At 34.3% G+C, this 57,671-nt stretch carries 48 protein-coding genes (1 of these 48 running past the window's edge); 32 read left to right on the plus strand and 16 right to left on the minus strand.

Annotated elements, in window-relative coordinates:
* Positions 1-330, plus strand: a 330-nt coding sequence (locus tag B2Z27_RS01465; RefSeq protein WP_286812287.1) for a T9SS type A sorting domain-containing protein, incomplete at its 5' end; no start/stop codon positions are given.
* 2 nt (positions 331-332) lie between these two features.
* On the opposite strand, the gene B2Z27_RS01470 is transcribed toward B2Z27_RS01465, so the two are convergent.
* The 5 genes from B2Z27_RS01470 to B2Z27_RS01490 all read right to left on the minus strand — a co-directional run bounded on the left by B2Z27_RS01470 (position 333) and on the right by B2Z27_RS01490 (position 8,027).
* A complete protein-coding gene (locus B2Z27_RS01470; RefSeq protein WP_286812288.1) occupies positions 333-1,073 on the minus strand; it encodes a tyrosine-protein phosphatase in 741 nt (246 codons plus the stop codon).
* Between the two features lie 204 nt (positions 1,074-1,277).
* A complete protein-coding gene (murQ, locus tag B2Z27_RS01475) occupies positions 1,278-2,093 on the minus strand; it encodes an N-acetylmuramic acid 6-phosphate etherase (RefSeq protein WP_286812289.1) in 816 nt (271 codons plus the stop codon).
* Positions 2,094-2,097: 4 nt separating this feature from the next.
* Complete coding sequence (locus tag B2Z27_RS01480; RefSeq protein WP_286812290.1) at positions 2,098-3,546, minus strand: sodium:solute symporter; 1,449 nt, start codon at positions 3,544-3,546, stop codon at positions 2,098-2,100.
* Positions 3,547-3,622: 76 nt separating this feature from the next.
* Entirely contained in the window at positions 3,623-4,927 is a 1,305-nt protein-coding gene (locus B2Z27_RS01485; protein ID WP_286812291.1) for a RagB/SusD family nutrient uptake outer membrane protein, read from the minus strand.
* Between the two features lie 10 nt (positions 4,928-4,937).
* Positions 4,938-8,027 (minus strand): SusC/RagA family TonB-linked outer membrane protein, encoded by a 3,090-nt coding sequence (locus B2Z27_RS01490; RefSeq protein WP_286812292.1) that lies wholly within the window; start codon positions 8,025-8,027, stop codon positions 4,938-4,940.
* 200 nt (positions 8,028-8,227) lie between these two features.
* On the opposite strand from B2Z27_RS01490, the gene B2Z27_RS01495 reads away from it, so the two are divergent.
* The 6 genes from B2Z27_RS01495 to B2Z27_RS01520 all read left to right on the plus strand — a co-directional run bounded on the left by B2Z27_RS01495 (position 8,228) and on the right by B2Z27_RS01520 (position 15,056).
* Positions 8,228-8,983: a DeoR/GlpR family DNA-binding transcription regulator gene (locus tag B2Z27_RS01495; RefSeq protein WP_286812293.1), complete on the plus strand. Its 756-nt coding sequence runs from the start codon at positions 8,228-8,230 to the stop codon at positions 8,981-8,983.
* 613 nt (positions 8,984-9,596) lie between these two features.
* Entirely contained in the window at positions 9,597-10,274 is a 678-nt protein-coding gene (locus B2Z27_RS01500; RefSeq protein ID WP_286812294.1) for a DUF5932 domain-containing protein, read from the plus strand.
* 135 nt (positions 10,275-10,409) lie between these two features.
* Positions 10,410-11,729, plus strand: coding sequence for a T9SS type A sorting domain-containing protein (locus tag B2Z27_RS01505; RefSeq protein ID WP_286812295.1), 1,320 nt, complete (start codon positions 10,410-10,412; stop codon positions 11,727-11,729).
* Positions 11,730-11,746: 17 nt separating this feature from the next.
* The gene (locus B2Z27_RS01510) at positions 11,747-13,813 is read left to right on the plus strand and encodes a hypothetical protein (protein ID WP_286812296.1); all 2,067 of its coding nucleotides are present in this window, start codon (positions 11,747-11,749) and stop codon (positions 13,811-13,813) included.
* Positions 13,795-14,508, plus strand: a complete 714-nt coding sequence (locus B2Z27_RS01515) for a hypothetical protein (RefSeq protein ID WP_286812297.1) — start codon at positions 13,795-13,797, stop codon at positions 14,506-14,508. Before B2Z27_RS01510 ends, B2Z27_RS01515 begins: the two co-directional genes overlap by 19 nt.
* A 41-nt stretch (positions 14,509-14,549) precedes the next feature.
* A complete protein-coding gene (locus tag B2Z27_RS01520) occupies positions 14,550-15,056 on the plus strand; it encodes a hypothetical protein (protein WP_210706663.1) in 507 nt (168 codons plus the stop codon).
* A gap of 192 nt (positions 15,057-15,248) precedes the next feature.
* Here B2Z27_RS01520 and mnmE read toward each other — a convergent pair whose 3' ends face one another.
* Positions 15,249-16,646: a tRNA uridine-5-carboxymethylaminomethyl(34) synthesis GTPase MnmE gene (mnmE, locus tag B2Z27_RS01525; protein WP_286812298.1), complete on the minus strand. Its 1,398-nt coding sequence runs from the start codon at positions 16,644-16,646 to the stop codon at positions 15,249-15,251.
* 111 nt (positions 16,647-16,757) lie between these two features.
* Between mnmE and B2Z27_RS01530 the strand changes: the two genes are divergently transcribed.
* The gene (locus B2Z27_RS01530) at positions 16,758-17,165 is read left to right on the plus strand and encodes a hypothetical protein (RefSeq protein WP_071341853.1); all 408 of its coding nucleotides are present in this window, start codon (positions 16,758-16,760) and stop codon (positions 17,163-17,165) included.
* A gap of 72 nt (positions 17,166-17,237) precedes the next feature.
* Positions 17,238-17,606: a DUF4870 domain-containing protein gene (locus B2Z27_RS01535; RefSeq protein WP_058103241.1), complete on the plus strand. Its 369-nt coding sequence runs from the start codon at positions 17,238-17,240 to the stop codon at positions 17,604-17,606.
* A 72-nt stretch (positions 17,607-17,678) separates the two neighbouring features.
* Here the strand turns inward: B2Z27_RS01535 and dnaN are convergent, their stop codons facing one another.
* The gene (gene dnaN / locus B2Z27_RS01540) at positions 17,679-18,797 is read right to left on the minus strand and encodes a DNA polymerase III subunit beta (RefSeq protein WP_058103240.1); all 1,119 of its coding nucleotides are present in this window, start codon (positions 18,795-18,797) and stop codon (positions 17,679-17,681) included.
* 277 nt (positions 18,798-19,074) lie between these two features.
* Positions 19,075-19,905, minus strand: coding sequence for an SAM hydrolase/SAM-dependent halogenase family protein (locus B2Z27_RS01545; protein WP_286812300.1), 831 nt, complete (start codon positions 19,903-19,905; stop codon positions 19,075-19,077).
* Positions 19,906-20,035: 130 nt separating this feature from the next.
* Between B2Z27_RS01545 and B2Z27_RS01550 the strand changes: the two genes are divergently transcribed.
* Positions 20,036-20,989, plus strand: a complete 954-nt coding sequence (locus B2Z27_RS01550; RefSeq protein WP_058103238.1) for a PhoH family protein — start codon at positions 20,036-20,038, stop codon at positions 20,987-20,989.
* 8 nt (positions 20,990-20,997) lie between these two features.
* Positions 20,998-21,954: a phosphoribosylaminoimidazolesuccinocarboxamide synthase gene (locus tag B2Z27_RS01555; RefSeq protein ID WP_286812301.1), complete on the plus strand. Its 957-nt coding sequence runs from the start codon at positions 20,998-21,000 to the stop codon at positions 21,952-21,954.
* A gap of 2 nt (positions 21,955-21,956) precedes the next feature.
* Here the strand turns inward: B2Z27_RS01555 and B2Z27_RS01560 are convergent, their stop codons facing one another.
* The 3 genes from B2Z27_RS01560 to B2Z27_RS01570 all read right to left on the minus strand — a co-directional run bounded on the left by B2Z27_RS01560 (position 21,957) and on the right by B2Z27_RS01570 (position 26,042).
* Positions 21,957-22,613 carry a 3'-5' exonuclease gene (locus tag B2Z27_RS01560; RefSeq protein WP_058103236.1) on the minus strand — a complete coding sequence of 219 codons (657 nt, stop codon included), beginning with the start codon at positions 22,611-22,613 and terminating at the stop codon, positions 21,957-21,959.
* Positions 22,613-24,532: a DUF294 nucleotidyltransferase-like domain-containing protein gene (locus B2Z27_RS01565; protein WP_215997480.1), complete on the minus strand. Its 1,920-nt coding sequence runs from the start codon at positions 24,530-24,532 to the stop codon at positions 22,613-22,615. The genes B2Z27_RS01560 and B2Z27_RS01565 overlap by 1 nt, the downstream gene beginning before the upstream one ends.
* A gap of 85 nt (positions 24,533-24,617) precedes the next feature.
* Complete coding sequence (locus tag B2Z27_RS01570; protein ID WP_286812363.1) at positions 24,618-26,042, minus strand: L-serine ammonia-lyase; 1,425 nt, start codon at positions 26,040-26,042, stop codon at positions 24,618-24,620.
* Between the two features lie 186 nt (positions 26,043-26,228).
* On the opposite strand from B2Z27_RS01570, the gene dnaK reads away from it, so the two are divergent.
* Positions 26,229-28,133, plus strand: coding sequence for a molecular chaperone DnaK (dnaK, locus tag B2Z27_RS01575; protein WP_058103234.1), 1,905 nt, complete (start codon positions 26,229-26,231; stop codon positions 28,131-28,133).
* Positions 28,134-28,235: 102 nt separating this feature from the next.
* Positions 28,236-29,165, plus strand: a complete 930-nt coding sequence (locus tag B2Z27_RS01580) for a hypothetical protein (RefSeq protein WP_286812302.1) — start codon at positions 28,236-28,238, stop codon at positions 29,163-29,165.
* 2 nt (positions 29,166-29,167) lie between these two features.
* On the opposite strand, the gene B2Z27_RS01585 is transcribed toward B2Z27_RS01580, so the two are convergent.
* A complete protein-coding gene (locus tag B2Z27_RS01585) occupies positions 29,168-29,725 on the minus strand; it encodes a GNAT family N-acetyltransferase (RefSeq protein ID WP_286812303.1) in 558 nt (185 codons plus the stop codon).
* A complete protein-coding gene (locus B2Z27_RS01590) occupies positions 29,725-30,366 on the minus strand; it encodes an alpha/beta hydrolase (RefSeq protein WP_286812304.1) in 642 nt (213 codons plus the stop codon). Before B2Z27_RS01590 ends, B2Z27_RS01585 begins: the two co-directional genes overlap by 1 nt.
* Before the next feature lie 63 nt (positions 30,367-30,429).
* Here B2Z27_RS01590 and B2Z27_RS01595 point away from each other — a divergent pair, with 63 nt between their 5' ends.
* The 9 genes from B2Z27_RS01595 (at position 30,430) to B2Z27_RS01635 (ending at position 39,928) form a co-directional block, all read left to right on the plus strand.
* Positions 30,430-30,852 (plus strand): PaaI family thioesterase, encoded by a 423-nt coding sequence (locus B2Z27_RS01595; protein ID WP_058104270.1) that lies wholly within the window; start codon positions 30,430-30,432, stop codon positions 30,850-30,852.
* Between the two features lies 1 nt (position 30,853).
* On the plus strand, positions 30,854-31,966 hold the full coding sequence (locus B2Z27_RS01600; RefSeq protein WP_286812305.1) for a chorismate-binding protein: 1,113 nt from the start codon (positions 30,854-30,856) through the stop codon (positions 31,964-31,966).
* 49 nt (positions 31,967-32,015) lie between these two features.
* Positions 32,016-33,767 (plus strand): 2-succinyl-5-enolpyruvyl-6-hydroxy-3-cyclohexene-1-carboxylic-acid synthase, encoded by a 1,752-nt coding sequence (menD, locus tag B2Z27_RS01605; protein ID WP_286812306.1) that lies wholly within the window; start codon positions 32,016-32,018, stop codon positions 33,765-33,767.
* 34 nt (positions 33,768-33,801) lie between these two features.
* Complete coding sequence (locus B2Z27_RS01610; RefSeq protein WP_071341864.1) at positions 33,802-34,146, plus strand: DUF2853 family protein; 345 nt, start codon at positions 33,802-33,804, stop codon at positions 34,144-34,146.
* A gap of 91 nt (positions 34,147-34,237) precedes the next feature.
* Complete coding sequence (locus B2Z27_RS01615; protein WP_074673285.1) at positions 34,238-35,074, plus strand: CvfB family protein; 837 nt, start codon at positions 34,238-34,240, stop codon at positions 35,072-35,074.
* 169 nt (positions 35,075-35,243) lie between these two features.
* Positions 35,244-35,852, plus strand: a complete 609-nt coding sequence (locus B2Z27_RS01620; protein WP_058103226.1) for an SPOR domain-containing protein — start codon at positions 35,244-35,246, stop codon at positions 35,850-35,852.
* Entirely contained in the window at positions 35,852-36,760 is a 909-nt protein-coding gene (gene menA / locus B2Z27_RS01625; RefSeq protein ID WP_286812307.1) for a 1,4-dihydroxy-2-naphthoate octaprenyltransferase, read from the plus strand. The genes B2Z27_RS01620 and menA overlap by 1 nt, the downstream gene beginning before the upstream one ends.
* Before the next feature lie 32 nt (positions 36,761-36,792).
* On the plus strand, positions 36,793-37,554 hold the full coding sequence (locus B2Z27_RS01630; protein WP_058103224.1) for a LytR/AlgR family response regulator transcription factor: 762 nt from the start codon (positions 36,793-36,795) through the stop codon (positions 37,552-37,554).
* Between the two features lie 421 nt (positions 37,555-37,975).
* Entirely contained in the window at positions 37,976-39,928 is a 1,953-nt protein-coding gene (locus B2Z27_RS01635) for a sensor histidine kinase (RefSeq protein WP_286812309.1), read from the plus strand.
* Positions 39,929-39,930: 2 nt separating this feature from the next.
* Here B2Z27_RS01635 and B2Z27_RS01640 read toward each other — a convergent pair whose 3' ends face one another.
* On the minus strand, positions 39,931-40,716 hold the full coding sequence (locus B2Z27_RS01640) for an SDR family oxidoreductase (RefSeq protein ID WP_286812310.1): 786 nt from the start codon (positions 40,714-40,716) through the stop codon (positions 39,931-39,933).
* A gap of 54 nt (positions 40,717-40,770) precedes the next feature.
* On the opposite strand from B2Z27_RS01640, the gene B2Z27_RS01645 reads away from it, so the two are divergent.
* From B2Z27_RS01645 to B2Z27_RS01675, 7 genes are all read left to right on the plus strand, one after another.
* Complete coding sequence (locus B2Z27_RS01645; RefSeq protein WP_286812311.1) at positions 40,771-41,823, plus strand: o-succinylbenzoate synthase; 1,053 nt, start codon at positions 40,771-40,773, stop codon at positions 41,821-41,823.
* On the plus strand, positions 41,814-42,761 hold the full coding sequence (locus tag B2Z27_RS01650) for a CPBP family intramembrane glutamic endopeptidase (RefSeq protein ID WP_286812313.1): 948 nt from the start codon (positions 41,814-41,816) through the stop codon (positions 42,759-42,761). The genes B2Z27_RS01645 and B2Z27_RS01650 overlap by 10 nt, the downstream gene beginning before the upstream one ends.
* Before the next feature lie 3 nt (positions 42,762-42,764).
* Positions 42,765-43,832 carry an AMP-binding protein gene (locus tag B2Z27_RS01655; RefSeq protein WP_286812314.1) on the plus strand — a complete coding sequence of 356 codons (1,068 nt, stop codon included), beginning with the start codon at positions 42,765-42,767 and terminating at the stop codon, positions 43,830-43,832.
* A gap of 93 nt (positions 43,833-43,925) precedes the next feature.
* Complete coding sequence (locus B2Z27_RS01660) at positions 43,926-46,007, plus strand: vWA domain-containing protein (RefSeq protein WP_286812315.1); 2,082 nt, start codon at positions 43,926-43,928, stop codon at positions 46,005-46,007.
* 96 nt (positions 46,008-46,103) lie between these two features.
* Entirely contained in the window at positions 46,104-47,450 is a 1,347-nt protein-coding gene (locus B2Z27_RS01665) for a M24 family metallopeptidase (protein ID WP_286812316.1), read from the plus strand.
* 137 nt (positions 47,451-47,587) lie between these two features.
* Positions 47,588-50,254 carry a carboxypeptidase-like regulatory domain-containing protein gene (locus tag B2Z27_RS01670; protein WP_286812318.1) on the plus strand — a complete coding sequence of 889 codons (2,667 nt, stop codon included), beginning with the start codon at positions 47,588-47,590 and terminating at the stop codon, positions 50,252-50,254.
* Positions 50,255-50,428: 174 nt separating this feature from the next.
* Positions 50,429-52,171 (plus strand): carboxypeptidase-like regulatory domain-containing protein, encoded by a 1,743-nt coding sequence (locus B2Z27_RS01675; protein ID WP_286812319.1) that lies wholly within the window; start codon positions 50,429-50,431, stop codon positions 52,169-52,171.
* Between the two features lie 132 nt (positions 52,172-52,303).
* On the opposite strand, the gene B2Z27_RS01680 is transcribed toward B2Z27_RS01675, so the two are convergent.
* A complete protein-coding gene (locus B2Z27_RS01680) occupies positions 52,304-53,932 on the minus strand; it encodes an acyl-CoA carboxylase subunit beta (RefSeq protein ID WP_286812320.1) in 1,629 nt (542 codons plus the stop codon).
* A 71-nt stretch (positions 53,933-54,003) separates the two neighbouring features.
* Here B2Z27_RS01680 and B2Z27_RS01685 point away from each other — a divergent pair, with 71 nt between their 5' ends.
* From B2Z27_RS01685 to ettA, 3 genes are all read left to right on the plus strand, one after another.
* Positions 54,004-54,975 (plus strand): Gfo/Idh/MocA family oxidoreductase, encoded by a 972-nt coding sequence (locus B2Z27_RS01685; protein ID WP_339633196.1) that lies wholly within the window; start codon positions 54,004-54,006, stop codon positions 54,973-54,975.
* 76 nt (positions 54,976-55,051) lie between these two features.
* Entirely contained in the window at positions 55,052-55,228 is a 177-nt protein-coding gene (locus B2Z27_RS01690) for a CAL67264 family membrane protein (RefSeq protein ID WP_091605214.1), read from the plus strand.
* Between the two features lie 68 nt (positions 55,229-55,296).
* Complete coding sequence (gene ettA, locus B2Z27_RS01695; protein WP_091605210.1) at positions 55,297-56,988, plus strand: energy-dependent translational throttle protein EttA; 1,692 nt, start codon at positions 55,297-55,299, stop codon at positions 56,986-56,988.
* 66 nt (positions 56,989-57,054) lie between these two features.
* Here ettA and B2Z27_RS01700 read toward each other — a convergent pair whose 3' ends face one another.
* Positions 57,055-57,671: the 3' portion of an MBL fold metallo-hydrolase gene (locus B2Z27_RS01700; protein ID WP_286812321.1), read on the minus strand. The gene runs 193 nt beyond the window's last position; the window shows 617 of its 810 coding nt (coding positions 194-810); the start codon falls outside the window, past its right edge; it ends in the stop codon at positions 57,055-57,057.

Below are 57,671 nucleotides of genomic sequence, written 5' to 3' on the forward strand. Positions count from 1 at the left end.
CCGGGAACGGTCTATTACGATAACTTTAAAATAGAAAAGATAAATACGACTACTTCGAAAATTATTGTAGCATCAAAACCCAATACATTTGATCTATATCCTAACCCTAGTTTTGATATTGTTACATTGAATAATTTAGATGAAGTTCAAATAAAAGAAATTTATATTTACGATATCTCAGGAAGATTAATTAAAAATATTAAACCTAAAATATCACAAGCAGATTTAAATGTGACAATAGATTTATATGATTTTACCGAAGGATACTACATCATTAATATTCTTGATGTAAATGGTGAGAGATATCAAAAAGAACTTTTAATTAAATAATACTATTTAAAACTATAAATGGTCTTAGTGATGATTGGGAATAATAAATCTAGTAAAGAAGTAGTGACCGTTATTTTTTTCAATTGATTTATATGATGAATGGAGTGTGTGTCACTTGCAATAAAATCAATTAAATTTTCCTTGATTAAATGAATTGCTACTTTGTTTACATCTTTACCATAATAATTGCTTAAGGAGAGCATATTTAATTGGAAAAATACACCCTTATTCTTTATTTTATCTAATGCTTTTAGTTTGTTATGAAAATACACATAACGTTCTGGGTGTGCCAATATAGGAGAGTAATTAGAATCTTTTATTTTTTTTATGGCCTCGTTAAAATTAATGGAAGCTTGTAAATATGACATTTCTATTAAAAGATAACTTTTTGCAAGCGGCATAACTTTATGTTCATTTAATATTGTTTCAAATCCTGAATCGATCATATGTTCTGCAGCAGCTTCTATATTGATATGCTCAAGATTATTCATCTTCAAAGCATTTTTCAATAACGATAAAGAACTTTGAATTGTAGACGGATTATTAGGATAATAATTCTCCATGATGTGTGGGGTACAAATAAAATCCTTTACCCCAAATTCATTAAAACCTTTTATTAATTCAATGGAATCTTCAACAGTTTTTGCTCCATCATCTATGCCTGGTAAAATATGATTATGTATATCAATAAAACCTTCAAGATGATCAATTAGAAAATGTTTTTTGGAAAAAAAGCTGAACATAGTTAAAATTAAAATTTAGTTACTTCGATACAGGAATTGTAATATCAATAAATATAGTGTCTCAGGTGAATTGAGGTACAATATGTATTGAAAAGTGTACGGAAATTAGCATAATTGCATTTAGATAAGGTAAAATTAAGTAATCACCCTTAATTTACCTAAGTATGCAATCTACGTTCTATTTTAATTCTATGTGTGCTTATTTTATTGTTTATAGCACTCAATAGACTTTCTAACACTACCATGCTCTAATAATAATGATTTTGCAAGACTTTCATTTATTCCTAATTCTTCCATTATCATTTTAGTTCCGCGATCTACTAGTTTATTGTTAGATAGTTGCATGTCTACCATTTTATTTCCTTTAACTCTACCAAGGTTAATCATAATTGAAGTAGAAATCATATTTAAAGCCAGCTTTTGGGCTGTACCTGCTTTCATTCTCGTGCTGCCAGTAACAAACTCTGGACCTACAACTAGTTCCATAGGGCAGGTTGCAATTTCTGATACTAAAGAATTTTGATTGCATGAAATACTCCCTGTAAGCACGTTATTGTCTTTAGCTGCTTTAAGTCCTCCAATAACATAAGGTGTAGATCCAGATGCTGCTATACCTAACAAAACATCGTTTTCATTTATTTTATGGACCTCAAGATCTTTCCATGCCATGGCTTCATTATCTTCTGCATTTTCAACGGCTTTTCTTAATGCCTTATCTCCACCGGCTATAAGGCCAATAATCCAATCATCTGAAACTCCAAATGTTGGAGGACATTCGGAGGCATCCAGAACGCCTAATCTGCCGCTGGTGCCTGCTCCTATATAGAATAGTCTACCACCTTTTTTCATTCTAACTAATGTCTGCTCTATAAAATGTTCAATGCTAGGGATAGCTCTTTCTATGGCCAACGGAACGGACTTGTCTTCTTGATTCATGCTAACAAGTAACTCGTTAACGGTCATTTTTTCTAAGTCATCATAATTTGATGATTGTTCTGTAGTGGGTTTAAGTGTATTCATAGTATTATTTTTTAATAAGCAATAACCCTATTACGGTTAAGCTTGCATTGACTGCTATGTTTATAAATCCGAAATCAAAGTTGAATGTGTTTATTGAGAATTGTCCTAGTAGATAAGTTATTATCGGTGCGGATAAGCATATTACAGGAACCCATTTATCTTTTAATTTTATTTTTGAAAACATGCCAAGAAGGTATAATCCTAACAGTGGACCATAGGTGTAACCTGCAACTTTAAATATTAAGGAAATAACATCTCCCTTACTATTGGAAAAGGAAAGTATAATTACGAATATTATGCAGGAGAAAAGTATTATGACTAGATTCTTTAACTGCTTTTTTGTTTTACTTGATTTGTTTGAAATATCTAAAAAATCATAGGTAAAAGAAGTAGTCAATGCGGTAAGTGCGGAATCTACACTAGAGAAAGATGCTGCTATGATGCCTAGGATAAAGAAAATACCCGCTAAAGTACCAAGATGGTTCAGTGCAAGGTTAGGAAAAAGGTTGTCAGTATTTAAAAACAATCCATTTTCGCCCTTAGGTAATAGTATGCCCATTTCATTTGCATAGACATACATTAACACTCCAAGACCCATAAACAGAAATTGTGTCATTGCTAAAATAATACTGTAGGTCAAGGTGTTTTTTTGAGCATCCCAAACATTTTTGCAAGTGAGTGTTTTTTGCATCATGTTTTGATCAAGTCCGATCATAGCAATAGCTACTAAAATTCCTGCTATAAATTGTTTGTAGAAGTTATTTCCAGAATCAGATTCCCAATTGAATATTTTAAAATATTCGTGGGAAGTTATACGTTCAAAGGATTCGGTAATACTAAAGTCTAACGTGTTTATTATTGTATAAATGGTTATTGAGGCACCAAGTATTAAAAATATAGTCTGCATAGTATCTGTCCATACAATGGTTTTAATGCCTGACTTGTTTGTGTAAAGCCACACCAAAATCAAAATAATGATGATGGTTATATAAAAAGGAACATTGAAATAGTCAAAAACTGCATATTGTAGAATTTTGGCGGCTAACATTAAACGTAATGCCGCACCGAAAGATTGAGATACCAGAAAAAACAATGAACCTGTCTTGTATGTATTGTTTCCAAACCTCACTTTGAGAAAGGTGTAAATGGAAACGAGTTGAAGTTTGTAGTATAAAGGAGTTAATACAAAGGCTATAAAGAAATAGCCTACAATGTTTCCGAGTATAAATTGATAAAAATAGAAGTTATTGTTTGCCACCATACCAGGTAAAGACACAAAGGTGACACCGGATAAACCAGCACCAACCATACCGAATGCCACTAAATACCATGGTGATTTTTTGTCGCCAGTAAAAAATGTATCATCACTGTTTTTCTTTGAGGTGAAATATGATATAATCATAAGTACAGCAAAGTAAAAGGCAATAATTAGAATGATTGTTGTAGGTTTCAATTGGTAATTTTAATTAAAAATTAGGGCAGTTTAATAACTGCCCCAATTTAGATAGTGGTTGTTGAATTTAAACTTACTAAGAAGTAGGGTTTGCGGGGGTATTTGTGTTGTTGTCTCTTTCAGAGTTAGGGTAGGGGTAATAGTCCCTGTTTCTTTCGGCATCCGTTTCCGTTGCACCTGGTCTATCAAACCTTCTGCTGTCCTCTAAAGAGAGTCCGGTCAAGTATAATTCTACTCTTCTATTTTTATAAATTTCATCTAGAATTGCAGATTGTTCCAAAGCACCATCATACTCGGGTAGATTTGCACCTAAACCATAAATGTCAGAACTGGATGTTTTGGTTAACACAGCGTTCAATTCTGTTACAGCACTTGTTAAATCATTACTTCTAGCATATGCTTCAGCTTTTATCAGCATTATTTCGCCCGGAAGATATACTGGTATTTCATCTACATTGTCACTCCAAAAACCTACAACCTGGTAATTTGGTGTTTCGGCTTCTAAATCTTCAGCGGTTATATAGAATGGTATTCTCTCGTCATTTTCATCGGGTAATAAATCTGTTGGTAGACCGAATGTTAAATCTTTGGCTTGGGTCACATTTTGTGAGCCAAACCAAAATGCTAAAGGATTAGGGATAGATGCATCATACTCCCAAGTAGATTTTACTGAAAGATCAACATTGTTGGCAGCTGTAATTGCCGCGTCATAATTCCCTGCCATTAAATTAAACCTTGCTAACAGCGCATTAACAGAATTTTCAATATCAACAGAAGTAAAGATATCTGCTGTAATGGAGGTATCTAAACCTGCATCAATATATCCCTTAGCTTCGTTCAAGTCAGCTATTACATCATCTAAAACAGCAGAACGTTCAATAAAATCGGCATCCTCAACAATTTCTAGTGGTATGCTTTCAAAATATTGAATTAGTGTACCGTGAGCCAGCGCTCTATAGAATAGACCGTAGGCTTTTAAAGAACCCGAAACAGAAGTACTTTCGCTAACATTATCAGCAGCATCGATCACTGTAGTAGCTTCCTTTCGGGTTAATAATGCATTGGTCCAAGTGTTGATTAATAATTCATTGCTTCCGCTAACATCATCCCCTCCAAGTAAGATTTCATTTTCACCAAGGTTTCCAGGATTCAATAATCTTAATTCATCAGTATTTAATCCAGAAATATGTGTGCCTGTGTAAATTAATCCGGTTCTTTCTGTACTCCATCTTTGCTGAACACCATTGATAAGGCGTACCAGATTATCTGTGTTGTTGACTACATCTGGTTCTAATGTAGAATTAGGATCCAAATATTCAGTATTACAAGACGTGGTTGCAATGAGCAATGTGATAGCTATTGTTTTTACTATATTTTTCATATCTGTCTTTTTAGAAGTTAGCGCTTAGTGATAATGAGATTGTCATTGGAATTGGCACGTTACCAAAATTCACTGAGCGCAATAAGTTTGATTGCCCTCCAGCATTTGTTTCAGGGTCATAGCTAAAGAATTTGTCAAAAGAAACAAGGTTTCTTCCAATCAATGAAAGTCTTACATTTTCTAAACTAGAGTTGAACAATGACGGAAATTCATAACCTAAAGAAACTTCTCTAAGTTTAACAAAAGAACCATCTTCAATTCTGAATTCTTCAATAGGATAAATGCCAGCGATATATCCTCTAGGTAACTCTCCTGTTAATTCTTGCGCTGCTAATTGACCAACACCTACACCTTGTCTGGTTCTTTTGTCAGCATCAAAGACATCAAAGCCCTGTACCGCTTCCCAAAGCATACTGAAATTGAAATTCTTGTATGTAAGGTCAGTCCCAATTCCAAGGATGTAATCTGGATTAGGGTCACCAATAACTTTTCTTAAAACATCTCCAGTCGGTTGTCCGTCTGCATCACGCTGTGGTGTATTGGTTGTAAGATCACCTCTTTCTTGTTGAGGAACCCCAACCGGACTTCCGTCTGTAGATTCACCTGTTAATATTAATTCGCCATTGTCATCTGTAGCATAGTAAGTACCATAGAATACGCCCAGAGCTTCACCTTCTCTTACAATTGGCGGAGCACCGGTTACACTTTCAATAGTAATATCGCCACCTACCGTGCTTAGTACCTTGTTTCTATTACTACTATAGTTGAAATTAAGATCCCATGTTAAATCATCAGTTTTAATAGGTGTTATTTTTGCATAAAGCTCAATACCGTTATTACGCATTGTACCAACATTTTCTGTTCTTGTTGAACCACCTAATGAAGGTGCCAATACACGACTTACAATTAAGTCTTCAATGTTTTGACGGTAATAGGTAAATAATAATGATGCCCTGTTGTTAAAGAAACTTAAGTCTGTACCTATTTCAAATTCTTTTGTACGCTCAGGCTTTAATCCTTCGTTACCCAATCTGGTATTTTGTTGTAATGTTGAGGAGCCTAGGTAATCATTTGAGGTATAGCTACCATATCTTTCGTAAGGACTTATTGCGGTTAAGTTACCGGCTTCACCGTATGATGCTCTTAATCTTGCGGAATTCAAGAAACTTTCCGTATTCCAAAATGGCTCATTTGAAAGAACGTATGATCCAGAAACTTTTGGATAGAAATTAGATCTTTCGTCAACATCAAAATTTGTAGCTCCATCAATTCTACCGGCTAGTGTTAAAAACAGTTTGTTATCCCATGATAAGGTCTCTTGTAAAAAGAATCCGTAAATATCCAAGTTGGTGTCAATTGGTTGTGTTTGTAATGGAATAGTAGGTTCATTATTGCTATCCAACCCTCTTCCTTGAGTTCCTTCAAAAGAAAGTTCACTACTTTGAAAACTATATCCTGCAGTTGTAACCGAATTTAATTTATCCGTAATATTGGTGTTGTATGCCATGTTAATGTCATAGTTCCAATTAAAAACTTTAGCCTCTGCGCTACCAATGTATCCATCATCATAATACGCAGGGTTTACATTTTCATAAGGATAAACTGGTATATAGATGTTACCTTTTTGATTGTAAGTGTCAACACCAATTATTTGATCTATAGATAACTTTTCTGTGGGCTTAATTTTAAGATGTAGATTAGGGATAAAGTGATTTACATCTTGAGTAATATCAAAAGTTTCAATAATAGTCAATGGATTTACTCTGGTGTTTTCTACAGCCATTAAATTCCCGTTAGCATCTCTTTGAGTGATGTCGAATGTGTTGTTGGTTATATTTATAGAGTTGATAGGACTCCAAAAAACATTACCATCTGGTTTTTCATCAGACTTACTATTTGCATAGTATAATCCTAGGTCATAAGACATCCAATCGGTTACTTTATGATTAAAATTAACTCTTGCAGAAAATCTATCGAACTTGGTGTTTTTGATAATACCTTCGTTGGTCAAATAGCCAATAGAAGCCATATAGCCCATTTTTTCATTACCACCTTTTGTTGAGAAATAATTGTCGCTACCGAAGCCGGTCTGGAAAATCTCATCTTGATAATCATATCTAGTAGTTTCAAACTTATCGGTTGATAAATTTCTATAGGTGGTAAGAGCATTTCCGTCATTTGGGTCAAAACCAAAAATTGGCCATAACCTACCAGAAAGATCACTGTTAGGTACAGTTTCAAATTCTTCTCCTATGAGGTTTAAATCTAGTTTCTTACGAATTGTATTTACGCTGAAAGTAGATTTAAAATAAAATTCTGGTCCGTCTTCATAATTGCCACCTTTTTTTGTTGTTATTACCACAACACCGTTGGATGCTCTAGAACCGTAAATGGCAGCAGCGGCAGCACCATTTAAGATGTTGACATTTTCAATATCGTTGGGATTAATGTCTACCATTCTATTTTGTCCTGGTGCAGCATCGCCCGCATCTACATTTAAGTTGGTAACATTGGTAGTTAAGTTACTGGTGATTACTCCGTCAACTACGTATAAAGGTTCTGAAGATCCTTTGATTGTACTTGGTCCTCTAAGTCTAATAGAAAAACCACCGGCGGGATCACCTGAATTTTGTGTTATTTGTGCACCAGGAACTTTACCTTGTAGGGATGTCGTGATATTTGCAGGTGAAGCTTTTACTAACTCTACCGACTTTACGGTAGTAATGGCGTTACCCAATTTTTTTCTAGACTGGGTAACAGATGAACCCACTAGAACTACTTCGTCTAAAGCATTTGAATCTTCCATCAATGTTATATTGATAGTTTGATTCATGCCCGTTAAAGCAATTTCTTCTGTTTTGTAACCAATGTAACTAATAACTAGTGTTTTGCTATTAGAGTTAGAAAGCTGTATGCTGAAATTACCATCAAAATCAGTGGAAGCCCCCGTAGTGGTTCCTTTTAACAAGATGGTAGCGCCTGGCAACGGAAGGCCGTCTTCGGCAATAACAGTACCTGAGACTGTTGAAGTTTGTGCATAAGTACTGAGTGAAAATAGCATCAGCAAGAGCACCGAGAGAACATGATAGGTTTTCTTCATAATATTAGTTTTAAGTAGTTGTGCTAACAAACCTAGCAGAATATTTTATGTTTTGCAATATTTTATTGCAACAAAGCAATTAAATCTAGAAATATTTATTGTATTCTAAAATTAAGTATATGTTTTGCAGTATTTTGTTGCAAATGTTAGTTGTTTATTATTAATTTGATATCCTTGTAATAGTTTTTAAAGAATATATTTTGCAAAAAACCGATAGACATCAAGTAATAGTAGAAGAGGTTCAATTACATAATAGGGTGTTATTGACAGATTTAGCCAACATTCTAAATGTGTCAATGGATACCGTTAGGCGAGATATAAAAGAGCTTGATGAGTTAAAGAAATTGCGAAAAGTTCATGGAGGAGCAATCTCTAATGGCTTCAATACCTATTCCGATCGGTCAAAGGAGATTTTTGAACAGGATAGTAAAGTGAAGATTGCAAAAAAAGGCATCTCTCTTTTAAAGAATGGTGATGTTGTTCTTATAAGTGGGGGGTCAACCAACTTGGAGCTTGCTAAACTTATTCCTAGAAAAATGGACCTTACCTTTTTTACGCCAAGTTTACCTATGGCAATTGAACTTTTGAATAATAAAACTCATCATCATGAAGTATACATAATAGGAGGTAAGCTGTCAAAGGAATCCCAATTGGTTACCGGTGGATTGTCAATTAATAGTTTAACGGATATTTCTGTGGATGTTTGTTTTTTAGGTACTGGATATTTGGATAGTGAAAAAGGTATTACGGAAACCGATTTGGAAATTGCGCAGTTAAAGAAGGCTATGATAGATTCATCTAAAAGATTGGTGGCTTTAACCATCAGTAAAAAGTTAAATACTGTAAGTCGTTTTAAAATATGTGAAATTAATACACTAACTGATTTAGTCACAGAGCTAGAGCCCTCTGCCAAGATTTTGGAATCCTACAGGAGTAAAGGGGTTAATCTGGTATAATCTTAGAAACTACTATTTATTATAACTTTTCAGTTCTTCCTTTTAATTGTATTGACTTTTATACTCCACAATAACTAATAGTGTTGATTTTGTCAATGTCGAATTTAGTAATTAGCACTTGGCTTTTTTACAGAATAGTAGTTCGATATTTTAATTTGCTGGTTTTTAACACATCAATTAGATGGGCGTTAATAGTTACAGTGGACTTAGCGATGGAAACAGATGGATATTATATTTTTTACCATAAAATATTAGTGATATAATATGGTAAGGCTATTGTTACTTTCGATAAGTATTGAAGATTAATCTAATGGCTTCAAAGAAGGATTTAAGAGTTTTTTAGTTTTATGACTTTATAAAATATAGGACAGTTAATTAATTGGGTTGGTACCCGTTTGGGTACCTTAATTAATGCCAATAATAATTATGATAATTTATGAGTTTGTATAAAAAATTAAATGATGAAAAGATATTTTCTTAATTAGTTTTTTTTGATATAATTTAAGGCTATTCAGCATTTTCTTAATTGAATAATGATAGGTTTAAATTATTCAATAAACTAAATTGATAATGAAATCGTTATACTAATATATCCATAATTACATTATGCTATATGCCTGCATATAAAATTATTATTGTAGAAGATGAACCGTTTTTATCTGATGCTTATAAATTAGTGTTTCGGATATTAAATGAGGACTCGTTTGATAATTCTTATTCGGTATCTACAGCCAATACTTATGAGCAGGGTGTTGCGATTATTCATAAGTGTTCTTTCAACCAAGATGATAATCTTATAGCAATTTTAGATATTAGAATTTTATCGAACGACGGTGGATTTAAAAAAACAGGGGAAGATTTGGCATTGCTGCTAAAGAGTTTACGACCTGATTCTAAGATTATTATTGTGACATCTCTTGTTAAAAAATACTATTATCATTCTATTGTAACCAAAGTTAATCCTCAAGGTTTTTTAATAAAAAGTGAAATGGACTTTAATAAGTTAAAGCTTGCGATTAATAGAATTATAAATGGAGAGACTTATTTTACTAAATCAATTTCTGATTTTTTTCGAAGATCTGCGGTTCTGAATCTACCTATAGATGAATATGATAGAAAATTACTTTTTCATCTCTCAGAAGGGTGTACCATTAAAGAAATGTCAGAAATATTAAATCTATCTATTTCAGGAATAGAATGGAGGCAGCGAAAACTTTCAAGAATTTTTAATCTTGAAAATGTTCGAATTAAAAGTTTGCTACAAAAAGCCACGGAATTTGGATTAATTTGATGTATTTCATCGATTCTAAGGTGCAATCCTTAGAATTGCCAAGGTAAAAACTCATTACTTCGTCTTTTCATATTTCTACATTGTAGGTGTAAATAATTATTTATACCAAAAAATAACTTTTTTAAACAATGTAAAATGAAAAAAATATTACTTCTGTCACTTTTCTTGGTAATTAATATAAAATTCACTTTTTCACAGCATTATGGTGAAGATTTTTTGAACTCTGTGGATGATGTTGAACATTATATTAACGGGGGTCAATTGACCAGAAATAAATCAAAACAAGCCTTTAGAAATATTAAAATTCTTTCCGAAAAGGGAAATGCAGATGCTTTATGTTTAATGGGAGTACTTTATAAAGATGGCATAGGAACAGGAATAAATTTTAATAAAGCACGAAAGTATTTTAAAGAATCTTATGAAGCAGGTAGTGATAAAGGTTCATATAGCCTTGGGTATTTGTATCTAAAAGGATTAGGAAATATTAATCAAGATTACTCCAAAGCAATCAAGTGGTTTGAGAGAAGTAATTACCCCATGGCGAAGCATTGGCTGGCTAAAATGCATTATTTCGGATTGGGATTTTCAGTTGATAGAAATAGGGCTGTTGAAATACTGTCGAATAATCCCATTGGAAATAGTCAGCTCTTATTAAAAAAGTTTCAATATGAAATGTCTATTTCGGAAACTTCTAATAGTTTAAAAATTACTCCTGAAGAGACTTTTGGAGATATACAATTAGTAGACACTAATAATTATTATTCAACAATCAAGGGAAATTGGGTAGGTGAATGGCAATTTTTTGATTGGTCCAACCAAAAATTGAATAGAAGAGTACCATTTGCTATGGAAATATTAGATAATGATACTGGAATTTTAGATGTAAATATAACTGTAGACGATAATGTTTTTAATGGTAAACTTTTACAAGTAAATAATGAATTGATTTTTTCCGACTTGACCGTTGATGTCAAAAAGGAATATACAGATTACATAGATGAGTTACAATTAACTTATCAATTGACTTCCCTTATTTTTAATCTCATTAATACTGAGGAAGAAAGAGTTATTATCGGAGAATTAGAGTCAACGATAATAAATTGGTCTGAACCTTCACCGCCAAGTAGATTAATTCTTAAACAGAAAGAAAGTGAACTGGATATAGATGTTTTGAAGGCTCTATCGGAACAAACGGAGCACTTTATCAAGGTTTATCCAAATCCTTTTAAAGAAGATTTGCTTCTGTATTATTCATTGGAGCATGATTCAGAAATTTCTGTTCAATTGTATGATTATTATAATCCTACTAAAGCGATTAAAACAAAAAATAGAAATCAGAAAAAAGGCGAACGTACTATAACATTAGACGGACTACATGATTTAGAAAAAGGTCTATATCTAGTGAATATGAATGTTGGTTCTGATAGGTATACTAGAATCGTAATCAAGGATTAATATTAAAAGATGACATCATGAAAAATACATATAAACTAATATTTCTATTAACATTTTTAACTGTGTTTTCTTTTAATTCGAAGGCACAGTATAAACAAACACCTTTACAAGAAGTATCTTTTGATAGATATGGAGACCCGATAAGTTCTACAGATGGTGAAACCTATTCTGAGGAACCTTTTAAATTTAAAATTACTTTTTCGGATATGAATGTTCTCTTAGATATGCAAAATGCCATGGCCGCTTATAATCGTGCTAAGGTTGATGAATGGATGAGAAAGCAAGAAAACAATTTTAAAAATGAAATTAATAGGCAATTAGGGACGAATTATTCAAATTTTAAGGATGCTCAAAGGTCTTTTTATAAAGAATATGAGATTGGTGTTAACAAAATTGATGTTGAGTTAAGGGATTTAGTTTCGGACTATAGTGCTGCGAGTAATAGATTAAGTAGGGAACAGCAAGAATTTACGAATGAGTTAAAGATTCTTGGTGATTGGAAGTCGATTCGAAATGATTGTAATCCAATAGGTATTATTGATTGTGGCTCAATTTCACAAGAAGTTGTGAAAGGTGTCAAAATGAGAAACGCTAGTCTTTCGGTATTAAATCAATTAGAAAATGAATCGTTGGATAATTTTTCAAATCATGAATATGATGCCGCATTGCATATAGCATGGGCTCAAGGAATTCAAAACACTTTGAGTACACAAAGTGTTATTGCCGAGATGGCAGAAAACCATATGAACTTTTATGAAAGAAAATCTTTAGAGGATAAAATATTTTATATGACAACTTATTTGATTCAATATCAAAACCGTAATATGTCCGCCTCTCCGTTGTCACCAACTATTACTAAGTATAATCCGCCTATTTATTGGAATAAATCCATCCTTTTGGAAAAAGGTAAATTAGTTGCACCTGTTCCTCCTAAAAAAGCTTTGGTATTTAAACCTGGATATATTTCTAGAAGTTATGATGCTTGTTTAATAAGGCGCGAAGGAACTTATTATTGCAGAATTGAGGAGCAAAAGCTTTATGATTTAAAACAAGAAATAATTGAAGAGCATATAAAGAACTTATACTTATCTGAAGAATTTTTAAAACAGAAAAAACCTGATTATTTCAAACAAATAGTGACTAATCCAAATTCTGGAAGTTCTCGAATACATGAAAATGCTTTTACTATTCAAAATAGTAAAAATCAAACTATAGCTTTTGTTACACCGGATGAGAAATTTTTCTTTTGGAATGGTATTGTTGGGAGTTATTCTAAGAGCGAAATAGGAAATAATTATCGAGATACGTACATGTATTATGTTGAAGATAAGTATCGAAGACAATCTGAACCTATTTCTTGGGGAGTATATTTAGCTGCTGATGACTTAGGAGGTTTTTATTTGGATTTAATAGATAGTCCAAATCAAACTGTGAGCAATTTTGCCAATGGCATTGGAAAAATTATTACTCTGGATTTTGATATAAATAAAACATGGCAGGCAATTGTTGATGCTGATTTAACGGATGTCTCTTATATATCAGCCACGTTAGCTCTAGGTCATCTAGCTGGTCCAAAAGGAGTTGGTGTAATACCCGCATCTGAAACAGGTCAATTACAGCAATTCCTAGCGAGATATGCAAGTAAATCCAGCCCTGCAAAATTAACTTGGCCGCAATTATTTGAATTGTTTAGAAAGGCTAGAGCATTTGAAAAGGCAGTGTCTAATCATTTAGCCTCCTTATATTCTAAAGTAAACGGTTATAAAGTATTCAGTCAAGTTTATGTAAAGGTTGATGGGGCCATTTCTATAGTCGATGATTTAATATATAATACAACAACTCGTAAGTGGATTTTAAACGAGACTAAGTATGGAGTTGGAAATACCTTAAGTAGAAATCAAGAAATAATACAAAATGCAATTAAGAATGGTAAAAAAATTGAAATTCGTAGCAAGGAAGCACTTATTCCTGGACAGATAGGTCAGGGTAGTTATATAACTATATCAGAAATTTTACGTTCACATAGTATTAATGGAAGTATTATATTTGACACTGTTAAATCGACATGGAAGAGCCAAAAATAATTTCTAAGAAAGAAGTGTTAGAGACCATAGGGTTTAGGTTAGAGGATAGCCTAAGATCCTATGGCTTTAAATATATCAAATCAAAGAGCCATCTAATAAAAAAATTTAACGGTGGTTTTTACCGTATTTTATTTACAACATATGATGGTTTTCCTGTTAGCCATCAGGAATTGAATATTCAATTTATAGTTCGTTTAAACGAAATTGAAGAAATTGTATCACGTTTTTATAACGAGCGTTTTAGAAATCCTGAATTCTCAAAATTATCAGATACAATAAATTGTGATTTTAACTGTATAAATAAAGGCGTATTAGAAAATATATTGCCACCTAAGCCTGATTTATGTAAACTTTGTAATAAAGATAATAATCGATATTTTGTTATACATGAGTCTGGTGATATTGATATTGCCGCTGAACAATTAAAAAGTTTTATAAAGTCAAATGGATTAGATTTTTTTGAAAAATTCACGAATACACAGAAATTGAATGAATGGTTCAAGCAAAAACTTCTTAGTTCAGATTACCCTTTAGATTTATTAGAAGTTATGCATTCCTTAATTTTAATGAAAAGAACTAAAGATTCGGATTATGAAAGTATTTTGAAAATATATACTTCACGTTTAAAACCAAATATTGGTTTTGAAGTTGAGACTAACGCAGCTTTTAAAGAAATTATTGACTATCTTAATTAATTATTTAAGTTATATTATTAGTTTCAAGCTAAGTAAAATTTATGAACAAGTCTTTAATAATATTATTTCTGCTGATATATTCTTTGGCATTTGCTCAGGTTAATTCACAAAAAATTTTAGAAGCTTGTGGAAAATGTGAACTAAATTGTCAAATAATAAAATCTGATTCAACTCTTGAAACTTTTGAGTTAAGTTTTTCTAATAGATTTTTGGAAACAGGAGAAAAGTTTAGTATAACCATGATAAATAATATTAAACCTGTTGATAATGAATTTGAAATTAACAATTTAATATGTAATTTATTTTATAATTCAACAGATATTTTGAGTAGTGTACAAAATGTTTCTGAATATGATAGTGATATTATTTTTAGTATATTTTTTATTAAAAATAATAACCTTGGTGCTAGAAAAGATATTCATGCGGTATTAAAAATTTGTGGTCAAAGTTATATTTTTAGTTATTTTGGGTATTTCAGTATTGATGATAAGGTTTTTATTGATTTTAAATGTATGTATCATGAATTTAGTAACTTTTTATGTTTATGAATTCAATTTTTATTTGAATTGTCTGTAATAATATTTTGACTACGATTCAATTAAATTCCTTTTAAATCTATAAAAGATTTAATAAATGCTTGTTTTTAATGTATTCTAAAGCCAATTAATAATTACTGAAAATTTAGCAGCTCATTATTTTAGTATTTTAATGTTGGTCTTTCATGTAGTTTCTGTTATTAGTTATTTGCCGATACAAAAATTAGCGAAAATATTTCCTAACAACTCATCATTAGTTACTTGACCGGTAATCTCACCTAAATGATAAAGTGCTTCGCGAACGTCAATGGCCATTAAATCACTAGAAATTTCTGCTTTCATCCCAAACTGCACTTTTTCTATTTCTTCTAAAGCTTTTAATAGGGAGTTGTAATGGCGGGTATTGGTGACAATGGTTTCATTATTTCTGAGCGCTCCTGTATTTACAAATTCCAGTAGGCTGTTTTGTAAATCTTCTACACCTTCACCTGTTTTTGCGGATAGGTATTTTACTTCGTCTAAATGAGATGCAATTTTTTCCTTATCCGTTTCAGAAAGGGTATCGGCTTTATTTACTAGAAGAACCAAGGGCTTTAACGGATTCTTATTTTTTATTTTTTCAAAATCGATTACTGTATTTTTTAACTTTTGGTCATTTACCAGAAGTTTTGATCCATCAACGAGTAATAAAATAACTTGTGCTTGTTCAATTTTTTCAAAGGTTTTTTTAATCCCCATTCCTTCCACAACATCTTCGGTTTCCCTAATTCCGGCAGTATCAATAAATCGAAATCCTATGCCACCAATAGAAATTTCGTCTTCTATGGTGTCTCTGGTGGTTCCTGCTATATCGGACACCAAGGCACGCTCTTCATTTAAAAATGCATTCAATAGTGTAGATTTACCCACATTTGGCTCACCTACAATGGCAACAGGTATTCCGTTTTTTATCACATTGCCAACAGCAAAAGAGTCAATCAATCCTTGAAGTACCTTTTGAATTCTGGCCAATAATTCTTTGAACGCGGTACGATCGGCAAATTCTACATCTTCTTCTGAAAAATCGAGTTCTAATTCTATTAATGAGGCAAAATTGAGAAGCTCTGTACGTAAATGTTTTATTTCATTGCTGAAACCCCCGCGCATTTGTTGCATGGCAATTTGATGGCTTGCTGCATTATCACTAGAAATAAGATCAGCTACTGCTTCTGCCTGACTAAGATCCATTTTTCCGTTAAGAAAGGCACGCAACGTAAATTCTCCAGGGTCTGCGGTTTTGCAACCATTTCTAAGAAACAATTGAATGATCTGCTGCTGAATATATGGGGAGCCGTGACAAGATATTTCTATGACGTTTTCGCCTGTGTATGAATGCGGATCTTTAAAAATAGAAACAAGGGCTTGATCCATAACATTTTCACCATCCATGATATAACCTAAATGAATGGTATGACTCTTTTGCTCTTTAAGAATTTTGCCTGATGCAGACTTAAAGTGCTTAGACGCAATTGTGATGGCATCTTGACCAGAAAGTCTTATGACCGCAATTGCCCCTGCCCCTGCAGGAGTGGCCAATGCTATGATAGTTTCCGTTTTAATCATCGTGCAAAAATAATCATTTAATAACTGTTCTTCTTTTCTTATTTTACTGGTATTTTGTTTTCAGTATTCATTTATATAGTAATTTTACACGGTTTAAATTTTAATCAGAAAATGAAAAAAGTATTTGTTTTAGTTGTATTTATGTTTGTTTCTATTACAGGTGTTGCTCAAAGTGATACTGATGGTTCTTCTACCGAGATTACTATAGAGGAACAGAAAGAAATGGAAGAGGTTAAAAAGAAAGTAGAAAAAGCGGAGGCGAAAGCCAAGAAAGAAAAGAAAGAAGCTGCTGAGAAAAAAAAGCAGGAGAAACTTCAAAAGCAGATCAAATCGAAAGAGAAATCTATTTCAAGTGAAAAGAAGCAAATTGAAAAGTTGCAGTCTCAATTAGAGAAAGGAAAGTTAAAAGGTACGCTCTCTCCGGTCGATATTCAGAAAAAAGAAGATAAGATAGCTAAGGGTCAAATGAAGATCATGAAAGAGCAAGAAAAATTAAAAAAACTGAATAGAAAATTATAATTTATACTTTTTTGTAACAATTACGGGGGTTGTGCGTCTTATTTATAGTATTCATCATTAAATCAATCAAAAATGGAACTAGTAAATAAAAACGCAGTCGCAGTACGTGAAGACCGAAATCTATTGGTCATAACGCATTTATCTCAATATTTAGATTTTGTAACAGGCTTTGGCGGACTTCTTGTGCCGTTGGTAATTTGGTTAACCACCAAAGACACGGTTATAGGAATGAATGAACATGGTAAGTCTGTAATTAATTTTCAATTATCATTGATTTTGTATCTTATAATTGGTATTCCTGGTATTTTATTATTTGGACTTGGAATCTTATTGTTGGTTTTTGCAGGAATTTTATCTTTGGTAATGCCTGCTATTAACGCCATAAGAGCTAGTAACGGAGAATCGCCAAGTTATTTTGGTACCATACGTTTTATCTCATAAGCTAATTTATAAAGCGATAAAAAAAGGGTCAGTTTTTAAACTGACCCTTTTTACTATTTTAAACTTAGGAAATTAACTGTTCAACATAACAGGCATTACCAACATGGTTACATATTCACCTTCATCCAAACCGTCTGAAGGAGTAAGTATACCGGCACGGTTAGGTAAACTCATTTCTAAAGAAACTTCGTCTGAACTTAAGTTGTTCAGCATTTCAGTTAAAAATCTTGAGTTAAATCCTATTTGCATATCATCACCTTGGTAAGAACACGTTAATCTTTCTTCTGCCTTGTTAGAGTAATCAATATCTTCTGCGGAAATGTTCAATTCAGCACCGGCAATTTTTAATCTAATCTGGTGCGTTGTTTTATTTGAGAAAATAGAAACCCTTCTTACTGAACTTAAGAATTGATTTCTGGCTATTGTAAGTTTGTTTGGATTCTCTTTAGGTATTACCGCTTCATAGTTTGGATACTTACCATCGATCAATCTACAGATAAGCTCTGTGTCTTCAAAACTGAACTTTGCATTACTTTCATTATATTCTATAAGAACGTCAGATTCGCTGCCCGCCAAAATTCCCTTTAATAAGGTTAAAGGTTTTTTGGGCATAATGAATTCTGCTACCTGTGAGGCTCTGACATCTGTACGTTGATATTTTACCAATTTGTGAGCATCTGTTGCTACAAAAGTTAAATTCTCTGGTGAAAATTGAAAGAAAACACCGCTCATTACAGGTCTTAGGTCATCATTACCGGCAGCAAAAATGGTTTTGTTGATAGCAGTGGCAAGAATATCTCCAAGTAACGTTGTTGAACTAGGGCTAGTTAATTCCACGGCTTTTGGAAATTCTGCTCCATCGGCATATGCTAAGGCATATTTACCGTGATTAGAACTAATTTCTACGGTATTGTTATCTTCAACAACAAATGTCAAAGGTTGTTCCGGAAAAGTTTTCAACGTTTCTAAAAGTAATCTGGCCGGTACTGCAATAGTACCCTCGTTATCCGAATCTACCGTTATAACGGAACTCATAGTGGTTTCTAGGTCAGACGCTGATACAGTTAGTTTGTCCTTTTGCAAGTCGAACAGGAAATTATCCAGTATTGGTAATGTATTACTGTTGTTGATTACACCTCCTAATATTTGGAGTTGTTTTAGCAAATAGGTACTTGAAACTATAAATTTCATTCTTTAAATTTTATTGATATTGTTCCTGAAATCATCAAGAAAAATAGGTTTTAATCCTTAATGTTGGCAGTTTTCATTATCAACAAAGATATTTTAATTGCCCTTTTTAAGGAAACAAACTTATTAACAGTTTGTTGTTGGTCAAGGTACGGTATACTACTAGTTTTTACGGCATTATGCTCATATAATTTTCATAAGTACATTAGTTATTAACTTTTACCGTTTTGAGTTTTATTAAAAGTACACCTGTTAAAACAAAATATTTCTGTTTGTAAGGCTACTCAAAATCTACCATGATCGTATCCCTGTAATCTAATCCTAATAGGGTAGAGGCTCCGCCTACGGTAGTAAGGTTACTTTTAAATATTGCCAATTCTATATAGTTAGATGAATTAAATATCGCCAATAAATCTCCTGCACTTTTTCTCTGGCTCTTCTCTAAACTGTAATCGATAAAATGATTATATGCTTTATGGATCGTGTTTATTTTATGGTTACGAACCAATAGCGTATACGGTCTATCTTTGCGATAAGCGTCAAATAGATTTTTTCTAATATTAGTTACCACATTGCCATAGTTGTCTATATAAATGACACTGCCAATAATTTTTTTGCCTTCTTCGGTAATTCTAGGTGAAAACTCCCTTAGGTCCCTTAGTTCGGTAAATGGCTTGCCTACCAATTCTAAAGTACCTCCACGGGCTATATGACAGGCAACTTGTATAAAGACATTGAGCACGGGAAAAGAATTTGCAATGGAATCCGGTAAATTTATTTCAAACACTTTTTCCGGTGTCATTTCAGAAGTGATCAACCCTATAACACCGGTATTTGCACTTATAAAATAATGACCGTTTACCAATGCTACAATATGTTTATTGTCCGGGGTTTCTTCTGAGTCTACACCAACTATATGTATAGTGCCTTTGGGAAAACTATTGTATGAATTAGATAGCACGTAGGCACATTCTTGAATATTGAATGGCATGATGTCATGCGAAATATCAACAATTTTAGCATCGGGCAATTCGGTATATATGGAGCCTTTCAATACAGCTACAAAGTGATCTTTAAGTCCAAAATCTGTTGTGAGGGTAATTATTGCCATACAGCAATGTTGATATGTTTTTGGTTAGTCAAACTTAAAATTTGCTTAAATTTGATATACAAAACTAAACAAAAAAACAGCGATTAGAAATTAATATTCGCTAACTATAAATCATTATAAAAACGACTGTTTGAACGAGATAATTCTAGAACTTACCGAAATTAGCCCAAGAGAATTTTTTGGGCAGCAAAATGAGCATATTGATTTATTGAAAAAGTACTTTCCGAAGTTGAAGATTGTTGCCCGTGGCAATAAGATAAAGGCTTTTGGGGACGAAGAACTTCTGGAAGAGTTTGAGAGGCGGTTTGATATGCTTACACAGCATTTCATCAAATACAATAAATTAGATGAAAATAGTATTGAGCGTGTACTTACCAGCTCTGATGACGAAGAATTGAAGTCTTCAAAGAATAGTGGTGAAACTTTGGTACATGGTGTTAGCGGTAGGTTGATCAAGGCACAGACAGCCAATCAACGTCGATTGGTAGATGCTTCTAAAAAGAATGATATGGTTTTTGCCATTGGACCTGCCGGAACTGGTAAAACTTACACCGGCGTTGCGCTTGCGGTAAAAGCTTTAAAAGAAAAACAGGTTAAAAAAATCATATTGACCAGACCAGCGGTTGAAGCTGGTGAGAACTTAGGTTTTTTACCAGGTGATTTAAAGGAAAAGCTAGATCCTTATATGCAGCCTTTGTATGACGCGTTAAGGGATATGATCCCGGCGGAGAAGTTGGTGCATTATATCGAAAACGGAACCATACAAATTGCCCCAATGGCCTTTATGCGTGGTAGAACCTTGGATAATGCCTTTGTTATATTAGATGAGGCGCAGAATACTACCCATGCCCAAATGAAAATGTTTTTGACAAGAATGGGTAGAAATGCACGATTTTTAATAACTGGTGATCCAGGACAAATAGATTTACCACGTAGAACCATTTCTGGATTAAAGGAAGCTTTACTTATTTTAAATAATGTAGAGGGTATAGAAGTTATATATCTAGATGACAAAGATGTAATACGCCATAAGTTGGTGAAGAAAGTTATCGACGCGTATAAAACTATAGAACATCACAATTAAAAAATTTCATGGCAAATAATACTATTTACGAAACAGAATTTAATTTTCCTGGTCAAAAAGACGTCTATAAGGGCAAGGTACGATCGGTATACACATTAGAAAATGATAGGTTGGTAATGATAGCGACCGATAGGTTGTCTGCATTTGATGTGGTTATGCCCAAAGGAATTCCTTATAAAGGGCAGATTTTGAATCAAATTGCAACTCAAATGATGGCTTCTACCGAAGATATTGTGCCTAATTGGCTAACGGCAACACCTGACCCAAATGTAGCAGTAGGCGTAGCTTGTGAGCCTTTCAAAATTGAAATGGTTATTCGTGGATATTTATCTGGTCATGCCGCTAGGGAATATAAGTTGGGCAAAAGAATGCTTTGTGGCGTTGCAATGCCAGACGGAATGAAGGAAAACGATAAATTTCCCAATCCGATAATTACACCTGCGACCAAAGCGGAAATGGGTGATCATGATGAGGATATTTCTAAAGAGGATATTTTAAGTAAAGGGATTGTCTCTAAAGAGGACTATGCCTTACTGGAGAAATATACTTATGCTCTTTTTGAAAGAGGCACAAAAATAGCTGCAGACAGAGGTTTGATTTTAGTGGATACCAAATATGAATTTGGAAAAACCAAAGAAGGTGAAATTGTACTGATAGATGAAATACATACCCCAGATTCTTCAAGGTACTTTTATTCTGAAGGGTATCAGGAAAGACAAGATGCCAATGAGCCTCAAAAACAATTGTCAAAAGAGTTTGTAAGACAATGGTTGATTGCCAATAATTTTCAAGGTTTGGAAGGACAGACGGTACCTGAGATGTCAGATGAGTATATTGAATCGGTTTCGGAAAGGTATATTGAATTATATGAGCATATCACCGGAGTACCTTTTGTAAAGGCAGACACTACGCATATTCATGATAGAATCAACAGAAACGTTTTAAATTATCTTGAGAGTCTATAGTGTTACCTTATCAAAGATTTGAACGTAAAGTTTTTCTTTTCTTTTAATCTTGAAATGATTTTTAAAAAGGCGACTGCTGTTATGTAAGCGTCGCCTAATGCAGTATGCCTATCTTTTTTGGAGATAGAGAACTTTTCTGCAAGCTCATCTAATGAATACTGGGCTTTGGGCTGCACCAAATAAGATTTTAAAAGGGTTTTCTTATAAATTACACCGGTATCTAAGACCTTGTTTTTTAATTTGGGTAAACCATGTCTTTCTAATGCAGTATTTAGCATCCCCATATCAAAACCTGCATGGTGCGCAACGATAATGGCATTGCCAACATAGGCCAAGAATTTTTCTAAGGCTAAAATTTCTTGAATACATTCTCGTTGTCCATTTTTCAATAAACCGTGAACAGGAACGGTTTCTTTATTGAATTTTTCTTGTTCCAAATAAATATCAAAGACTTCCTGTACAGAGATGGTTTCCCCTTTGACCTTTACAGCACCTATTGAAAGTATTCTGTCTTCTTCAAAACTAAATCCGGTGGTTTCTGTATCGAGTACTACAAAAACAAGTTCATTGAAATTTTTACTTTGAGGTTCTTTAAAAAGGTTCTCGTATTTCAACCAAAAATCAGGTAAATGCTTGGGTGTTTTTTTAAATAGCCTCATTATCCTAAAATATTGGTGACCTTAAAACGAAGCGTGATCAATTCTTGTATTTCCTTTATCGCTTTAAAGGTGCGCTTCAATTTCATTTTTTCTTGTTTTGTCAATTGCTCCAATTCAATAAATCTACCAGAATCATGATGTAAAAGCCCTTGTCTTGTTCTAAATTTAAGTAAAGCCTTTGTAGCGTAAGAACAAGCTAAATATAATTCTTGATTGTTTGGTTCCAACTCCGCCAACTTTTCATAACGCTCCCAAGTGTTGCTAATAGCTTTTACTGAATGCGATAATATTAATACTCTGGCAGCATCTATCAAAGGTCTTAATGCTCTACTTTTTAAATCGAAAAAATCTTTATGCTGTCCATCCTGCTCTACTAAAAACTGTCTAAAGAAGCCGGTGGGTGACGGACTCTGTAATGCGCCATTTGCCAAATGCACCAAGAAAATAGGGTACTTTTCTACAGTTCTAAATATGTGTTCAGACATGTTGTCCAACAAACTTCTTTCTCCATAAGCCAAACTGTAATCAAAAAATATGGATGACATTAATACTTCATTTGGTCCAGGGTTGCTGATCCAGTATGATAGTTTATTTTTCCATTCTTGTAAACTTAAACACCATTTAGGATTTGATGCCATCATATCTGCAGGGCAATATTCATATCCAATAGTATTAAGTCCTTTGGTTATATGTTTGGCAAGCTCTAAAAAATACGTGGTAGTCTTTGGTAAATCCTCTTCTGGCACATCTTCAAAAACTAAGGCATTATCTTGATCTGTATGTAACAATTGTTCACTTCTACCTTGACTTCCTAAAGCCAACCATGCAAAATTGGTTGGTGGAGGGGTGTCCATTTTTGCTATGGATATTTCTACTACTTGTTTTATACAGGTGTCATTAAGTTCTGAGATAATTTTTGCGATTAATCCTAGTGGAATATTTTGTTCCAAATACCCCGTTAAAAGCACCATAATACTTTTTCTGAGCTGCTTTATTTTCTTTATGCGCGTTGTTCGTTTTATGGCTTTGACCAAAACTGCGGGGTTGTCACCCAAGGAAACCATTACGTCATGTTTAGATAATATACCTAAAGCTGGGGTGTTTGGAGTACCGTCTTCGGTGATTACCAAATGACTGATGTTACTTTTCATCATAGCCATTTGAGCTTGTGTAATGGTTAGATTTTTTGGGTAGGTTATTACCGGTGAAGCCATAATGGTCTTTACCGATGCGGTTATAGGCTGTTTGCCCGTTATTACCTTATTTCTAAAATCTTTATCTGTTATGATACCTACAGGTAGTTCTTTGCTGACAACAAGAATGGATCCAATTTGCTTTTTGGTCATTATCTCAGCTGCCTTTTGTATGGTAGTACGTGTGGAACAGGTAATCAGCTTTTTAGAATAACTAGCTAATTGTAAATCTGGTAGTACTACTTCATTATTGGTTGCTTCACTGTCTTCCGTATCGTAAAGCTGACCTTTTTGACTTTTGGCGTAAGGGTTGCGCGTATTGGAGGCAAAACTCTCCATTAAAAAAATCGTTACCTGCTCGTTCTGTTTTGCAATTGGTTTGAATATGTCTATAGGAATACCATAGATAATAGATTCTTCATGTGCTCTAGCCTCTAATTTGTAGTTTTCATTGGCAAAAAGCGGTCGTAGACCAAAAATATCGCCTTCATCGCAATAGTCAAGAATATTGGAGGTCGTAGGGTTGTTCAACGTTACCGCGCCCTTATGAACCAAATAGAAATGAGCGTGTTGGTTTTCATCGACAGAGAAAATGATGCTGTTTTTCTCTTTATAAATAATGACTACGTGTTCGGCCAATTGAAATAATGACTTATGGTCAAGTGCGTTGAACGGAGGGTAATTCTTAATAAAATCCGCTACTCTTTCAGAAATAAGATTTTTCATAAATTAAAGTTAGCGGAATTAAAGATGATAAAAAAGGTCCGGACAATGTTTGCGCTTTTATGACAAAAACCAGCTTGTTTTAAGCTTAGCAATCACTTAAGAAAACGCCTACTGCAAGTCCGCCTTCAGAGGTCTCTTTGTATTTGGAGTTCATATCCTTGGCGGTTTCCCACATGGTCTGTACAACTTTATCTAGCGGTACTTTAGCTGCAGAAGGGTCAGAACCCAATGCAAGTTCAGCAGCGTTAATAGCTTTAATGGCTCCCATAGAATTTCTTTCTATACATGGTATCTGTACCAGACCACCTATAGGGTCGCAAGTAAGTCCTAAATGATGCTCCATGGCTATTTCCGCAGCCATGAGAACTTGTTCTGGAGTGCCGCCTAAAAGTTCGGTCAAAGCTCCCGCTGCCATTGCTGACGAAACTCCTATCTCTGCTTGGCAACCACCCATGGCCGCTGATATTGTAGCTCCTTTTTTAAAGATACTTCCTATTTCTCCCGCCACTAATAAAAATTGTTTTACATGCTCAAAATTACCGGCATGGTTTTCAATGACCATGTAATACATTAATACGGCAGGTATAACACCTGCACTACCGTTTGTAGGTGCGGTGACTACACGGCCCAAAGAAGCATTTACTTCATTTACACTTAAGGCAAAACAGCTTACCCATTGCAAAATTTGCCTAAATTTTACCTCGGTTTGTCTAATGCTTTGCAACCATTCCTGCGGTGTAGAATAGGGTAGGTCACTTTTTAATTTGTTATGCATTTCAAATGCCCTGCGCTTAACTTTTAGCCCGCCGGGTAAAGTACCTTCGGTATGGCATCCGGTGTACATGCACTCTAGCATTGTGGACCAAATTCTATCAAGTTCGTGGTCTATGACCTTATCTTCTCTTAAGGAACGTTCATTCTGCAAAACAAGGTCAGATATCTTTAGGTCTTCATTTTTGCAGAACTCAAGTAGCTCAGTCCCTTTTTGCACAGGAAAAGGAAATTTTTTGAACATGTCAACTTTGCGCTTGGCATTTTTTCGGTCTTCTCCAATTACAAATCCACCGCCAATAGAATAGTAGGTTTTTGAGATTTTTCTTCCAGATTTCAATTTTGCCTGAAATTTTAGACCGTTAGCATGAAAGGGCAAAAACTTCTTATTGAAAATAATATGTTTGTCCGGATCAAATACAATACTGTACTTACCGTTTAAAAGCAACACATGGTCATTTTTTATTGAAGATATCATAGGGTCTATACTTTCAATAGGCACTAATTCCGGATCGGCACCCAATAACCCTAACATTACGGCATAGTCTGTGGCATGACCTTTACCCGTTAATGATAGGGAGCCATATAAATGTACCTCTACTTCTTCAACGTTTTCAAGATTGTTTTTAGAGTTTAACCGTGCCAGCCAACGTTCTGCGGCACGCCATGGTCCAAGAGTATGTGAACTGGAAGGACCAACGCCTATCTTTAACATATCAAAAACACTAATGCTTTCTATCTCCAAATCTTATTAGTTTTGTAGGCTAAGGTACAATGTTTCGGCAACCTTTTACCATACTAAATTGGCATATTTAATTTCCTTTAAAACATAATAATGACATCATGTCAGTTTTTTGTGCTTGGCATATTGTTTGTCATTTACATACCGATTGTAAAATAAAGCACTTAATTTAAAACATATAAAATGAGTAAGATTATAGGAATAGATTTGGGTACTACCAACTCCTGTGTTTCCGTAATGGAAGGTAATGAGCCAGTGGTAATTCCAAATGCAGAAGGAAAAAGAACTACACCATCTGTCATCGCTTTTGTTGATGGTGGTGAAATTAAAGTTGGTGATCCAGCAAAAAGACAAGCGGTAACCAACCCTCATAAAACCATTTATTCTATTAAAAGGTTTATGGGTAATAAATTTTCTGAATCAAGTAAAGAGGCAGGAAGAGTACCTTATAAAGTTGTTAAAGGAGATAATGATACGCCTAGAGTAGATATTGATGGTCGTTTATATTCTCCACAAGAATTATCTGCAATGATTCTTCAGAAAATGAAGAAAACTGCAGAAGACTATTTAGGTCAAGATGTTTCTCGTGCGGTTATTACTGTACCAGCATACTTTAACGATGCACAGAGACAAGCAACCAAAGAAGCTGGTGAAATTGCCGGTTTAACTGTAGAACGTATCATTAACGAACCTACAGCTGCATCTTTGGCTTACGGTATGGATAAAAAAGATACCGACCAGAAAATAGTTGTGTTTGACTTTGGTGGTGGTACACATGATGTATCTATATTAGAGTTGGGCGATGGAGTATTTGAAGTATTGGCTACTGATGGTGATACACACTTAGGTGGTGATGACGTAGACCAAAAAATCATTGACTGGTTGGCAGAAGAGTTCAAGGCTGAAGAAGGTTTGGATCTAAGAGAAGACTCTATGGCGTTACAACGTTTACGTGAGGCTGCTGAAAAAGCTAAGATAGAATTGTCTTCATCTGCACAAACGGAAATTAACTTGCCTTACGTTACCGCAACTGCTTCTGGACCTAAGCACCTAGTAAGAACTTTGACTAGATCTAAATTTGAGCAATTGATTGCTGATTTGGTAAAGAGAACTATTGAGCCATGTGAAACTGCTATGAAAGCAGCGGGACTTTCTAAGAGCGATATTGATGAGATTATCCTAGTTGGTGGTTCTACTAGAATACCAGCGGTACAAGAAGCTGTTGAGAAATTCTTTGGTAAAAAACCTTCTAAAGGTGTAAACCCAGATGAGGTTGTTGCTATTGGAGCAGCTATTCAAGGTGGTGTTTTAACTGGTGATGTTAAGGATGTATTGTTATTAGACGTTACACCACTTTCATTAGGTATTGAAACTATGGGAAGTGTAATGACAAAGCTGATTGAAGCTAACACTACAATACCAACGAAAAAATCTCAGGTGTTCTCTACGGCAGCGGATAACCAACCATCGGTTGAAATTCATGTATTGCAAGGGGAAAGACCTATGGCAAATGATAACAAGACCATTGGTAGATTCCATTTAGATGGTATTCCACCAGCAAAGAGAGGTACTCCACAAATTGAAGTAACTTTTGACATCGATGCTAATGGTATCATTAAGGTTTCTGCAACTGATAAGGCAACGAACAAAACTCAAGATATTCGTATCGAAGCTTCTTCTGGATTAACTGAAGAGGAAATTAAAAAGATGAAAGCAGAAGCAGAAGCTAATGCCGAGTCTGATAAGAAAGCGAAGGAAACTGCCGATAAGCTAAATGAGGCCGATGGTATGATTTTCCAAACTGAGAAGCAACTTGAGGAATTTGGCGATAAATTATCTGATGATAAGAAAAAGCCGATAGAAGAAGCTTTAACAGAGTTGAAAGCAGCATATGAGACAAAAGATATAGCTGTAATTACTCCTGCTTTGGATAAAATCAACGAAGCTTGGAAAGTTGCATCTGAAGAGATGTACAAAGCACAAGCTGAAGCTCAAGGTGGTGGTGCTCCTCAAGGAGAGCCAACTGCAGACGGTGGTGCTTCTGAAGGTGATAATGTTGAAGACGTTGACTTCGAAGAAGTAAAGTAATATAACTTTAACTTGATATATAAAAGGGGCGGTATTTACCGCCCCTTTTTACTTTTACGGTAATTTATTTTGAACCACGTATTATTAAAGTAATTTTACAGTATGATAAGAAAATACTTTCAGACATTTTTAATTGTTTTCATTTCGATTATAGGGACAATACAAAGTCAAGAGATTCAAATTTTCACTGTTGAAGATTTTGATTTGACGGGTAACGTAAAAAAGTGTTTGGTAAGCACCGACTATGGTAAAGAGGAATATGACTTTAATAAAAATGGTCTTTTGACAAAATCGGTTACCAGATATAATGATCAAGATTATGACGTGGTTTATTACAAGTACGGTAAAGGGGAGTTGTTAGAAAAGCGCTCTGAATCATACAGAAATAATACCTTTGATGCCAGTACGTCAATAGCTCATTTCTATGAAATAGATTCTACGGATAACCTTAAAATACAGGAACGGATATTTTCTTATGATAAACAGTTTTTAGATGAGTACATATATTATTATGACGAGTTTGGTGATTTAATAAGCATAAAAAGAACTAACAATGATGGTACGGATATTACCCAAATAGAACATAAGAAATTTAAAGGTGAGAATACGGTAACCTATCTATTGAACGAAGTACCTTTAAAATCTATTCGTACATCTACTTTAAAACCTAAAAATAAACCGGTACAAAAAGTTGTGTTGACCAAAGAGTATTTAAATGGTGAAGAGAATTTCGCTTTTGAGGAGGTTTATAGTTTAGGTGGTAAGTTAATGGCTGAACAGGAATTTGAATATGATGGTGTTGCTGAAAAATTTGTACCTACCACTAGAACTACTTATGAATACGATGAGAAGGGCATGTTGGTAACCGAAACTGCAAAAAGAGGAGCGGGAATCATAAAAAAGGAATACATCTACCAATATGATAATTCAGAATTTGGCAATTGGGTTAAACAAATTGTGACACCTGATAATACCTATACCACTAGAAAAATCACCTATTACCCACTAGTGTCTAAAACGGTTGAAGAATAATACTATTGATTTTTCTTTATCCATTCAGTACGCAATAAACCATAACAACACGTGTTTCTTTTAAAGCCATCTAAGAGGTAGACATCCTTTCTTAAAATACCTTCTAAAACACATCCTAGTTTTTCTACTGCTTTTCTAGATGGGGTATTACGCTCGTCTACACGAAATTCCACTTTTTCAAAATCTAAAGTGGTAAAGGCATAATCAAGCATTAATTTTTTCATTTCCGTATTTAACCCAGTACCCTGAAATTCACGACCTATCCATGTAGAACCTATATGTAGTACTTTGTTTTTATAATTCATATTCATATAACGGGTGCATCCGGCATAAACACCTTGCTTTTTATCATATATTATGAATGGAATGCTAGTGCCTGCCGTTAATTGTTGTAAAGCTATTGTTATATAATTTTTTAAGCTGTTGGGCGTAGCAATATCGGACGGAGAATATTGAACTAAATTTTTTTGAGATGCTATAGGTATCAATACTTTGTAGTTATCCATTGTTAATGGACTTAACCTTACCCTTTCATTTTCTAGAGTTACTTGACCTTTCATTATACTAACTGATTTATAATTTCTTTTTTTACTTCGTGTACACCGTCAAAACTTATATGTTGAATTTTATCTCCAAATAACAAATGAATTTTTTCGCTTTCTTTTGATAATCTTTCAGGACTAAGATATTGGTCTTTATCTCCAATAATGGATATGACTTTGGTGTCTTTGTTTAAAAAGTTGAAATCTTGTTTCTTGAGTTCATTGGGCAAACCACCTGCGTAGATAATCAATTTTGAACATTGAAGTTTAGAATAAGCCAGATACCTTGTAGCTATTGAAACTCCTTGAGAAAATCCGAAAAAAATAATCTCACAATGTTCTGGCAAATTTTCGTTTTGCAATACCGCATCAATATAATTAAAAACGTTTATGGTTTCCAATGATGTATTTTCTTTGGTCAACCAACTTGCCCCCACATGTTTGTATTCATTTTTTAAATAGTATTTAGAAGGTGCTTGGGGTGCAATAATATAATTTTCTTCTTTGGGCAGGTCTGCAAAATATTTAAGGAAAAAACGGCTTAAGTACCCAATGCCATGGAAAACTAACCAGACACGTTTTGTTTGGCTATTTAATTCATTTAAAGTCTCATAGGTATTGGTGGTATTATATGAGACGTTTTTAACTTTCTTGTTCATGTATTTGCAATTCTTCTTAGCTTTTCAATTGGTAATGTAATGCTTAATTTTACAAAAAAAAGGATGAACGACTACAAAGAAAAAATTTTAAAGATCTGTAACGAAACTTCTAAGAATACCTTAATGGAAACATTGGATATTGAGTATATAGATGTTGGGGAAGATTTTTTATTGGCTAAAATGCCTGTTACGTCAAAAGTTCATCAGCCCGACGGTGTTCTCCATGGTGGTGCGTCTGTAGCACTGGCAGAAAGTGTTGGTAGTGCGGCATCCTATATATTTTTGGATGGAAATAAGTACTTTGTAAGAGGTTTGGAAATTGCTGCAAATCATGTAAAAAGCATAAAGGATGGTTTTGTTTATGCAAAAGCTACCATTTTACACAAGGGAAGAACCACACAACTGTGGGAAATAAAAATAACCAATGAAGCAGATCAATTAATCTCGCTTTGTAAATTAACTACAATAGCATTACCCAAAAGCTAGTATGCCGCAAGAACTTTTTGATCAAGTTGAAATCTGTTTAAAAGAACAGTTACCATTTGTATTGTATAGAAAGCCCAATAACGCTGAACTCATTGGGATATTTCAAAGTAACGATGAGGTTCACTATGTAAAAGATTTTACAGAAACAGGTTTCGTTTTTGCACCCTTCAATTTAAATGACAATGCCATATTGTTAAAGATGGATGTTGTTATTAAAGCTTTGTATGAGCAAAGTGAGATAAATGATCTTAACCAAAATTTGTCAGTAGCGTACAATGAAATAGAAAAACTTAGATATCTTAATTTGGTTTCATCTGCAATTAAAACTATTGACAAAAGTGATTTTAATAAGGTAGTATTGTCTCGTAAAATTGAGGTTGAATTTAAAGAAGACGTGTTAGAGGTATACCAACATTTGTTGAATACCTATAAAAAAGCATTTTGTTACTTCTGGTATCATCCAAAAATTGGTTTCTGGATGGGGGCAACGCCAGAAATATTGGTAAAAAGAAAAGGTTCTCAATTTTCTACTATGTCGCTTGCGGGCACACAGAACTCTCATAAATCTGAAATGCCAAAATGGTCAAAGAAAGAATTGGACGAACAACAATTGGTGACAGATTATATCTTAAATGCTTTAAAGGAAAAAACGGTTTCATTAAAAAGTTCTGACAGAGAATCTGTTAGAGCTGGTCAACTTTGGCATCTTAGAACGGAAATAAAAGGTACTTTTTCTCCTAATAATTTTGGTACTGTATTAAAAGCACTGCACCCAACACCTGCTGTATGCGGTACACCTTTGGCTAGCGCCAAGGAATTTATTTTGAACAATGAAATGTACGATCGCTCTTTTTATACAGGTTTTCTTGGGGAGTTGAATATTCAAGAAGAAGTATCAAGAAACAGAAATAGAAAAAATCAAGAAAACAGTGCCTACCGAAGTGTTGCAAAAACATCAGAGCTCTTTGTGAATTTACGATGTATGCAATTGCTGAAAGATAAAGCGGCTATTTATGTAGGTGGTGGAATCACAAAAGATTCCAATCCAGAAAGTGAGTGGGAAGAAACCTCATTAAAAAGCATGACAATGCTTCGTGTATTAAGCGGTAATTAGACACGCAATTTTTGGTATATAATCGGCATTGGTCGTATTTTTGAACTACATGAAATACTCTGCCATACCCACTGCACAAACTATAGTACAACATTGCCTGGCCAAGGAAATTGGTAATATTGTAATTTCACCTGGTTCAAGAAATGCGCCATTAACAATTGCTTTTGCGGAGAATCCATTTTTTAAGTGCTTTAGTATTGTTGATGAGCGATCTGCAGCATTTTTTGCCTTAGGTATGGCACAACAGTTAAAAGAACCTGTAGTGGTACTTTGTACCTCTGGTAGTGCACTTTTAAATTATTACCCTGCAATTGCCGAAGCATACTACAGTAACATTCCGTTGATTGTAATTTCTGCAGATCGGCCAGTTTATAAATTAGGTATTGGTGATGGGCAAACTATTGATCAGCGCAATGTTTTTAAAAACCATATAGGTTATTCAGCAAATTTAAAACAAGATGTAAGTCACGCCTCTTCAACAGTATTGCAGTTCAGACCAGATTGGTTAGAAGAGGGTACAATGGAAGATATTCAGCATGATGTTCAAACCTTTAATGACCAGCAACTTAATCTTGCTTTTGATATTTCGTTGAATTCTAATAGTCCGGTACATATAAACGCACCCTTTGAAGAGCCCTTGTATAACACAGTTTTAGAACCGACTGTTTCACCTCAATTAAATGTTGATGCTAATGAAATCGTAGATGTACCAAATTTAGAGCTTCATAGGGAAATTTGGAATGCAACTTCTAAAAAAATGGTTTTGGTAGGGGTAAACTCTCCCAATGAGGTAGAAAGTGAAATTTTAGATTTTTTAGCGAATGACCCTAGTGTTTTGGTATTGACTGAAACTACTTCTAACATTCATCATCCACATTTTTTTAATAGTATAGATTCTTTAATTGCACCTATTGAAATGCAATTGGATAGTGATGAGTTGTTCAAAAAATTAAGACCTGACGTATTGATCACATTTGGTGGATTAATTGTCTCTAAAAAATTAAAGGCTTTCTTAAGAAAACATAAACCAGATCATCATTGGCATATTGGTGGACAAACAGCGAATAATACATTTTTTTGCCTGAAAGAGCATTTGAAAATTTCTGTTAACCGTTTTTTTGATGAGATATATGCACAACCCATTAAAACGGATAGCGATTATTTTTTGAGTTGGAATAAGGTGAAACAAGGCTACATGTTAAAAAGAGAGGCGTATCTTAAAAAGATTCCTTTTTCTGATTTTTCAGCTTTTGGACAGTTGTTGCGTTCCGTGCCAGATAATTACATGTTGCAATTGGCAAACAGCTCTACTATTAGGTATACCCAATTGTTTGATTTGAACCCTTCATTAAAGGTATTTTGTAATAGAGGTACTAGTGGTATTGATGGTAGTACATCTACTGCCGTTGGTGCGTCTTGGGCATATGGTAGCCCCACTTTATTGGTTACGGGTGATTTAAGTTTTTTCTATGACAGTAATGCACTTTGGAACAATTATATAAAGAACAATTTTAGAATTATAGTAATTAATAATGGTGGAGGTGGCATTTTTAGGATTCTCCCTGGTAAAGATGATTCCAGTGTATTTGAAACCTATTTTGAAACACGTCATTCTCTTTCCGCTGAGCATCTGTGCAACATGTTTGGTTTTAATTATAGAACGGCTAAATCTTCTATAGAACTTGAAGAGGAATTAAAGGACTTTTACAAAGAAACCGTTCGTCCGATGTTACTGGAAATTACTACACCTACATTAATAAACGATAAAATTTTGATTGATTATTTTCGTTTCATATCTTAGTAGGGTATTAACCATTAATTATAACACATTTAACATGAGTAAAAGAGACGATTTAATAGAAAAGTATGCTGCGGATATCAAAGATAAATTTGGTGAGGATGCAGATATGGACTTGCTTAAAAAAGTAACTGTTGGTTTAGGACCATCTATTTACAATATTGATGCTTCTAAAGTATCTGGTAGTGACCAAAAAGAATTGGATACTGTTAAGAACAACTATTTGATCAAAAAATTAGGTCTTGCAGATGATTCTAAATTAGATGACGCTATTGCTACGGTTATGGAGAAGTACGGTTCTTCTAACAGAAATAAGCATAGAGCGGTAATCTATTATAAGCTTTGTCAACATTTCAATAAAGCATCTGTTTACGATAAATAGTCAGATGGCAAATAATATAAAGACCGTTATCTTTTGATAACGGTCTTTTTTTTGCTCCGGTATTTAAATATTTAAAATGTAATTTTGCAGCATGATAGAATTAGGACGTATTAACAACCTTGAGATTTTAAGAGACACCAGTGTAGGGCTTTTTTTGGGCGATGAAGAGGGCAATGATGTTTTGTTGCCAAATAAGTATGTGCCTACTGGGTATGAAATAGGGCAGAAGATAAAAGTGTTCTGTTATTTGGATTATGATGAAAGACCAGTTGCAACAACTTTAGAACCGGATATTATGCTCGGTGAATTTAGATTGTTGCAAGTTGCTGAAGTTAATGAATTTGGTGCTTTTATGGAGTGGGGACTGGAAAAACACCTGTTGGTACCTTTTAGGGAGCAGCGTGTTAAAATGAAAGAAGGGCAATGGTATGTTGTTCATTGTTATTTAGATGAGCGTTCTGGTAGATTGGTAGCGTCTAATAAGCTTGATAAATTTCTTAGTAATGACACCGTAGACCTAAAAGAATGGGAGCAGGTAGACCTAGTGGTTACACGGCAAACAGACTTAGGGTGGGAAGTGATCGTAAATGAAAGGCATAAAGGTTTGGTATATTTTAATGAAGTCTTTAAGCCAATTAATATTGGTGATGTAATACCTGGTTGTGTAAAAACGATCAGAAAAGATAATAAGTTGGATATTTCACTTCAACCACTTGGAGCAAAAGTATTAGAACCTGCGGCAAAAAAAATATACGAAGTCTTGGTTGAAAACGGTGGATTTTTAGGATTACATGATAAATCTGCACCGGAAGAAATTAGAGATGTCTTTCAAATGAGTAAGAAGACTTTTAAGAAAGGTCTGGGTACGCTTTATAAAGACAGAAAAATAAAAATAGAATCTGACGGTATCACATTGTCAGATGATTAGGTGTTAATTGTAAGAAAAATCTTAGTTATTTGATTTTCAACGAAATAACTTAAATAATGGTCAGGTTTATTGTGATAACTTACAATTAATTTTATTTTTGTGGTAAATGAAAAGTTATTAACAAATTTTAACTTACATTTAAGTTTTAAGCGCAAAATTTACCCTGTATATGCCTTTTATAGAAGAAAGTGATTTACTAGAATTACATAAAGATGTAGATAAAGCTCAAATTATCAATGAGCGTTTATTGGATCAAATAAAGTTTAAGAATAAAGAATTAAAAAAGAGTAAGATTCAGCGAAACATTTTTGCTGGTATTACAGGTCTTTTCTTAATAGGTGGTTTGGCTTTCACATCTTTTACCGCTGGTATTTCTAGTTCTGGAGGTTTTAACAGGAATAATAATAAAGATTTGGTTTTGACATCAATTGATAGTGTTGATGCATATAGAACGCGCTTGGAGAACCTAAAAGAACAGAATGAAGAACTTAGTTTAGTAAAGGAATTTTACTTGGCAAAAGAGTTTTTACAGAAAGAAAAGATATATTCGGTTCAGGTAAAATCATTTGTGGATAACAATGTAACATTGGCTTCTGAGGCATTGACCAATACACTTTTTGTAAAGACAAATCCTTTTTACTCTTATTCCTTAGGGAACTTTGAAACCCTAGAAGAGGCCCAGTCATTCAGAAAACAATTGGTTGATCTAGGTTTCAACGATGCTTTCGTAGCTTCTTACCAAGATGGTAAAAGAATTCAAATAGAAGATCCATATTAGTGACTAAAGTTAAAGCTTGGCTCAACGCTGCAAGGCTTAGAACGCTTCCCTTATCAATATCAGGTATTTTTGTAGGTACGGCATTGGCTGCATACTATGGTGCCACCAATGTAACTATTTTCATATTGGCCTTATGTACAACTATAGGCCTACAGGTGACTTCTAATTTTGCCAATGACTATGGTGATGGTGTTAAAGGCACTGATGGTGATGATAGAATAGGACCTAAACGCGCCTTGCAAAGTGGTTTGCTTACTGCCGCAGAATTAAAAAGAGGTATCTATATCAGCATTGTAATTAATGCAGTTTTAATCATTTCATTGATTTTCATATCGTTTGGAATTAAAGATGTTCTTTACCCTGTCTTATTTTTGGTTTTAGGTGCATTGGCCATTTGGGCCGCAATTAAATATACTGTAGGTAAATCAGCCTATGGTTATCAAGGTTTGGGAGATGTTTTTGTCTTTATATTTTTCGGATTGGTAAGTGTTTTGGGGTCCATGTTTTTGTACTTGAAATTTATTGATTTGTTTGCTGTGTTACCGGCAATTGCAATAGGACTTTTAAGTGTTGGGGTTCTTAATCTTAACAACATGCGAGACATTAAATCAGATACTGCCGTTGGTAAGAATACGTTGGCCGTAAAAATGGGATTGTCAAAGGCAAAGAAATATCATTATACCATTCTGGTCGTATCCTTTTTGTGTTTGTTTTATTTTCTCTTTACAACAAATGCCTCACAGTTACGTTATGTAAGTCTTGTAGGCTACCTACCAATACTGGTTCATTTAAAAAAAGTAGCTCTCACAAATAAGGCTGCAGAACTAGATCCTGAGCTTAAAAAATTAGCTTTAAGTACGTTTTTTATAGCGGTATTGTTTTTTATTAGTTATTATTATTTTTTGTAATTTTGAGTATAACCCACAAACCATTTTAAGTCTTGGAACAACCCATAAAAATTCTAATTGTTGAGGATAATGTAATCATCGCTGATGATATGCAATCTATGTTAGAGGAAATAGGATATGAAATAGTTGATAATGTAATTGTTTACGAGCAAGCAGTTGAGGTGTTAAAAACCCAGCAGGTTGACTTAGTTCTTATTGACATCATTTTAGCCTCTGATAAAACAGGTATAGACTTAGGTAAACATATTAGGGAGAATTATGACATTCCTTTCATTTTTGTAACCTCTAACTCTGATCGTGCAACGGTTGAGAATGCCAAGACGGTTAAGCCTAACGGTTATTTGGTAAAGCCATTTGAGCAACAAGATCTTTATACTTCTATTGAAATTGCCTTGTCTAACTTTATTTATGGCAAACAAAATGCCAGTAATGGAACGGCTAACAGTGGAAATACTGAAGATGTTGCCATGTCAAATTCAATTTTGAAAGATTCTATATTTGTTAAAAAACAACATTTATATTACAGAATTCAATTTGGTGATATTCAGTTTATAAAGGCGGATAATGTATATTTAGAAGTGAATACCGTGGATAAAAAATTTTTGGTACGATCACCATTAAAAGATTATTTAGAGAAGCTTCCCCAGAATAAATTTTATAGAGCACACAAATCATACATTGTAAATGTAGATCATATTGATGCTATCAATTCAAAGGATATAATGATCAATAATACATTGATTCCAATTTCTAAAGACTTTAAAGAATTTATTATTTCGGCAATGAATTCTTGATATAAGTTGATATATAAAAAAACACCTTTTTTAAAGGTGTTTTTTTTGCGCCAATCTTAGATGAAAGGTATTTTTTCATCGTTTAAATGTTATTTTTCATCGGTAAAATGCATGGCTGAACCACTTGTTTGCATTTCACAACAAATATTTGAGGTTACACAACAATTAATGCACGGTCCTATGGCTAATTCATAATTTTGATTTATTGATAATTGCCTATTGTTTTAGCCATATTGGTCTAAGGCAGCCAGTGTAAAGCGCAATTTTTAATGATTTAATAAAAAGTACGTAGAACACGCTTTTTGGGCTCGTTGTTATTTAATGATAATTTAATAACGGCTCACAACAAAAATTTAGTAGGGTCAGCTATTAGCATTAAGTTTGATTCGACTTTTATTGAGATATGAAAAAACCTTTTATTTTGAGATTTGTATGCGCTATATTTCTTAGTGTATTTATGTGCACTTTAGCGGCGCAAGATGGTGTAACGACTCAAAATGAAGATTACTACAAGCAGTTTCAAGATTTAGAGAACGGAGAATTACGTTCTTTCTTCTTTTTTAATACTCCAAATCGTTACAATCAGAATTCACCATATGATTGGTTAGATACCGTAAAAGTGTATTTGAACAGTTCTGAGAAAACTAAAGATTCTATTTCCATTAGGAATTATCAACTTATTGAGTCTCAGATATATTACGATTTGGGCAACTATGAGAAGAGTTTGGCTATTGCTAGACCTCTATACGATGACTTAAGTAATTTGGACCTAGATTCCAAACACATCATTTTAGATATTTTAGATAGTAATTATGCTAAGCTAGAACTTTATGATAAGCAAATAGAAATCAGAAGGGTAAAGCGTGAATTGGGTTTAACCGATAATGTTGCCTTTTATGATATTTACGCGAGTCTTGGTCAGTATAGAAAAGCTATGCGAGATTACATGACCGAAGAAAAGAAAGAGCTTAAAGATGATGATTACTACGGGCTTGCAATTTACAATAATACAATTGGTAATTATTTAAGACAAGATAAATCTACGCCTACGGCGCTTAGCTACTTTAAAAAAGCAGAGGGTTTAATCAAGGTTTTTCTAAGTGATGTTACCAATCAACATTCCGATAAGGAAATTGCCGATGGCAGAATTTTAAACGGAATCATTATTGGTAACATTGGTAAATGTCATGTACAACTGGGTGAATATGAAAAAGCAATTCCGTTTTTAGAAGAGAGTAGGGAAATTATTAGAAAATATAATAAGAGTAAGTTTTCATCTGATATTATTGAAAATACATTGGCGTTGGCAGAGTGTTATTTGAAATTGGATGATTATGCTAAGGCAACAGATTACTTAAGCGATGAAATGAACCCAATTAAATTGGATAATATTTTAAAGCGGAACAGAATATATGCGGATTATTATTTTAAAACCGGTGATTATCAAAACTCAACGGTTTATTTAAAGAAAAATATTAGAATTAGAGACTCTATAGATGCTCTTGCTTCTAATATTAAAAATCAGCAACTGACATCGGTAATTGAGCAAGATTTGGATAACTCCAAAAAAACTATGGAGCAACAAAAAGCTCAATTAGAAGCATCTAGAAAAGATATTAAGGCTAGGGATGATAAAATTAGCTTGGTTTTTGTTTCCTTGATATTTACGCTTATTGGCTTTGCCGGTCTGGTATATGCTTACTTAAAGAGTATTAAGAATCAACGTCTTATTGCCGAGCAAAAATTTATTATCGAAAACTCTTTGGTAGAAAAAGATTCTCTGTTGAAAGAAATACACCACAGAGTAAAGAATAACCTACAGATGGTTTCTAGTTTACTGAGTTTACAAACCAAAAATACTAGAAGCAAAGCTGCAATTGCCGCATTGGAAGAGGGTAAGAGTAGGGTAAAGGCCATGGCGCTTATACATCAAAAATTATATCAGAACGATGATTTATCGGTAATTGAAATGCAAGGGTATATTGAGAGTTTGATCAATAGTATTCAATCCGTATATAAAAAAGGAGGTCATAATATTAATATTACCATAGATGCCGAAGGTGTTGAGCTGGATATTGATAGAGCTATACCTTTTGGACTTATTTTAAACGAATTGGTATCAAACTCCTTTAAATATGCATTTCCCCATGATGATAGTAACGGTAAAATTTACATTCATTTGAGAAAAATTGCGGGTCAAGAAGGTTTCTTTGAGTATACGGACAATGGTATTGGCTTACCGGAAGATACAGATGAAAGAGCAAATTCCTCAATGGGTATTCGTTTAATGAACAGATTGGCAAATCAGCTGCAGACTTCATTGAATACAGATAAAACCAATGAAGGAGTTCGGTTTTGGTTTAATTTTAAATAAAATTACCTCACCTTACTTTTCATTACTACACGGTGTAATAGTTTAGGGAAAAAGCGTTTTAAGTAAATACCAAATTTTTCTTTTCCACCAATATAGGTTTCAAAGCGTTTCTTTTTAATAGCGCTAATGATTTCCTTAGCACATTTTTCTACGGGCATGCCGTTAAGAGTTGCATTGTCCTCTTTTTGTAGTGCGGTACCATTGGCGGTCAAAGCATTTTTGGCAACGTTGGTCTGTATAAAGCCAGGGCAGATGATAGATACATCAATATTGTCTTTCTCATGCTCCATTCGCAAGGCATCAAAGAAGCCGTGTAATGCATGTTTTGCACCACAATATCCAGAACGGTAAGGCGATGAAAATTTACCCATTAAGCTTGTGATGGTTACGTAATGACCTCTTTTTTGTTTTATGAAATGGGGTAAGGCGTGTTTGGTTAATTTTATGGTACCCAAATAATTGACGTCTATCATTTGTTGATAAACTTCAAATTTGGTTTCAACAATCAAAGAACGTTGACTTAATCCTCCATTGTTGATTAAAACATCAATTTTTCCAAATAGCGAAAATGCAGTATCGGTAATTTCTTCAAGTGATGAAAAATTGGTTAAATCTAATGGGAGTATTTCAACATTGTCCGGATTCTTGCAATTATTTTTAACTTGAGTCAATACACTTTCCCTTCTAGCCGAAGCTATTATTTTTGCACCCAGTGCGTTCAATTGATATGTCAGCGCTTCGCCGATTCCTGATGATGCTCCCGTTATCCAAATTACCTTTTCTTCCATTCTTTTAAATCCGTCGGTATTAAAGTGAAAATATAGCTAAATTTGAAGGATTATATGAAAGCAATTTTTAAAAAGTATATCCTAAATTTTAAAAATCCGAGCGGGACCTCCAGAGGAATTCTAAGAACAAAGGAAACATGGTTTCTATTCTTGGAGCAAGATGGTAAAAAGGGAGTAGGTGAGTGCGGATTGTTTAGGGGCCTTAGCTATGATGATGTTCCTGGTTATGAAGATAAATGTAATTGGGTTGTAAGTAATATCAATTTAGGGGAAGCGGAATTGCTTAAGCGATTATCTAATTTTCCTAGTATTCAATTTGGGGTTGAACAGGCATTTCTGTCACTGCGATCAAACGATCCTTTTCATCTTTTTGATTCCACTTTTTTAGAGGGCCAACAACCAATTTCAATTAATGGTCTGGTTTGGATGGGCGATAAAGAGTTTATGCATCAGCAAATAGAGAATAAGCTAAAAGATGGTTTTTCATGCATTAAAATGAAGATTGGTGCCATTGATTTTGATACGGAAATTGCATTGCTTAAATCTATTAGAGAGCGTTACTCTAAAGATGAAATTGAATTGCGTGTAGATGCCAACGGTGCATTTTCTGCAGAAGAGGCGTTGGCGAAATTAGAAGTATTGTCAAAACTTGATTTACATTCCATTGAGCAACCTATTAGACAGGGACAATGGAATGAAATGAAAGATCTTTGTGCTAAAACACCATTGCCTATAGCTCTTGACGAAGAATTAATTGGGGTTGTTGATGTAACAAAAAAGGTAACGTTGCTACAAACAATACAACCACAATATATTATTTTGAAACCAAGTTTAGTTGGAGGTTTTGCAGGTAGTAATGAATGGATTACAATTGCAGAAAGAAACAATATTAGTTGGTGGGTAACTAGTGCGTTAGAAAGTAATATAGGTTTAAACGCAATTGCTCAATGGACCGCAACTTTAGGTAATAATATGCCACAAGGTTTAGGTACCGGAGCTTTGTTTACTAATAATGTTAATAGTCCTTTAGAGGTAAGTAATGGCGGTTTGTTTTATAATAAAACTAAAAACTGGAATACGAATTTAATTGATGAAATATGTATATAGAACAGGCGTATAAAGGTTTAATTGATAATTGGAGATATTTAGTAGGAATATTGATAATTATTGTGGTGTGGCAGTTTTTAGGCTCCTTTCCGTTATTGGCTGCTTTGGCACTGGAAGAAGGTGGTATGTCTGCAATGATGAGTAATAGTATAGGAAAGATGTCCCAGGTATTGGGCTCCAATACATTTTTGTTCTACATGCTCTTAACCTTTGTTTTCGGACTTATTGCCGTTTTTCTAGTGGTTAAATTTTTGCATCAACAATCGCTTACCACATTGACCACTTCAAGAACTAAAGTTGACTGGAAAAGAGTAGCTTTTTCTTTCTTTTTATGGGCTTCAATATCTGTGCTTTTTATCGGTATAGATATTTATTTTGCGCCTGAAGATTATGAATATAATTTTCAATTAGAACCTTTTTTGATCTTAGCCGTTATAGCTATTGCAATGATTCCGTTACAGACAAGTATGGAAGAGTATTTAATGAGAGGGTACATGATGCAAGGTCTGGGCGTACTTACTAAGAATAGATGGTTTCCACTTCTCTTTACCTCTTTACTGTTTGGATTATTGCACATATTGAACCCGGAAGTGGATAAATTGGGTTACGGTATTTTGATTTTTTATATAGGAACCGGACTCTTTTTAGGTATAATTACACTTATGGATGAAGGTTTGGAACTTGCTCTTGGTTTTCATGCCGCAAACAATTTAACTGCAGCACTTTTAGTAACTGCAGATTGGACCGCATTTAGTGTAGATTCTGTCTATAGGGATATTTCAGAACCTGTGCTTGGTTGGGATATGTTGGTTCCTGTATTTGTAGTTTTTCCCATTCTTTTATTGGTTTTTTCAAAAAAGTACGGATGGACTAACTGGAAAGAAAAATTAACAGGTAAGGTGTTAACTGAAGAAGAATTTTTAAAGCTCGATAATTAAGTAATGTATAAAGCATTTATACACCCTAATTTTTCAATTCATGGTAGGGCAATTTCTTTTGATGATTTAACAGAGGTTAGTTATAGTCTAATAAAGGAAGGAGAGGGCTATGAAAAACAAATTGGGGCATTTCTTTTGGATTGGATTGATGACTCCGAGATAATATTGGTAAAAACCTCTGGTTCTACAGGAAAGCCAAAGGCTATTGCACTTCAGAAAGAATATATGGTAAATAGCGCTTTGGCAACAGGTAGCTATTTTAACCTGAAGCCTAACTCCACAGCTTTACTCTGTTTGCCCGCTTCATACATTGCAGGTAAAATGATGTTGGTCAGGGCTATGGTTTTGGGCTTGAATATTCATTTTTTGCCTCCAAGTTCATACCCATTGGAAGGTGTTACGGATTCTTTTGATTTTGGGGCTATGGTTCCTTTGCAGGTGGGTAACTCTTTATCTAAACTACATCAAGTACATAAATTAATAATTGGTGGTGCACCCATTTCCAATTCAATAAGAGAAGAATTAAAGGGTGTTGATAATAGCAGTTATGAAACCTATGGTATGACGGAAACCATTACTCATATCGCTATAAAACCATTGAATCATAAAGAAGTTAAAGATGCTCCTTTTACGGTTTTACCAAATGTAGAACTTACCATAGATGATAGAGGTTGTTTGATAATTAACGCACCAAAAATTACAGACGAAACCGTGGTGACCAATGATATGGTAGAGTTACTTTCAAAAACTCAATTTAAATGGTTGGGTAGGTTAGATAATGTTATTAATTCTGGAGGAGTAAAGTTGCATCCAGAAGAAATTGAAAAAGTATTATCAAACTATATAGATAGTCCTTTTTTTGTTGCCGGTGTTGCAGATGATGAATTAGGGCAAAAAGTGGTTTTAGTGGTTGAAGATGCAGAAGTAAATGACATTCAGAAAATTATTGAGGGTATAGGGGAATTCAAAAAATTCGAGAAACCTAAATCGATTTTGATTATAAAACAGTTTCAGCGTACTGAAAGTGGAAAAATTCGCCGACAGGAAACATTAAACTTACTGAAAATATAAGTTACCTAGTTTAAAGTCGTACTTCACTCATTTTTCATTTTTATGGCACTTCTTTCTTAATAGGTTTATTGCTCAAACTTTAAACCAATTATTATGAAAAATGTAATTTTCTTATTCTTCCTACTCAACAGTGTTTTACTGTTATCGCAACAAATTAAAATTAGTGGTACCGTTTCAGATAATAAAGGCAACCCTTTACCTGGAGCTAATGTAATCGAAAAAGGTACGACCAATAGTACGCAAACAGATTTTGAGGGGCACTATTCGTTAATAGTTTCAAAGGGAGCAAAACTAGTATTTTCTTATATAGGATGTAAAAACTTCATTGTTAGGGTAAAAGATGAAACGGTTATAGATGTGTCACTTGAGGAAGACTTTCAAGCCCTTGAAGAGGTTGTAGTGGTTGGTTATGGTATTCAAAAGCGTAGTCATGTTACGGGTTCTGTATCTATGATTAACATTCAAAGACCTAAAAATAGTATTAGTAGAGCGTTGCAAGGAAAAGTTAGTGGTGTTCAAATTAGAGGTATTGGTACAGTAGAAAGTAAAAAGGAAGGGGTTAAAGTTAAAACTCCTTTGTATATAGTTGACGGTGTACCTATTCAAAAAGAATATAATGCAATTATTCAAAGCCTAAAAAATGAAGACATTAATAGCCGAAAAGAACTTAATGCTGCTGAAGCAAAGAGTTTGTATGGAAAAGACGCTAGGTATGGGTGTATTGTAATACGTACTGTACATGGAAATTACAATATTGAGAACGATGAAAATTACGCCAAAATCACAGAAAATCAGTTTCAAAATGTTACTATAAATCCATTGTCTACTTTTTCTATAGATGTGGATAAAGCAGCTTATAGCAATATTAGAAGATTTATTAATAAAGGACAGGATGTTCCTGTAAGTGCCGTAAAGATTGAGGAAATGGTTAATTATTTTGATTATGATTATGCACAACCGAAAAACGAGCATCCATTTTCTGTGCATACCGAAGTTGCCAAAACTCCTTGGAATGTAGATACCAAATTGGTGCGTATTGGTTTACAAGGAAAGGAGTATTTAAATGAAGATTTACCAGCATCTAACCTTACTTTTCTTATTGATGTTTCTGGGTCTATGTCGGCAGACAATAAATTACCACTGCTAAAATCAGCATTTAAATTATTGGTGAATCAATTAAGAGACAAGGATAGAATTTCTATTGTCGTTTATGCTGGTGCGGCTGGTGTAGTATTAGAGCCAACATCGGGTAGTGATAAAACAAAAATTATAAATGCCTTAAATAACTTGGAAGCTGGAGGGTCAACAGCAGGAGGTCAGGGTATTGAATTAGCATATCAATTAGCAGAAAAGCATTTTAAGAAAAATGGAAATAATAGAGTGATACTGGCAACTGATGGCGATTTTAATATTGGTTTGTCCAGTGATTATGACATGGAAAATTTAATTGTGAAAAAGAGAGAGTCTGGTGTTTTTCTTTCCGTTTTGGGTTTTGGTATAGGTAATTACAAAGATTCTAAATTGGAAACATTGGCAGATAAAGGAAATGGAAATCATGCTTACATCGATACCATGCAAGAAGCTCAGAAAGTATTTGGTAAGGAATTTGGCGGTACGCTGTTTACTATTGCAAAAGATGTGAAACTTCAAGTAGAGTTTAATCCTAATAAAGTTAAATCGTATCGATTACTAGGATATGAAAATAGATTATTAGCTGATGAAGATTTTATTGACGATACTAAGGATGCAGGTGAATTGGGAAGCGGGCATAAAGTAACTGCTTTATATGAAATAGTTGAAGCTGGGGTAAAAACTATATATGATAAAGATATACCTAAATTAAAATATGCTAGCAATACTAATGAGAATACGTTTTTAGATGAGTTGTTTACAGTGAGAATTAGATACAAAAAACCTGATGGTAAAAAGAGCTTAGAATTGGTTCATGTTCAGAATGTAGATTCTCAAGAAATGTCTGAAGATTTTCAGTTTTCTGCGGCCGTTGCATTATTTGGTCAACAATTGCGAAAGTCTAAATTTACTAATAAAACAACCTATAAGGATGTAATTGTATTGGCGGAGAAGGGAAGGGGAAAAGATGTAAATGGATATAGAGCAGAGTTTATTAGGTTGGTTAAAAGTGCTAATGATAAATTGGTAGCGAACGGCTATTAATTATACTTAAATAATAAAACAAATTGATATTCAAGGGATAGTTTATTTCTAACAAGTGAAATTTTGTATTTTCAAGGCTTATACCAAACAACACTTATGAAAAAACTATTCCTTTTTACATTTCTAATTTTTATTAGTAAAAGTAACGCCCAACAAATCCTCAATGAAAAAGAAAGAGCCATTGTTATAGATGAAATTCTAGACGACCGTTTTAACAACTTACTTCCAAAACTTATGGATGCTGCTGACTTAGACATGTGGGTGGTAATTTCAAGGGAATACAATGAGGATCCGGTTATTAAGACCATGCTGCCTGCTACGTGGTTAAATGCCCGTAGAAGAACTATTCTTTTGTTTTATAGAGATAAAGCAAAGAACACTATTGAAAAATTAGCCGTTGCTCGTTATAATGTTGGTAAGAATATTGTTTCCGCTTGGGATAAGGAAAAGGAGCCTAATCAATGGAAGAGGTTAATGCAGTTGATATCAGAAAGAAATCCAAAAAAAATCGGACTTAATTATTCTACAGACCATAATATTGCCGATGGTTTGGTAAAGACGGATTATGAGGAATTCATGGCAAATCTGCCTAAAAAGTATACTTCAAAAGTAACATCTGCAGAGCAACTAGCCGTACGCTGGATCGAAACTAGAACGGAGCGTGAAATGGTTATATATGATCAATTGGTAGATATTACACATGATATCATAGCCGAAGCATTCTCAGAGAAAGTAATAACTCCGGGAATTACCACGACTTCTGAGGTTGAATGGTGGATGCGCCAAAAAGTGACAGATTTAGGTTTAGAAACCTGGTTTCACCCAACCATAGATGTACAGCGAAGTAAAGAGGAATTGGTAAGTCACCTGTACTCTTTCTCTGGTAGACCAGAAGATACAGTGATATTACCAGGGGACTTGGTCCACTGCGATTTCGGTATTACGTATTTGCGTTTAAATACTGATTGTCAAGAATTAGCGTATGTACTAAAGCCAGAAGAAACTGCTGCCCCAGAATTTTTAGTAAACGGACTAAAGGAAGGGAATAAATTGCAAGACTTTCTAACCAGTAATATGATTAAAGGAAGATCTGGAAATGAAATTCTTAAAAAATCGCTGGACGAGGCTAAAGCTGTAGGATTAAGACCTTCTATTTACACGCACCCGTTAGGTACTTATGGTCATTCTGCCGGAACAACTATTGGAATGTGGGATGCTCAAGGTGGTGTCATGCGTGACGATGGAGAAAATTATGGTCTTAATCCTAATACTGTTTATGCTATTGAATTAAACACGACCATCAACATACCGGAATGGAATAGAGATATCAGAATCATGCTTGAAGAAGCCGGTTTCTATGGTGAAGATGGATTTAGATATGTAAATGGAAGACAGACGGAATTATTGTTGATACCACGAGTGAAAGATCATCAGGGCAATTAATCTTAATTTGTAAGATAAAATATTGTTGATGTATTAAAAATCTAATTTTCTATTTGTTAGTGTTAGGTTTAAAAGCTTGTTATTCATATATTTAAGAGTAGCCTGACGGTTGTTGAATAACTCGCTTAATGAAATGGATGACTAAACTTCATATAAAGTATTGTCTTTTATTGTTTTTGTGTACGCTAAGTATAGGACTTTTTGGGCAACATCAATTTAAAGGAACAGTATTAGATGCTGATACGAAAGAGACGCTTCCTTTTGTAAATATTGGAATTGTAAATAAAGGTGTAGGTACCGTAAGTAATTTTGATGGTAAATTTTATCTAGAGATTAATAAGGCTGATTTTTCTAATACAGATGTGCTACAATTTTCTTCTGTAGGTCATAAAACCATTCGGCTTAAAATTTCAGAGGTAAACTTTAATAATTTGTTGTTTCAAAAAGTTGTCATGCAGCCTGAAGCAATGCAACTCAACGAGGCGATGGTAACCGCTAAATATCTGAAAGGTAAAAAAGATGATGTTGTAGGCTTTTCCTATCCTAGTAAAAATAAGTTTGGGTATTGGAAAGGCGATGGTTCTTTGGGTGCTGAATTGGTGACAAGGATAAGTGTGGATAAAAAGAAGCACTTCTTAAAAAATTTTCACTTTTATCTAAACGAAAATTATTCTGATAGTGTATTGGTGCGCATTAATGTATATAAAGGCGGCACCATTTATCCTGAAGATAAATTATTGAAAAAGAACGTTACCAAAATGATAGGCAAATCTCCTGGAATGGTAACCGTAGATTTAAAGCCGTACAACCTTATTGTAGATGAAGATTTTAGTATTGGTCTAGAATTATTGGAAGTATATGGTAAGCGTGTAGGTTTGGTTTTGGCCGCGGATTATAGACCAAGTACATCATACAGAAGATATGTGAGCCAAGGACAATGGAAAACATTCAGGGGAGATGCAATGACTTTTTATGTAAATACTTCTACTTTGAGTGAGGATGACATTTCTCAAATATCAGAATACGCTAGACATAAAACCCTTCAAAATTCGTTCAACACTCCCCAAATAAATATCAACCCTGTCCAAACTCATAGATCAATTACGGGTTTTGTTTTTAATAATGGTAAGCCTGTTGAAAATGCTACTGTTCAAATAGCGGAGTCATTAAAGCATACACAAACAGACGCCTATGGTAGGTATACCATTATGGCACAAATAGGTGATGTCATTAGTTTTGATTATTTGGGTTTCGAAAAAGTGGAACGTACCGTATTGGAGACCATACATAATATCAACGTCACCATGAATGTGATGGTTGAAGCACTAGAAGGTGTTACCGTTACTGAAAGAGCGCGTTTAAAGAAAACCGAGGCAGAAATGTTCTCTGAATATTTAACGAATGAAGAATTTGCTAAGAGTGCTTATGGAACTCTTGATAAAAAAACAATTGGTCATGCAATAACTATTGTAGATGGTAAGAGTTTGAACTTATCGGCGCCAAATATTCTAGCAGCTTTAGATGGTAAAATAGCTGGAGTTCGCATTGGTAATGTAACCAATGGAAATACTTGTTTTGGATGTTCTTTTACCAAAGTTGCTGTGTTTATAAGAGGAGGTAAAGGGTCAATTAATAATATTAGACCTGCAATATTCGAAATTGACGGAGTAATTTATGAAGATGTTCCGTATTTTTTAGATTTAAATGTTATTGAGCGCATAGCGGTAATGCCTGGTCTTGCTGGCGTTGGAAGATATGGGCAGGTTGCCGCGGGCGGTGTAATTGCAATAAGTACAAAACATGCTAATTATGCTACTAAGAATAATAGAGCTAGTGACCTAGCAAAAATTCGAAATAATATTTATGAATTTGATGCTATTGATAAACAACAAGCTAATAAAAATTTGCCAAGCTATCTTAAAGCTTTTTTAGCTTGTAATACATTTGAAACTGCTAAAAGAGTATATGAAGAAAATGAGAAAATTTATAGTAGTTCTGCTTCGTTTTTTCTAGACGCCTATATTTATTTTACTGCCAACTGGGAGCAAGAAAAATTCAATAGTGATATAATCGCTAACCATCAATCTCTATTTGTTGATAACATCAATGAAATGAAAGCTTTGGCATATGCTTATCAGCGAGAAGGTAAATTTGAAAAAGCAAACGAACTATATACCAGCGTTTTTGTAAAGAGACCAAATTATGCGCAATCATATAGAGACATGGCAAATAGTTATATTGAAGTAAATGAAGTGCAGAAAGCAGCCAATCTATATAGTAGGTATACCAAATTATTGAACGAATCTTTTCTTGTGGCAGATACTATAGGATTACATCCTATTATTACGACTGAGTTCAATCACTTTTTACAGCATAAAACCGATTATACCATAAGTTCAGAAGATTTAAAAGAAATGGCGGCTATGCGCGAGGGTACAGATACCCGTCTTCTTTTTGAATGGAACGATGATAAGGCTGAGTTTGACCTTCAATTCGTAAATCCTGAAAATCGCTATTTTGTGTCTAGTACATCGCTAATCAATCAGAATGAATATTTTGGGAAGCAAGAAAATTCATCAAGTAAAGAGTTCTTTCTTGAAAGCGATATTCAAGGAGAATGGATTATAAATATAAATTATAAGGGGAATAAAAGCGGTTTGCCCACTTATTTAAAAGTGACTGCTTTCTCTGGCTACGGTACAGATAACGAAGAAAGTACTATTAGGATTTATAGGTTGTCTTTAAAAAATGTGAATCAAAATCTATTTTACTTACCAACTTTAGGAGCAGATAATTTAAATTAAAGTTTATTAAAGATGTAATGTTTTGAAGGACAAGTGATTAAAATTTGTTTTAATTTTTAATAATTCAATAATATTGTTAAATTCAAACATAATTAGTAATTATATTCCTACATATTTTAGTTTGGTTTAATTTTTGATATAAAATTATGGTATAACCATATAAAACTTTATTCTATGAAAAATGTTTTACTCCTTTTAGTATTAATATCTTTTGCTTGCAATGTGCAAGCACAAAGCAAAACAATTAAAGGTAAGGTTACCCAAATGGATGCTCCTTTGGCAAATGTTCAGATTTCTATAATAGATTCTGATATTTCTACTACAACAGACGCCAATGGATTATATCAAATATCTGCGGAACCTAGGGATGTAGTTAAATATACATATCCCGGTTTAAGTGATGTTCAGATAATGGTTGAAGATGTTACACGAATCTTAAATATTGAAATGACTCAGAAAATTGAGCAATTAGATGAGGTTACCGTGCGTAATAGTAATAGAAAATCACAGAGCGAATTAGAAGAGGAGTATAAGTATAAACCAAATTTAATTAAAACAGCATTTGGTATTTTGGATAGTGAGACCGCCCCTGGGAAAATCAGGTTTTTGCAAGAGGACGAAATCAATGATGTAGGGATTTGTATTCTAGATGTTGTGCGTAATAAGTTTGCTAGCGTAAGGGTTTTTGGTGATTGTCAGCGTGGAGGGGGAATATATATTAGAGGTTTCAATTCGATAAGTCAGGCATCTCCAGCAGTTTATGATGTTGATGGTCAGATTTTAACTAATGCTCCTACATGGATTGCACCAGCTTCAATTGCTAGATTGGCTGTTTTAAATAATTTGGCAATGACTACTAGATACGGGTCAATAGGTGCTGGTGGTGTCATAGTAATTAACACAAAAACATTATTATATGCTGGTAATATTGATGGAAAGCCTTATGATCAAGCTAAGCTTAGAAATAATAAATATGATAATTCAGCATTAAGTACAGTTAATTTTAAAGAAGATAAGCCTTCGTACATGAATGAACTTTTAAATGCGAAAACCGAAGAAGATGCAAAGGTTATTTACGAAAATCAAATAAAAAAATACAGTAGTTCATTCTACTATGTACTTGATGCCTATGATTATTTTTCTAACAGATGGAAAAATAAAGAATTTGCAAATAAGATAATCGAAGAGAATGACAATATTTTAAATGGTAACCCTATCGCATTAAAATCGTTGGCATATATCTATCAAGCGGAAGGAAAGTTTAAAGAGGCAAACAAACTTTATGAAGATGTGTATACACTTAGAGCAGATTATGCACAATCGTATTTAGACTTGGCAAATAGTTATAGAGAATTAGGTTTAAATCAAAAAGCTGCCGCTATGTACTTGCGTTATGATTACTTGTTAGCAGAAGAGCTATTGGAAAAAGAAGAGCCAGTGAAAGTTTTTATGGATCGTGATTTAAATAATTTGATTTCTCTAAAAGGGGCTGATTTAGTTTCAACAAATAAGGTAAAAGAAATTAAACTTGATGATGATTTTAAAGGAACACGTTTGGTGTTTGAATGGAGCGATAGTGAGGCTGAATTTGTGTTACAATTTGTAAACCCAGAAAAGCGATACTATAATAGTGAGCATTCTTTAGCTGCAGATGCTGAACGTATTCAAATTGGAAAGCGCTCAGGATTCTCCAGTGAAGAATATTTAATAGATGATACGCTTCGTGGTAATTGGTTGGTTAACGCTACTTATTTAGGTAACAAAAGTTTGACGCCTACATATTTGAAAGCTACTATATATTATAACTATGGTAGTGCATCGCAACGAAAAGAAACCAAGGTTTTTAAACTGGGTCTACGTAATGTAAATCAGCAATTGTTTTCAGTATCAAATGCGGTAAGTATCGTTTCTAATTAAGTCCGTTATTTTTCAAAACATAAAAGAGAAAAAGACATAGTTATTATAAGAAGCCCACAATACAGTATAAATGTATTGTGGTTTTTGAATGTAAATAGTTTTATACGTTGATACTAACAATTTTTCAGGAAATTACACCTGCAACACTCCCATATTAAAAGGCTTTTCAATAGGTGCATGATCAGCCGCTTCTATACCCATTGAAATCCATTTACGCGTGTCCTTTGGGTCAATGATAGCATCTGTCCATAATCTAGAGGCTGCATAGTATGGAGAAACTTGATTGTCATATCTTTTCTTGATATTATCGTATAGTTCCGTTTCTTTTTCCTCAGTGATGGTTTCACCTTTCTTTTTCAATGAAGCCTTCTCAATTTGTAAAAGAACTTTTGCGGCAGAGTTTCCGCTCATTACGGCTAATTCTGCGCTTGGCCAAGCAACAATTAACCTAGGGTCATAAGCTTTACCGCACATGGCATAGTTTCCGGCTCCGTAGCTGTTGCCTATTACGATAGTGAATTTTGGAACCACCGAGTTACTTACAGCATTTACCATTTTGGCGCCATCTTTAATAATACCACCATGCTCGCTTTTACTACCGACCATAAATCCGGTAACATCCTGTAAAAACACCAGCGGAATTTTCTTTTGATTGCAATTGGCTATAAATCGTGTTGCTTTATCTGCAGAATCGGAATAAATGACTCCGCCAAACTGCATTTCTCCCTTTTTGGTCTTTACAACTTTTCTTTGGTTGGCAACAATACCAACCGCCCATCCATCTATTCGTGCATATCCGGTAAGTATGGTTTGTCCGTATCCGGCTTTGTATTCTTCAAATTCCGAGTCGTCCACCAATCGCTTAATAATTTCCATCATGTCATACTGTTCCGCTCTTGAGCTAGGTAGTATACCATAGATATCATCAGGATTTTCTTTTGGTTTTATACTTTTCTTTCGATTGTATCCCGCTTTTGGAAAATCACCGATCTTATCCATAATATTCTTTATGGTGTCCAAAGCAGCTGCATCATCCTTCGCTTTATAATCGGTTACCCCACTAATCTCGCAATGAGTGGTCGCTCCGCCCAAAGTTTCATTATCTATGCTTTCACCTATAGCAGCTTTTACCAAATAGCTTCCTGCCAAGAAAATACTGGCGGTCTTATCTACTATTAAGGCTTCATCGCTCATAATAGGTAAGTAAGCGCCACCGGCAACACAACTGCCCATAACCGCAGAAATTTGGGTTATGCCCATACTGCTCATAACCGCATTGTTTCTAAAAATACGCCCAAAGTGTTCTTTATCCGGGAAAATCTCATCTTGCAATGGTAAATACACGCCGGCACTGTCTACTAAGTAAATAATAGGTAGTCTGTTTTCAATAGCAATTTCCTGTGCTCTTAAATTCTTTTTGGCGGTAATAGGAAACCATGCGCCAGCCTTTACCGTTGCATCATTGGCAACTACTATACATTGCTTTCCTTTTACATATCCAATTTTTATGACAACACCGCCAGAAGGGCAGCCACCATGTTCTTTATACATGCCTTCGCCAACAAAGGCTCCAACTTCAATCTGTTCGGTTTTTGGATCAAATAGATAATCAATACGTTCTCTGGCGGTCATTTTACCTTGATCGTGCTGCTTGGCAATTTTTGCTTTTCCTCCACCTAAATAAACCTCGTTCAGCTTTCGTCTAAGGTCAGATAATAACAACTTATTCCTATCTTCGTTTTGATTGAATTTTAAATCCATTCTGTATATTTATTTTCTTCGCATAAAGATAAGAAGTTAATTTTGGTGTACATGCAACAAAAATAAAAAGTATGATAAAGTGGGGTATTGTAGGGGCAGGTAATATAGCACATAGTTTTTCTAAAGATTTAGCCTTGGTAGATGGCGGTCAATTGGTTTCGGTAGCATCTAGAAGCTTAGAGAAGGCACGGACATTTGCCAAAGAGTATGGAGCTCCCTATGCTTTTGGTAGTTATGAAGAGTTATTTCATAGTAATACGGTAGATATTATTTATTTGGCAACACCGCATACTTCCCATGCAGATTTGAGCATTGCCGCCATGAAAGCCGGTAACGCCGTACTTTGTGAAAAACCATTGGGTGTCAATGCTTCGGAAGTTCAGGCAATGGTAGCTGCTGCTAAAGAGAATAATGTTTTTCTTATGGAAGCATTATGGTCACGTTTTAATCCGACCATTAAAAAAGTAAAGGAACTTGTAGATAATGGGACTATAGGGGATATAGGTTATTTACATTCAGATTTTGCGTTTTATGCTCTGGATAGGGATGAAAACGGTAGGCTATTAAATCCTGATCTTGCAGGAGGTTCTCTATTAGATATAGGGATCTATCCTATATTTTTAGCTTATTTACTGTTGGGGATGCCAAAGGATATTAAGGCAACCGCCAATTTTTATAAAACTGGGGTAGAGGTGCAATGTAGTATGATTCTTAATTATGATAACGCACAAGCCATTTTGTATAGCGGACTCAACTCTAACTCTGAAAAGAAATCTGAAATAGCAGGAAGTAAAGGAACAATTTTTATTCATCCAAGATGGCATGAAACTACTGGATTTACGTTGGAAAAAGATGGGGAAGTAGTAAGTAATGAACTGGGTAAGAGGGGTAAAGGCTATGTTCATGAGATAGAAGAAGTGCATAATTGTTTAAATTCTGGTAAGAAAGAAAGTGCACTTTGGAGTCATCAAAACAGTTTGGATCTTATAACAATTATGGATACGGTTCGTGAAAAAACAGGAATTGTGTTTCCGTTTGAATAATAGCAGGGGTAATAGTGGATAAATGTCTTAAAATTTACGATATTTGATGTTCGCTTAAATTTTAATTGATTCAAAAATGAACAAGAATACTGTGCTCACTTGGGCTACTTTTATTATGATCTTCGTAGGGCTTGCGCTAATTGCATTAGGAGCCTTTCGATACGATGATGTCGCTGGTTGGGGTTTTGCATCTGTGGGTATAGGGTTTTTTGCCATTGCTTGGGTGTTCAATGCCCTTAAAGGTAGAGTATAATCAATGTTTTTAACTAGTAGGGATTTCTTCTACTGGATGATAATTTTTTCACTAAACACTATAATTTTATGTCAGACGATAAGAAGGTAATCTTCTCCATGTCAGGAGTTACGAAAACCTATAAGAATGCTAACACCCCAGTTTTAAAGAACATATACTTAAGTTTTTTCTACGGTGCCAAAATCGGTATTTTAGGTCTAAACGGTTCTGGTAAATCTACTTTATTAAAAATAATAGCAGGTGTAGATAAAAATTTTCAAGGTGATGTGGTTTTTTCTCCAGGATATAAAGTTGGTTACTTGGAACAAGAGCCAGAATTGGATGAAAATAAAACCGTTTTGGAAATTGTTAAAGAGGGAGTTGCCGAAACGGTTGCCATTCTTGATGAATACAATAAGATAAACGATATGTTCGGTCTGCCAGAAGTGTATGAAGATGCGGACAAAATGCAGAAGTTGATGGATCAGCAGGCTGTATTGCAAGATAAGATAGATGCAGCCAATGCTTGGGAACTAGATACCAAATTGGAAATTGCTATGGATGCTTTGCGTACCCCAGATCCTGAAAAGAAAATTTCTGTGCTTTCGGGTGGTGAGAGAAGAAGGGTGGCCTTATGTAGGTTGTTGCTTCAAGAGCCGGAAATCTTATTATTAGATGAGCCTACCAACCACTTAGATGCAGAATCTGTACATTGGTTAGAGCACCACCTGGCATCTTATAAGGGAACGGTAATTGCCGTAACGCACGATAGATATTTCTTGGATAATGTTGCTGGTTGGATTCTTGAATTGGATAGAGGTGAAGGAATACCTTGGAAAGGGAACTACTCTTCTTGGTTAGATCAAAAGTCTAAACGAATGGCACAAGAAAGTAAAACAGCTTCTAAAAGACAGAAAACATTGGAGCGAGAGCTGGAATGGGTACGTCAAGGAGCAAAGGGTAGACAGACCAAACAGAAAGCACGTCTTAAGAACTACGATAAGTTGATGAGTCAAGATCAAAAACAACTTGATGAAAAACTGGAAATTTATATTCCTAACGGACCTCGTTTGGGTACCAATGTTATTGAAGCTAAAGGGGTAAGTAAGGCATACGATGATAAGTTGCTTTATGAAGACCTTAATTTTAAATTACCACAAGCGGGTATTGTTGGTATTATTGGACCAAACGGTGCTGGTAAGACCACTATTTTTAGAATGATCATGGGTGAGGAGACACCGGATAAAGGTGAATTTGAAACTGGTGAAACCGCTAAAGTAGCCTATGTAGATCAGAGTCATTCCAATATAGATCCAGATAAAACTATTTGGCAAAACTTCAGTGATGAGCAGGAGTTGGTGATGATGGGTGGTAAGCAGGTCAATTCTAGGGCTTACTTAAGTAGATTCAACTTCTCGGGTAGTGAACAGAATAAAAAAGTGAGTATGTTGTCCGGTGGTGAGCGTAACCGTTTACATTTGGCAATGACCTTGAAAGAGGAAGGTAACGTGCTTTTATTGGATGAGCCTACCAATGACTTGGATGTAAATACATTACGTGCTTTAGAAGAAGGTTTGGAAAATTTTGCAGGTTGTGCCGTAGTCATCTCGCATGATAGATGGTTCTTAGATCGTATCTGTACACACATATTGGCATTTGAAGGCGATTCTCAAGTGTATTTCTTTGAAGGTTCGTTCTCGGATTATGAAGAAAACAAGAAGAAAAGGTTAGGCGGAGATCTTATGCCGAAACGAATTAAGTATAAAAAACTAATCAGATAAAATTTTGGTTATAAAGAAAAAGCCCGCAATTGCGGGCTTTTTAATTTTATACTAACAACTAAAGTATTAATATTCGTCATTAGGGTACCAGTCTAATTGTACCACTTCAATATCTTGATTGCCTGCATCTACCAATTGTTTGAACTTGGCAACATCGCTAACATCTGGATTGCCCCTGTAGTGATAAGGATAAACTTGTTTTGGTTTAAAATCTAACACTGCTTCGGCAGCACTTTCAACGGTCATGGTATAAGGTAAATTCATACAAACAAAAGCTTTGTCTATATTCTTTAAAGAACGCATTTCTGGGATATCCTCTGTATCTCCGGAAAAATAAATACGTTGATCGCCAATAGTTAAAACATAGCCGTTTCCACGACCTTTATTGTGAAATTTAAGCGCTTCACTTCTTAAATTATACATGGGTATGGCTTCAATGGTAATACCGTTTAATTCTTTACTGCTCCCGTTGTCCAAAATTACAAGCTGTTCTGCATATTCTTCGGGCAATTCTTCTGCAACGGCCTGTGGTACAACAAAGGTAGCATTGGTTGTTTCTAATTCTTTTAAGGTCTCTATGTTTAAATGATCACCATGTATATCGGTAATTAAAATTAATGTAGCATTCTTTTGCCCTTCAAAAGCTGCGGCACCACCTGTTGGGTCAATATAGATTATTTCAT

The organism is Maribacter sp. UBA3344 (assembly GCF_002362375.1).
GTDB classification, from domain to species: Bacteria; Bacteroidota; Bacteroidia; order Flavobacteriales; family Flavobacteriaceae; genus Maribacter; species Maribacter dokdonensis.

Excerpts from the sequence above, each read along its gene's own strand:
- B2Z27_RS01470 (WP_286812288.1), bottom strand. The coding sequence starts at position 1,073 with ATGTTCAGCTTTTTTTCCAAAAAACATTTTCTAATTGATCATCTTGAA.
- murQ (WP_286812289.1), bottom strand. The coding sequence starts at position 2,093 with ATGAATACACTTAAACCCACTACAGAACAATCATCAAATTATGATGAC.
- B2Z27_RS01485 (WP_286812291.1), bottom strand. The coding sequence starts at position 4,927 with ATGAAAAATATAGTAAAAACAATAGCTATCACATTGCTCATTGCAACC.
- B2Z27_RS01490 (WP_286812292.1), bottom strand. The coding sequence starts at position 8,027 with ATGAAGAAAACCTATCATGTTCTCTCGGTGCTCTTGCTGATGCTATTT.
- B2Z27_RS01500 (WP_286812294.1), top strand. The coding sequence starts at position 9,597 with ATGCCTGCATATAAAATTATTATTGTAGAAGATGAACCGTTTTTATCT.
- B2Z27_RS01505 (WP_286812295.1), top strand. The coding sequence starts at position 10,410 with ATGAAAAAAATATTACTTCTGTCACTTTTCTTGGTAATTAATATAAAA.
- B2Z27_RS01510 (WP_286812296.1), top strand. The coding sequence starts at position 11,747 with ATGAAAAATACATATAAACTAATATTTCTATTAACATTTTTAACTGTG.
- B2Z27_RS01515 (WP_286812297.1), top strand. The coding sequence starts at position 13,795 with ATGGAAGAGCCAAAAATAATTTCTAAGAAAGAAGTGTTAGAGACCATA.
- B2Z27_RS01520 (WP_210706663.1), top strand. The coding sequence starts at position 14,550 with ATGAACAAGTCTTTAATAATATTATTTCTGCTGATATATTCTTTGGCA.
- mnmE (WP_286812298.1), bottom strand. The coding sequence starts at position 16,646 with ATGATTAAAACGGAAACTATCATAGCATTGGCCACTCCTGCAGGGGCA.
- B2Z27_RS01530 (WP_071341853.1), top strand. The coding sequence starts at position 16,758 with ATGAAAAAAGTATTTGTTTTAGTTGTATTTATGTTTGTTTCTATTACA.
- B2Z27_RS01535 (WP_058103241.1), top strand. The coding sequence starts at position 17,238 with ATGGAACTAGTAAATAAAAACGCAGTCGCAGTACGTGAAGACCGAAAT.
- dnaN (WP_058103240.1), bottom strand. The coding sequence starts at position 18,797 with ATGAAATTTATAGTTTCAAGTACCTATTTGCTAAAACAACTCCAAATA.
- B2Z27_RS01545 (WP_286812300.1), bottom strand. The coding sequence starts at position 19,905 with ATGGCAATAATTACCCTCACAACAGATTTTGGACTTAAAGATCACTTT.
- B2Z27_RS01555 (WP_286812301.1), top strand. The coding sequence starts at position 20,998 with ATGGCAAATAATACTATTTACGAAACAGAATTTAATTTTCCTGGTCAA.
- B2Z27_RS01560 (WP_058103236.1), bottom strand. The coding sequence starts at position 22,613 with ATGAGGCTATTTAAAAAAACACCCAAGCATTTACCTGATTTTTGGTTG.
- B2Z27_RS01565 (WP_215997480.1), bottom strand. The coding sequence starts at position 24,532 with ATGAAAAATCTTATTTCTGAAAGAGTAGCGGATTTTATTAAGAATTAC.
- dnaK (WP_058103234.1), top strand. The coding sequence starts at position 26,229 with ATGAGTAAGATTATAGGAATAGATTTGGGTACTACCAACTCCTGTGTT.
- B2Z27_RS01580 (WP_286812302.1), top strand. The coding sequence starts at position 28,236 with ATGATAAGAAAATACTTTCAGACATTTTTAATTGTTTTCATTTCGATT.
- B2Z27_RS01585 (WP_286812303.1), bottom strand. The coding sequence starts at position 29,725 with ATGAAAGGTCAAGTAACTCTAGAAAATGAAAGGGTAAGGTTAAGTCCA.
- B2Z27_RS01590 (WP_286812304.1), bottom strand. The coding sequence starts at position 30,366 with ATGAACAAGAAAGTTAAAAACGTCTCATATAATACCACCAATACCTAT.
- B2Z27_RS01595 (WP_058104270.1), top strand. The coding sequence starts at position 30,430 with ATGAACGACTACAAAGAAAAAATTTTAAAGATCTGTAACGAAACTTCT.
- B2Z27_RS01600 (WP_286812305.1), top strand. The coding sequence starts at position 30,854 with ATGCCGCAAGAACTTTTTGATCAAGTTGAAATCTGTTTAAAAGAACAG.
- menD (WP_286812306.1), top strand. The coding sequence starts at position 32,016 with ATGAAATACTCTGCCATACCCACTGCACAAACTATAGTACAACATTGC.
- B2Z27_RS01610 (WP_071341864.1), top strand. The coding sequence starts at position 33,802 with ATGAGTAAAAGAGACGATTTAATAGAAAAGTATGCTGCGGATATCAAA.
- B2Z27_RS01615 (WP_074673285.1), top strand. The coding sequence starts at position 34,238 with ATGATAGAATTAGGACGTATTAACAACCTTGAGATTTTAAGAGACACC.
- B2Z27_RS01620 (WP_058103226.1), top strand. The coding sequence starts at position 35,244 with ATGCCTTTTATAGAAGAAAGTGATTTACTAGAATTACATAAAGATGTA.
- B2Z27_RS01640 (WP_286812310.1), bottom strand. The coding sequence starts at position 40,716 with ATGGAAGAAAAGGTAATTTGGATAACGGGAGCATCATCAGGAATCGGC.
- B2Z27_RS01645 (WP_286812311.1), top strand. The coding sequence starts at position 40,771 with ATGAAAGCAATTTTTAAAAAGTATATCCTAAATTTTAAAAATCCGAGC.
- B2Z27_RS01650 (WP_286812313.1), top strand. The coding sequence starts at position 41,814 with ATGTATATAGAACAGGCGTATAAAGGTTTAATTGATAATTGGAGATAT.
- B2Z27_RS01655 (WP_286812314.1), top strand. The coding sequence starts at position 42,765 with ATGTATAAAGCATTTATACACCCTAATTTTTCAATTCATGGTAGGGCA.
- B2Z27_RS01660 (WP_286812315.1), top strand. The coding sequence starts at position 43,926 with ATGAAAAATGTAATTTTCTTATTCTTCCTACTCAACAGTGTTTTACTG.
- B2Z27_RS01665 (WP_286812316.1), top strand. The coding sequence starts at position 46,104 with ATGAAAAAACTATTCCTTTTTACATTTCTAATTTTTATTAGTAAAAGT.
- B2Z27_RS01670 (WP_286812318.1), top strand. The coding sequence starts at position 47,588 with ATGACTAAACTTCATATAAAGTATTGTCTTTTATTGTTTTTGTGTACG.
- B2Z27_RS01675 (WP_286812319.1), top strand. The coding sequence starts at position 50,429 with ATGAAAAATGTTTTACTCCTTTTAGTATTAATATCTTTTGCTTGCAAT.
- B2Z27_RS01680 (WP_286812320.1), bottom strand. The coding sequence starts at position 53,932 with ATGGATTTAAAATTCAATCAAAACGAAGATAGGAATAAGTTGTTATTA.
- B2Z27_RS01685 (WP_339633196.1), top strand. The coding sequence starts at position 54,004 with ATGATAAAGTGGGGTATTGTAGGGGCAGGTAATATAGCACATAGTTTT.
- B2Z27_RS01690 (WP_091605214.1), top strand. The coding sequence starts at position 55,052 with ATGAACAAGAATACTGTGCTCACTTGGGCTACTTTTATTATGATCTTC.
- ettA (WP_091605210.1), top strand. The coding sequence starts at position 55,297 with ATGTCAGACGATAAGAAGGTAATCTTCTCCATGTCAGGAGTTACGAAA.